Annotated in this window: 46 protein-coding genes and 1 pseudogene (2 of these 47 running past the window's edge); 20 read left to right on the plus strand and 27 right to left on the minus strand. The window is 70.6% G+C overall.

Annotated elements, in window-relative coordinates; genetic code table 11:
• Positions 1-133: the 3' portion of an ABC transporter ATP-binding protein gene (locus ACIBD9_RS13555; protein ID WP_396717358.1), read on the plus strand. It extends 905 nt beyond the left edge of the window; 133 of the gene's 1,038 nt are visible here — the last part of the coding sequence; the start codon falls outside the window, past its left edge; it ends in the stop codon at positions 131-133.
• A gap of 106 nt (positions 134-239) precedes the next feature.
• On the opposite strand, the gene purH is transcribed toward ACIBD9_RS13555, so the two are convergent.
• Together purH and purN are read right to left on the minus strand one after the other, a co-directional pair.
• Positions 240-1,811, minus strand: a complete 1,572-nt coding sequence (purH, locus tag ACIBD9_RS13560; RefSeq protein WP_396717360.1) for a bifunctional phosphoribosylaminoimidazolecarboxamide formyltransferase/IMP cyclohydrolase — start codon at positions 1,809-1,811, stop codon at positions 240-242.
• On the minus strand, positions 1,808-2,428 hold the full coding sequence (gene purN / locus ACIBD9_RS13565; protein ID WP_091406347.1) for a phosphoribosylglycinamide formyltransferase: 621 nt from the start codon (positions 2,426-2,428) through the stop codon (positions 1,808-1,810). Before purN ends, purH begins: the two co-directional genes overlap by 4 nt.
• A gap of 332 nt (positions 2,429-2,760) precedes the next feature.
• On the opposite strand from purN, the gene ACIBD9_RS13570 reads away from it, so the two are divergent.
• Positions 2,761-3,309, plus strand: coding sequence for a DUF4190 domain-containing protein (locus ACIBD9_RS13570; RefSeq protein ID WP_396717363.1), 549 nt, complete (start codon positions 2,761-2,763; stop codon positions 3,307-3,309).
• A 54-nt stretch (positions 3,310-3,363) separates the two neighbouring features.
• Here the strand turns inward: ACIBD9_RS13570 and ACIBD9_RS13575 are convergent, their stop codons facing one another.
• Positions 3,364-4,653 (minus strand): DUF6350 family protein, encoded by a 1,290-nt coding sequence (locus ACIBD9_RS13575; RefSeq protein ID WP_396717366.1) that lies wholly within the window; start codon positions 4,651-4,653, stop codon positions 3,364-3,366.
• Positions 4,654-4,853: 200 nt separating this feature from the next.
• Here ACIBD9_RS13575 and ACIBD9_RS13580 point away from each other — a divergent pair, with 200 nt between their 5' ends.
• Positions 4,854-5,120: a DUF4190 domain-containing protein gene (locus ACIBD9_RS13580; protein WP_357764197.1), complete on the plus strand. Its 267-nt coding sequence runs from the start codon at positions 4,854-4,856 to the stop codon at positions 5,118-5,120.
• 60 nt (positions 5,121-5,180) lie between these two features.
• Here the strand turns inward: ACIBD9_RS13580 and sucD are convergent, their stop codons facing one another.
• From sucD to ACIBD9_RS13595, 3 genes are all read right to left on the minus strand, one after another.
• Positions 5,181-6,068 carry a succinate--CoA ligase subunit alpha gene (gene sucD, locus ACIBD9_RS13585; RefSeq protein WP_238657516.1) on the minus strand — a complete coding sequence of 296 codons (888 nt, stop codon included), beginning with the start codon at positions 6,066-6,068 and terminating at the stop codon, positions 5,181-5,183.
• A 2-nt stretch (positions 6,069-6,070) separates the two neighbouring features.
• Complete coding sequence (gene sucC, locus ACIBD9_RS13590; protein WP_030491850.1) at positions 6,071-7,249, minus strand: ADP-forming succinate--CoA ligase subunit beta; 1,179 nt, start codon at positions 7,247-7,249, stop codon at positions 6,071-6,073.
• A gap of 433 nt (positions 7,250-7,682) precedes the next feature.
• Positions 7,683-8,087, minus strand: coding sequence for a cobalamin B12-binding domain-containing protein (locus tag ACIBD9_RS13595; protein WP_030491849.1), 405 nt, complete (start codon positions 8,085-8,087; stop codon positions 7,683-7,685).
• A gap of 472 nt (positions 8,088-8,559) precedes the next feature.
• Between ACIBD9_RS13595 and ACIBD9_RS13600 the strand changes: the two genes are divergently transcribed.
• Positions 8,560-9,267, plus strand: coding sequence for a M23 family metallopeptidase (locus tag ACIBD9_RS13600; RefSeq protein WP_366335683.1), 708 nt, complete (start codon positions 8,560-8,562; stop codon positions 9,265-9,267).
• Positions 9,268-9,541: 274 nt separating this feature from the next.
• Positions 9,542-10,312, plus strand: coding sequence for a M23 family metallopeptidase (locus ACIBD9_RS13605; protein ID WP_396717370.1), 771 nt, complete (start codon positions 9,542-9,544; stop codon positions 10,310-10,312).
• 102 nt (positions 10,313-10,414) lie between these two features.
• Here the strand turns inward: ACIBD9_RS13605 and pcrA are convergent, their stop codons facing one another.
• Entirely contained in the window at positions 10,415-12,820 is a 2,406-nt protein-coding gene (gene pcrA / locus ACIBD9_RS13610; protein ID WP_396717372.1) for a DNA helicase PcrA, read from the minus strand.
• A gap of 323 nt (positions 12,821-13,143) precedes the next feature.
• Between pcrA and ACIBD9_RS13615 the strand changes: the two genes are divergently transcribed.
• Complete coding sequence (locus tag ACIBD9_RS13615; RefSeq protein WP_396717375.1) at positions 13,144-13,527, plus strand: chorismate mutase; 384 nt, start codon at positions 13,144-13,146, stop codon at positions 13,525-13,527.
• Between the two features lie 163 nt (positions 13,528-13,690).
• Here the strand turns inward: ACIBD9_RS13615 and ACIBD9_RS13620 are convergent, their stop codons facing one another.
• From ACIBD9_RS13620 to ACIBD9_RS13650, 7 genes are all read right to left on the minus strand, one after another.
• Positions 13,691-14,704 carry a dipeptide ABC transporter ATP-binding protein gene (locus ACIBD9_RS13620; protein WP_355428256.1) on the minus strand — a complete coding sequence of 338 codons (1,014 nt, stop codon included), beginning with the start codon at positions 14,702-14,704 and terminating at the stop codon, positions 13,691-13,693.
• On the minus strand, positions 14,697-15,740 hold the full coding sequence (locus ACIBD9_RS13625; RefSeq protein ID WP_396717377.1) for an ABC transporter ATP-binding protein: 1,044 nt from the start codon (positions 15,738-15,740) through the stop codon (positions 14,697-14,699). Before ACIBD9_RS13625 ends, ACIBD9_RS13620 begins: the two co-directional genes overlap by 8 nt.
• Positions 15,741-15,750: 10 nt before the next feature.
• A complete protein-coding gene (locus ACIBD9_RS13630) occupies positions 15,751-16,719 on the minus strand; it encodes an ABC transporter permease (RefSeq protein WP_396717379.1) in 969 nt (322 codons plus the stop codon).
• Positions 16,712-17,638 (minus strand): ABC transporter permease, encoded by a 927-nt coding sequence (locus ACIBD9_RS13635; RefSeq protein ID WP_238657510.1) that lies wholly within the window; start codon positions 17,636-17,638, stop codon positions 16,712-16,714. Before ACIBD9_RS13635 ends, ACIBD9_RS13630 begins: the two co-directional genes overlap by 8 nt.
• A gap of 148 nt (positions 17,639-17,786) precedes the next feature.
• Positions 17,787-19,427 (minus strand): ABC transporter substrate-binding protein, encoded by a 1,641-nt coding sequence (locus ACIBD9_RS13640; protein WP_396717382.1) that lies wholly within the window; start codon positions 19,425-19,427, stop codon positions 17,787-17,789.
• Positions 19,428-20,007: 580 nt separating this feature from the next.
• Complete coding sequence (locus ACIBD9_RS13645; RefSeq protein ID WP_355032472.1) at positions 20,008-20,694, minus strand: response regulator transcription factor; 687 nt, start codon at positions 20,692-20,694, stop codon at positions 20,008-20,010.
• Positions 20,695-20,696: 2 nt separating this feature from the next.
• Positions 20,697-21,962 (minus strand): ATP-binding protein, encoded by a 1,266-nt coding sequence (locus ACIBD9_RS13650; protein ID WP_112622580.1) that lies wholly within the window; start codon positions 21,960-21,962, stop codon positions 20,697-20,699.
• Positions 21,963-22,117: 155 nt separating this feature from the next.
• On the opposite strand from ACIBD9_RS13650, the gene ACIBD9_RS13655 reads away from it, so the two are divergent.
• The 3 genes and pseudogenes from ACIBD9_RS13655 to ACIBD9_RS13665 all read left to right on the plus strand — a co-directional run bounded on the left by ACIBD9_RS13655 (position 22,118) and on the right by ACIBD9_RS13665 (position 26,029).
• Complete coding sequence (locus ACIBD9_RS13655) at positions 22,118-23,890, plus strand: PspC domain-containing protein (protein ID WP_396717384.1); 1,773 nt, start codon at positions 22,118-22,120, stop codon at positions 23,888-23,890.
• Positions 23,887-24,114, plus strand: a pseudogene (locus tag ACIBD9_RS13660) (hypothetical protein); the annotation flags it as partial. The gene ACIBD9_RS13655 and the pseudogene ACIBD9_RS13660, both read left to right, overlap by 4 nt.
• Before the next feature lie 661 nt (positions 24,115-24,775).
• A complete protein-coding gene (locus tag ACIBD9_RS13665; RefSeq protein ID WP_396717386.1) occupies positions 24,776-26,029 on the plus strand; it encodes a phosphatidylserine decarboxylase in 1,254 nt (417 codons plus the stop codon).
• A 57-nt stretch (positions 26,030-26,086) separates the two neighbouring features.
• Here ACIBD9_RS13665 and ACIBD9_RS13670 read toward each other — a convergent pair whose 3' ends face one another.
• The 3 genes from ACIBD9_RS13670 to ACIBD9_RS13680 form a co-directional block, all read right to left on the minus strand.
• Complete coding sequence (locus ACIBD9_RS13670) at positions 26,087-27,037, minus strand: CDP-alcohol phosphatidyltransferase family protein (protein WP_396717388.1); 951 nt, start codon at positions 27,035-27,037, stop codon at positions 26,087-26,089.
• A 345-nt stretch (positions 27,038-27,382) separates the two neighbouring features.
• Positions 27,383-28,330 (minus strand): NUDIX hydrolase, encoded by a 948-nt coding sequence (locus tag ACIBD9_RS13675; RefSeq protein WP_396717390.1) that lies wholly within the window; start codon positions 28,328-28,330, stop codon positions 27,383-27,385.
• Positions 28,331-28,891: 561 nt separating this feature from the next.
• Entirely contained in the window at positions 28,892-29,842 is a 951-nt protein-coding gene (locus ACIBD9_RS13680; protein ID WP_396717392.1) for an NUDIX hydrolase, read from the minus strand.
• A 143-nt stretch (positions 29,843-29,985) separates the two neighbouring features.
• Here ACIBD9_RS13680 and ACIBD9_RS13685 point away from each other — a divergent pair, with 143 nt between their 5' ends.
• Positions 29,986-30,354 carry a PspC domain-containing protein gene (locus ACIBD9_RS13685; protein WP_396717395.1) on the plus strand — a complete coding sequence of 123 codons (369 nt, stop codon included), beginning with the start codon at positions 29,986-29,988 and terminating at the stop codon, positions 30,352-30,354.
• A gap of 7 nt (positions 30,355-30,361) precedes the next feature.
• On the opposite strand, the gene guaA is transcribed toward ACIBD9_RS13685, so the two are convergent.
• Positions 30,362-31,918, minus strand: coding sequence for a glutamine-hydrolyzing GMP synthase (gene guaA, locus ACIBD9_RS13690; protein ID WP_387169282.1), 1,557 nt, complete (start codon positions 31,916-31,918; stop codon positions 30,362-30,364).
• Positions 31,919-32,018: 100 nt separating this feature from the next.
• Here guaA and ACIBD9_RS13695 point away from each other — a divergent pair, with 100 nt between their 5' ends.
• A complete protein-coding gene (locus ACIBD9_RS13695) occupies positions 32,019-32,324 on the plus strand; it encodes a hypothetical protein (protein WP_396717399.1) in 306 nt (101 codons plus the stop codon).
• Between the two features lie 4 nt (positions 32,325-32,328).
• Positions 32,329-36,912, plus strand: a complete 4,584-nt coding sequence (locus ACIBD9_RS13700; protein WP_396717402.1) for a caspase family protein — start codon at positions 32,329-32,331, stop codon at positions 36,910-36,912.
• On the opposite strand, the gene ACIBD9_RS13705 is transcribed toward ACIBD9_RS13700, so the two are convergent.
• A complete protein-coding gene (locus tag ACIBD9_RS13705; RefSeq protein ID WP_396717405.1) occupies positions 36,909-38,606 on the minus strand; it encodes an FAD-dependent oxidoreductase in 1,698 nt (565 codons plus the stop codon). The genes ACIBD9_RS13700 and ACIBD9_RS13705 overlap by 4 nt on opposite strands.
• A gap of 145 nt (positions 38,607-38,751) precedes the next feature.
• Between ACIBD9_RS13705 and ACIBD9_RS13710 the strand changes: the two genes are divergently transcribed.
• The gene (locus ACIBD9_RS13710; protein WP_396717407.1) at positions 38,752-39,870 is read left to right on the plus strand and encodes an LCP family protein; all 1,119 of its coding nucleotides are present in this window, start codon (positions 38,752-38,754) and stop codon (positions 39,868-39,870) included.
• Between the two features lie 7 nt (positions 39,871-39,877).
• Here ACIBD9_RS13710 and ACIBD9_RS13715 read toward each other — a convergent pair whose 3' ends face one another.
• Together ACIBD9_RS13715 and ACIBD9_RS13720 are read right to left on the minus strand one after the other, a co-directional pair.
• Positions 39,878-41,335, minus strand: coding sequence for a M1 family metallopeptidase (locus ACIBD9_RS13715; RefSeq protein WP_396717409.1), 1,458 nt, complete (start codon positions 41,333-41,335; stop codon positions 39,878-39,880).
• Between the two features lie 110 nt (positions 41,336-41,445).
• Positions 41,446-42,852, minus strand: a complete 1,407-nt coding sequence (locus ACIBD9_RS13720) for a M1 family metallopeptidase (protein ID WP_396717412.1) — start codon at positions 42,850-42,852, stop codon at positions 41,446-41,448.
• A 221-nt stretch (positions 42,853-43,073) separates the two neighbouring features.
• Here ACIBD9_RS13720 and ACIBD9_RS13725 point away from each other — a divergent pair, with 221 nt between their 5' ends.
• Positions 43,074-44,189 carry a sugar phosphate isomerase/epimerase family protein gene (locus ACIBD9_RS13725; protein ID WP_396717414.1) on the plus strand — a complete coding sequence of 372 codons (1,116 nt, stop codon included), beginning with the start codon at positions 43,074-43,076 and terminating at the stop codon, positions 44,187-44,189.
• 72 nt (positions 44,190-44,261) lie between these two features.
• On the opposite strand, the gene ACIBD9_RS13730 is transcribed toward ACIBD9_RS13725, so the two are convergent.
• Both ACIBD9_RS13730 and guaB read right to left on the minus strand, forming a co-directional pair.
• Positions 44,262-45,380, minus strand: a complete 1,119-nt coding sequence (locus tag ACIBD9_RS13730; RefSeq protein WP_124778268.1) for a GuaB3 family IMP dehydrogenase-related protein — start codon at positions 45,378-45,380, stop codon at positions 44,262-44,264.
• 30 nt (positions 45,381-45,410) lie between these two features.
• A complete protein-coding gene (guaB, locus tag ACIBD9_RS13735) occupies positions 45,411-46,973 on the minus strand; it encodes an IMP dehydrogenase (RefSeq protein WP_350857927.1) in 1,563 nt (520 codons plus the stop codon).
• A gap of 186 nt (positions 46,974-47,159) precedes the next feature.
• Here guaB and ACIBD9_RS13740 point away from each other — a divergent pair, with 186 nt between their 5' ends.
• Complete coding sequence (locus tag ACIBD9_RS13740; RefSeq protein WP_030337860.1) at positions 47,160-47,579, plus strand: DUF5319 domain-containing protein; 420 nt, start codon at positions 47,160-47,162, stop codon at positions 47,577-47,579.
• 23 nt (positions 47,580-47,602) lie between these two features.
• Here ACIBD9_RS13740 and ACIBD9_RS13745 read toward each other — a convergent pair whose 3' ends face one another.
• On the minus strand, positions 47,603-48,418 hold the full coding sequence (locus ACIBD9_RS13745; protein WP_396717416.1) for a response regulator transcription factor: 816 nt from the start codon (positions 48,416-48,418) through the stop codon (positions 47,603-47,605).
• 253 nt (positions 48,419-48,671) lie between these two features.
• Between ACIBD9_RS13745 and ACIBD9_RS13750 the strand changes: the two genes are divergently transcribed.
• Together ACIBD9_RS13750 and ACIBD9_RS13755 are read left to right on the plus strand one after the other, a co-directional pair.
• On the plus strand, positions 48,672-49,055 hold the full coding sequence (locus tag ACIBD9_RS13750) for a WhiB family transcriptional regulator (RefSeq protein ID WP_091406539.1): 384 nt from the start codon (positions 48,672-48,674) through the stop codon (positions 49,053-49,055).
• 797 nt (positions 49,056-49,852) lie between these two features.
• Positions 49,853-50,416, plus strand: coding sequence for a hypothetical protein (locus ACIBD9_RS13755; protein ID WP_396717418.1), 564 nt, complete (start codon positions 49,853-49,855; stop codon positions 50,414-50,416).
• Between the two features lie 408 nt (positions 50,417-50,824).
• Here the strand turns inward: ACIBD9_RS13755 and ACIBD9_RS13760 are convergent, their stop codons facing one another.
• From ACIBD9_RS13760 to groES, 3 genes are all read right to left on the minus strand, one after another.
• Positions 50,825-52,477 (minus strand): molybdopterin-dependent oxidoreductase, encoded by a 1,653-nt coding sequence (locus ACIBD9_RS13760; protein WP_396717420.1) that lies wholly within the window; start codon positions 52,475-52,477, stop codon positions 50,825-50,827.
• A 127-nt stretch (positions 52,478-52,604) separates the two neighbouring features.
• The gene (gene groL, locus ACIBD9_RS13765; protein WP_396717422.1) at positions 52,605-54,251 is read right to left on the minus strand and encodes a chaperonin GroEL; all 1,647 of its coding nucleotides are present in this window, start codon (positions 54,249-54,251) and stop codon (positions 52,605-52,607) included.
• Between the two features lie 70 nt (positions 54,252-54,321).
• Positions 54,322-54,636 (minus strand): co-chaperone GroES, encoded by a 315-nt coding sequence (gene groES / locus ACIBD9_RS13770; RefSeq protein ID WP_030330046.1) that lies wholly within the window; start codon positions 54,634-54,636, stop codon positions 54,322-54,324.
• 259 nt (positions 54,637-54,895) lie between these two features.
• Between groES and ACIBD9_RS13775 the strand changes: the two genes are divergently transcribed.
• From ACIBD9_RS13775 to ACIBD9_RS13785, 3 genes are all read left to right on the plus strand, one after another.
• Complete coding sequence (locus ACIBD9_RS13775; protein WP_396717424.1) at positions 54,896-56,092, plus strand: methyltransferase domain-containing protein; 1,197 nt, start codon at positions 54,896-54,898, stop codon at positions 56,090-56,092.
• 29 nt (positions 56,093-56,121) lie between these two features.
• Positions 56,122-56,601: a Cys-tRNA(Pro) deacylase gene (gene ybaK, locus ACIBD9_RS13780; RefSeq protein ID WP_396717426.1), complete on the plus strand. Its 480-nt coding sequence runs from the start codon at positions 56,122-56,124 to the stop codon at positions 56,599-56,601.
• A 179-nt stretch (positions 56,602-56,780) separates the two neighbouring features.
• Positions 56,781-57,671, plus strand: the 5' portion of a protein-coding gene (locus ACIBD9_RS13785; RefSeq protein WP_396717428.1) for a sugar ABC transporter substrate-binding protein. 204 nt of this gene lie beyond the right edge of the window; the window shows 891 of its 1,095 coding nt (coding positions 1-891); it begins with the start codon at positions 56,781-56,783; its stop codon lies off the right edge, out of view.

Raw genomic sequence — 57,671 nt, forward strand, 5'->3', positions numbered from 1 at the left:
CCACTTCCGGACCCGCTGCTGGAAGGCCCAGGAAGTCTGCGCCGTCGAAGACCCGGCAACGGTCCCGAGGGCGGCGGACCCCCACCCGTCCGCCTGCCACTTCGCCGAACTCCGCCCGACAACCACGGCCTGACCCCACCCGATCCCTGCCGTTGATCATGAAGTTATTGCCCTGACACGCCGACGTGCAGGGCAATAACTTCATGATCGACGGGGTCGAGCCCCGGGGGGTGGGGGGGTTAGTGGAAGAAGTGGCGGGTGCCTGTTAGGTACATCGTTACGTTGGCCTTCTTGGCTGCTTCGATGACCTCTTCGTCGCGGATGGAGCCGCCGGGCTGCACGATGGCGCGGACGCCGGCGTCGATGAGGATCTGCGGACCGTCGGCGAACGGGAAGAACGCGTCCGAGGCGGCGACCGAGCCGCGGGCCCGGTCGGCGCCGGCGCGGGTGACCGCGAGCTGGGCCGAGTCGACGCGGTTGACCTGACCCATGCCGACCCCGACGGTGGCGCCGCCCTTGGCGAGCAGGATCGCGTTGCTCTTCACCGCGCGGACCGCCCGCCAGGCGAACGCGAGGTCCCGCAGCAACTCCTCGTCGGCGGCCTCGCCGGTCGCCAACTGCCAATTGGCCGGGTCGTCGCCGGGAGCGTTCACCCGGTCGGCGACCTGGGCCAGCACGCCACCGGTCACCTGCCGCAACTCCACCAGCGCCGGCTTCCAGGCCGGTGCCCGCAGCAGCCGGATGTTCTTCTTGCCCTGCAACACCTCGACCGCGCCCTCGTCGAAGCCGGGCGCGACCACCACCTCGGTGAAGATCTCGGCGACCTGCCGGGCCAGCGCGACCGAGACCGACCGGTTGACCGCGATGACGCCGCCGAACGCCGACACCGGGTCGCAGGCGTGCGCCAGGCGGTGCGCCTCGGCGACGTCCGCGCCGACCGCGATGCCGCACGGGTTGGCGTGCTTGATGATCGCCACCGCCGGCTGGTCGGCGAAGTCGTTCGCGGCCCGCCAGGCGGCGTCCGCGTCGACGTAGTTGTTGTACGACATCTCCTTGCCGTGCAGCTGCTCGGCCTGGGCCAGCCCCGCCGGGGCGTCCGGGTCGGTGTAGAGCGCGGCCGGCTGGTGCGGGTTCTCGCCGTAGCGCAGCGCTGTCGACTTGCGCAGCGCCAGACCGGCGAACTGCGGCCACCAGTCGTCGGCCGGAGCCAGCTCCTGGGCGCACCACTGGGCCACCGCGACGTCGTACTCGGCGATGTCGGCGAACGCCCGGGCGGCCAGCGCACGGCGCTGGGCCAGGGTGAAGCCGCCCTCGCTGAGCGCGCCGATCAGCGCCGGGTAGCCGGCCGGGTCGGTGAGCACGGCGACCGAGGCGTGGTTCTTGGCGGCGGCCCGCACCATGGCCGGGCCACCGATGTCGATCTGCTCCACGCACTCCTCGACGTCGGCGCCGGAGGCGACGGTCGCCTGGAAGGGGTAGAGGTTGGAGACCAGCAGGTCGAACGCCGCCACGCCCAGCTCGTCGAGCTGTGCCACGTGCGTGTCCTTGCGCAGGTCCGCGAGGAGACCCGCGTGCACCTTCGGGTGCAGGGTCTTCACCCGACCGTCGAGCACCTCGGGGAAGCCGGTCACCGTCTCCACCGGCGTCACCGGCACCCCGGCGGCGGCGATGGTGCCCGCCGTGCTGCCGGTGGACACGATCTCCACGCCGGCCGCGTGCAGGGCCTGAGCCAGCTCGACCAGCCCGGTCTTGTCGTAGACGCTGACCAGCGCCCGCCTGATCGGGCGGCGCCCGTCCTGAGTGGGACTCACGGAACCGTGACCTTCCTTCCGGTGATGGTCCAGCCTTCGCGGACCAGCCGACCGACCTGCTCGACGAGCTGGCGCCGCTCGGCTTCCTTGATGCGCTCGGTGAGCGTGTCGACGTCGTCGTCGTCCAGCACCGGCACCGCGACCTGCGCGACGATCGGCCCGGTGTCCATGCCGGCGTCGACGAAGAAGAGGGTGGCTCCGGTGAGCTTCACGCCGTAGGCGAGGGCGTCACGCGGGCCGTGGATGCCGGGGAACGCCGGCAGCAGCGTGTTGTGCGTGTTCAGGTAGCGGTCGCCGAAGGCGGCGAGGAAGTGCGGCCCGACCAGCTTGAGGAAACCGGCCGAGATGACCAGGTCGGGCTGGTGCTTCGCGACGTGCGCGGTGAGCGCGCGGTCCCAGTCCTCCCGGGTGTCGTGGTCGCGGACCCGCTCGACGAAGGTCGGCACCCCCGCCGCGTCGGCCCGGTCCAGGCCCGCGATGCCGTCGCGGTCCGCGCCGACCGCGACGACCTGTGCGCCGTACGCGGGGTCGGCGGCGGCATCCAGCAGCGACTGGAGGTTGCTCCCGGAGCCGGAGATGAGGACGACGATGCGGGCGACAGGCGCGGGCTCGGTCACCGGGCCACCCTATCGGGCAGGTCAGGGACGCCCTTCGGCTGGGCCACGCGCCGATCTTCGACAGTGCCGATGTGCGTCGACCCGATACGCTGCCGCTCGCTCGGGCCGAACGACGCGCCGGCCCACACACCGCCCCTGATCCGGCACACGCCCTTTGCTCTGCACCCGCCCAGGCACCACTGACCGACAGCTGAGCGCTCGACAAGAGCAGGTTTGCCTGCTTTGGGAGACATGTCGTCCTGTTGCTGTACTGGGCTTTGGGAGGACTGACCGCGATCATGGATGGAAACAAAGAGCACCAACTGACGGAACAAGTCCAAGGAGCTTCTCGAATGCAGCCCGGTAACCCCGGTCAGGACCCGTACGGCCAGCAGCCCAACCAGGACCCGACCGCTCCCCAGCCGCCGGCCGCCCCGTACGGCCAGCAGCCCACCTCCGGCCAGCCGTACGGCCAGCAGCCGCAGGATCCGTACGCCGCGCCGCAGGCCCCGTACGGTCAGCAGCCCACCTCGGGGCAGCCGTACGGCCAGCAGCCGCACGACCCGTACGCGCAGCAGCAGCCGCCGTACGGCGCCGGCCCGACGTACCCGAACGCCGGGTACCCGCAGGCGCAGGGGCAGAACAACACCCTCGGCCTGGTGTCGATGATCCTCGGTATCGCGTCGATCCCGCTGGTCTGCTGCCTGTACCTGGGCATCCCGCTCGGCATCGCGGGCATCGTGACCGGTTATCTCGCCAAGCAGAAGGTGGCCCAGGGCCAGGCCAACAACGCCGGCCAGGCCAAGGCCGGTCTGATCTGCGGCGCGGTCGGCGTCGGGCTGGGCATCCTGCTGCTCATCCTGAGCGTCGTGGCGCAGGTCAACCTGCCCACCCAGCCCTGACGGGCTCGGAATCGACGGGGCGCTCCGGGTTCGCTCGGGGCGCCCCGCGCTCGTCTACTGCGCGGGCCCGCGAGCCAGTGCCCGGGTGGCGGCGGCGCCGAGCAGCGCGCCGACCGCGATGACACCGGCCGCCACCGCCCCGACCTGCCAACCCACCGGCCCGACCTGAGCCAGCCGACCGGCGCCGAGCGGCCCGCCGGAGACCGCGGCAGCCGCACCGAGCACCACCCCGGCCACCGGCCCGGCCAGCGCCGCCGGCGCCAGCAACCCGGCCCAGCGCTGCGCGGCCCGCTCCGGGCCGGCGAGTCGAGCCACCCGACGGGCGAGCAGCCAGCCGGCCACCATCCCGGCCAGCACCGGCACCGCGAGCAACAGGGCGCCGAAGCCGTCCACCGGGCCGCGCGGCAGGCCAGCGAGCAGCGGCACGGCCGGCAGCGCGCCTACCGACACCTCGCTGGTGCGGACTGCGGTGTCGGTCCCGACCGCGAAGCCCGGCCCGAGCAGGTAACTGGTGGACCAGACCGCCGCGTTGGGCGCGTACGCGACGCTGACCAGGGTGATGCCGGCCTGCCCGGCGACCCCGGTCCGGTACGCCCCGATCATGTCGGCGGCGTCGCCGCCGCCGGTGGCCACCGCCAGGCCGGCCGCGCCCGCGCCCGCGCCGAGCAGCAGCAACGCGGCCACCAGACCGGTGCGCACGCCGTCGCGCACCGGGCCCGGCAGCCGGGTGACGAGCAGCCGGGTCACAGCGGTGATCCGGACCGCGCCGACCAGCGCGGCGAGCGTGCCGACCACCGCGAACGTGACACCCGCCCGGATCAGTGACACGTCCGGCCCGCCGGTGCCGACCAGCACCGCCGCGAGCGCGCCGAGCAGCGCGTACGCGATGCCGACCGCACTCGCGGCGAGCAGTGCCCGGCGCGGTGAGCGGGTGTCGCGAGCGCCGATCGCGCGGCTGACGTGCACGCCGGCGCGGGTCAGCCGCCAGAGCGCGAGCACGGTCAGCGCGAGCGGGGCGAGGCCCAGCGGACCGGACTCGGTGTGCAGTGGCACGCCGTGCCCGAGCAGCCAGCCGGCCAGCGCGGTGCGCAGGGTGCCGGTCAGGGTGGTGGAGTCCGCGCCGAGCTGCACCAGGCCGAGCACGATGGCGACGGGCAGATACGAGGTGAGGGCGGCCCAGCAGGCGGCCACCCCGGCGGCGACGGGCAACGGCGCACGCCCGCGCGGCGACCCGCCCGCGCGGGGCGCGGGCACCCGCCGGGCCGGTGCGGCACGGTCGACCGGCCGGTCGTCGGCGCTCACACCGCCGGGACGGCTGGGACGGTCAGGGGTGACGGGGGACATCCGCTCTACTCTGGCACGTCGCGCGGGCGGTGGCAGTCCGTTAACCCCTCCTAAGGACGGCGAGTTCACCGAACCGGCGTCCTGCCCACCCGGGCCGGTCTAGCCTCGGCCCAGAGGGGGCGCGAGTCGCCGCCACCCGGGACGGGCTCGCCGGTCGCGGTCCGGGCCGGTACGTCGCCCATGACCGCTCGGAGGAAGCTGTGACGACGCCATACCCGCCTCCCCCGCCACCACCGGCCCGGGGACGCGACCGAACCACCCTCTGGGGTGTGCTGGGCATCGTGCTGGGGCTGATCTGCTGCGGCATCTTCGGCATCGTCTTCGGCTACCTGTCCATCCGCGACGCCCGGCGGTACGGGCAGTCGCCGTTGCTCGGTTACCTCGCCATCGCGTTCGGCGTGATCAACATCATCGGCGGGGCGATCCTGCGCGCGACCGGCAACTACCCGTTCTGGAACAACGACTGACGCGTACGCCGAAGGGGGTCGACCGGAACCGGTCGACCCCCTTCGTCTTGCCTGACCGGCTCAGCTGCCGGACATGATCTCCCGCATCAGCTTCGCGGTCTCGGTCGGCGTCTTGCCGACCTTGACGCCGACGGCTTCCAGCGCCGCCTGCTTCGCCTCGGCGGTGCCGGCCGAGCCGGAGATGATCGCCCCGGCGTGACCCATGGTCTTGCCGGGAGGAGCTGTGAAGCCGGCGATGTAGCCGACCACCGGCTTGGTGACGTTGGCCTTGATGAACTCGGCGGCCCGCTCCTCGGCGTCGCCACCGATCTCACCGATCATGACGATGGCGTCGGTCTCCGGGTCGGCCTCGAACGCCGCGAGGGCGTCGATGTGGGTGGTCCCGATGATCGGGTCACCGCCGATGCCGACGCAGGTGGAGAAGCCGATGTCGCGCAGCTCGTACATCATCTGGTAGGTCAGCGTGCCGCTCTTGCTGACCAGACCGATCCGGCCGGAGCCGGTGATGTCGGCCGGGATGATGCCGGCGTTGGACGCGCCCGGCGAGGCGATGCCCGGGCAGTTCGGCCCGATGATCCGGGTCCGCTCGCCCTGCGCCACGTTGTACGCCCAGAACGACGCGGTGTCGTGCACCGGGACGCCCTCGGTGATCACCACGGCCAGCGGAATGGCGGCGTCGATCGCCTCGACCACGGCGGCCTTGGTGAACTGCGGCGGCACGAAGATGACGGTGACGTCGGCCCCGGTCTCGGCCATCGCGTCCGCGACGGACGCGAAGACCGGCAGCTCGGTGCCGTCGAAGTCGACCTTCTGGCCCGCCTTGCGCGGGTTGACGCCGCCCACCACGTTGGTGCCGGCGGCCAGCATCCGCCGGGTGTGCTTGGAACCCTCGGAACCGGTCATCCCCTGGACGATGACCTTCGAGTCCTTGGTCAGCCAGATAGCCATGATCAGACCCCCGCAGCTGCCAGCTCGGCGGCCCGCTCGGCCGCACCGTCCATGGTGTCCACCCGCTGCACGAGCGGGTTGTTCGCGCTGTCCAGGATCGCCCGGCCAGCCTCGGCGTTGTTGCCGTCGAGACGGACGACGAGCGGCTTGGTGACCTGCTCGCCGCGCTGCTCCAGCAGGGCCAGCGCCTGGATGATGCCGTTGGCGACCTCGTCGCAGGCGGTGATGCCGCCGAAGACGTTGACGAAGACGCTCTTCACGGCCGGGTCGGAGAGCACGATCTCCAGCCCGTTCGCCATCACCGCGGCACTCGCGCCGCCGCCGATGTCGAGGAAGTTGGCCGGCTTGACGTTGCCGTGCCGCTCACCGGCGTACGCGACCACGTCGAGGGTCGACATGACCAGACCCGCGCCGTTGCCGATGATGCCGACCTCGCCGTCGAGCTTGACGTAGTTGAGGTCCTTGGCCTTGGCGGCCTGCTCCAGCGGGTCCACCGCGGCCTGGTCGACAAGCGCCTCGTGGTCCGGGTGCCGGAACGCGGCGTTCTCGTCCAGGCTGATCTTGGCGTCGAGCAGCAGCATCCGCCCGTCGCCGTTCTTGGCGAGCGGGTTGACCTCGACCAGGGTGGCGTCCTCGGCGACGAACGCCTGCCACAGGCCCACGGCGATCTCGACCACCTGGTCGGCGACCTCGGCCGGGAAGCCGGCGGCGGTCACGATCTCGCGGGCCTTGGCCTCGTCCACGCCCTTCACGGCGTCGATCGGGGCCTTCACGACCTTGTCGGGGGTGTCGGCGGCGACCTGCTCGATGTCCATGCCGCCGGCGACGCTGGCGATGCAGAGGAAGGTGCGGTTCGCCCGGTCGAGCAGGTACGAGAAGTAGTACTCCTCGGCCACGTCCGCGGTCACCGTGATCATGACCTTGTGGACGGTGTGACCCTTGATGTCCATGCCGAGGATGTCGGTGGCCCGGGCCACCGCCTCATCCGGGCCCTCGGCCAGCTTGACGCCGCCGGCCTTACCTCGGCCGCCGACCTTTACCTGCGCCTTGACGACCACACGGCCGCCGAGGCGTTCGGCGATCGCGCGGGCCTCTTCCGGGGTAGTGGCGACGCCGCCGGCCAGCACGGGCAAGCCGTGCCGCTCGAACAGGTCCCGCCCCTGGTACTCGTACAGGTCCACGATTGCGCGTCCCGTCCCGTCTCCGCGGCGCGCCGTCGCGCCGCCACCAGCGTTCAAGAAAAACAGTTTGACGCCTGTCATCAGTTGAAACAGGCCATTGGCCGCAGCCTAGCGAGGTCGGCACCACCGGCAACCGAGCGGGTGCACGGTGTGCGGTAATGCACAACCGGACATCAGGTGTGGCCGGTTTCCGGCCATGACCCGGGCTGCATCCACCGTCCGGGCGATGTTGTCCGGCTTGCGTAACCCCGTCGTGGGGGCGTCGTTGAGTCAGGTGTCGGAGCGCTGAACAGCGCAAAGACGGGATACGGCCGATGCCCTGTCGGTCGAGGGGTGGCGGCGGGGCATCGTGCATAGAGGGGCCGGACGTGTGAGGGGTGCGTCCGGCCCCTCCCCCGTGCCCAAATCCGTTCGCGCAGCAGATCGGCGCGGCTCAGGAAACCGGCTGGGCCACGTTCTGTCGGACCCACTCGACAATCGCCTGGGTGGTGGCGCCCGGCGTGAAGATCTTCGCGACGCCCAGCTTCTCCAACTCGGGAATGTCGCCGTTCGGAATGATGCCGCCACCGAACACGACGATGTCGCGGGCGTCCCGCTCACCGAGCAGTTCCAGCACCCGCCGGAAGAGCGTCATGTGCGCGCCGGAGAGAACGGACAGGCCGACCGCGTCGGCGTCCTCCTGGATGGCGGTCTCCACGATCTGCTCGGGGGTCTGGTGCAGGCCGGTGTAGACGACCTCCATCCCGGCGTCCCGCAGGGCGCGCGCGACGACCTTCGCGCCCCGGTCGTGGCCGTCCAGACCAGGCTTCGCGACGACGACCCGAATTCGAGAGCTCATCAGCGCACACCTTTCACCGGCTTGACCGCCTTCACCTTAACGAACGGTAACCCGGCGGGCCCGGCCCGGGAAATCCGGGCTCTGTCACCGGCCGTTACCCGGCGCGTCCACCCGGCAACCCGCAGGAGTCGGCCCCACACCGTTCCCGGTCCACTCTGGCCGAGCCGGCGACGCCCTCCCCACACCGTTCGGAGTCAAGCCGGACGACTCCGCCGGAACGGTCACGCTCGGCGACGAACGGGCAGCGACGGGGGCACCGTTTGGCGTCGCGATGCGTGACAATCACGGACGCAAACGGACAGATCGACACGCCAATTTTTCCGTCTAGCTTGTGACTCGCCTGGCGGTTGGCTAACGTGTCCACGGTTGTCATCAGGTCCATGGACGGGTGACGACGCGGTCAGCGGACGCTTCACTGGAGTCTCAGGGACGCCCACCGGCCGCTTCGGAACCCCGACAACGGAGGGTGTGCGTGCGCCAGCGCCTGTCGTCTGAGCCCGATCGATATCGCGGTCGCCGCCGCGTACCCACCCCACCCCGCAGCCGTTACGCCGCTGTCGTCACCACCGCGTTCGTCGGTGCCGGCATCGTGGCCCTCGGCGCGAGCGCCCTGCCGGACGCCAAGGACGTCAGCCCGACGGTCCTCGACGAGCTCAAGCAGGCGTCGGTCACCAGTCAGGACGCCGCGGCCCGTGCGGACAACGCCGACCGCGCCTCCCGGGACAGCCGCAGCACGGACAGCGCCGAGCCCGAGGTCTGGCTGTTGCCGCTTCAGGGGTACGACTTCAACTCCCCGTACGGGATGCGCTGGGGCAAGCTGCACACCGGCGTGGACCTGGTCGCCGGCGAGGGCACGCCCTACGTGGCCATCCACGACGGGCTGGTCACCAAGGCCGGCTGGTTCGGTGGGTACGGCAACGCGGTGATCGTTCAGCACGCCGACGGCAGCGAGGCCATCTACGGCCACTCCTCCGCGGTGAGCGTCAAGGAAGGCCAGCAGATCAAGGCGGGCGACCAGCTCGGTCTGGTGGGTCAGACCGGCCACGCGTACGGCACCCACCTGCACCTGGAGATCCATGTCAAGGGGCAGCCGATCGACCCGGTGCCGTTCCTCCAGGAGCGCGGAGTGGACATCAAGCTGCAAGTCGAGGCAATCTACAGCGAGGTAGCCGCCTCCTGACGGTACGTAACGACCGTTGACCGCCCGGATCTGTCGATCCGGGCGGTTTTGCGTTGAGCGGTGTCGGCTGATGTATCCCGGGTCACAGCCGCGATTGTGACGGACGGCACCCGCTTACATGATCACTTTTCCGGATGTAGCGCCGCACAGCGGGTCATATCCGGGCACCCGCCCGTGAATTCTCCGTCGGGGGCTCCGGTCCCCGCGCCCGCCTCACCTCGGCCGGACACCAGTATTTCGAGGTCAAGTGCCCCCTCGACTGTGAAGGTCCGCCGTGCAGGAAGACAGCCCCGTCCAGAACGAGAACACCAGCGACACCAGCCAGACCGCGCCGCCGCAGCGCACCGGCCGGCGGAACCGCCTCATCGTGCTCGGGGCCGCCGCCCTGGTGGCCCTGGGCCTCGGTGGTGTCGCCGTCGCCACCAGCGGCACCGACCACCCGGCACCCGCCGCCGTCTCCCTCGACGCCCAGTCCCGGGCCGAGGCCGCGAGCCGGGCCGACCGCTCGGTCCGTGAGTCGAGCGCGCCGGTCACCCCCTCGCTCAGCCCGACGCCGAGCCCGTCGGCGGTCAGCGCCAGCCCCACGAAGACGGCCGCCGCGAAGGCCAAGCCGAAGCCGAAGCCGAAGAGGACCACCAAGCCCACGCCCGCCTGGGTCGACCCGATGCCGGGCGCAGCCGTCACGTCCTGCTACGGGCAGCGCTGGGGCACCCTGCACGCCGGTATCGACCTGGCGCTGCCCTCCGGTACGCCGATCCGCGCCGCGGCTGCCGGCACCGTGACCCAGGCCGGCGACGCCTCCGACGGGTACGGCAACTCCGTCTTCATCGACCACGGCAACGGGTACCTGACCCACTACGCCCACCAGAGCCGCATCGCGGTCACCGTCGGCCAGGCGGTCAAGGCCGGCCAGGTCATCGGCTACGAGGGCGCCACCGGCGACGCCACCGGCCCGCACCTGCACTTCGAGGTGCACCAGGGCATGTGGAACCAGATCGACCCGGCCCCGTTCATGCGGGCGCACGGCGTGGACCTGGGCTGCTGATTCACGACCCCGCGCGGTTCGCAGGCACCAGCAGGGAAAGAGTGGCCTCAAAGTTGCCCGAGGCCACTCTTTCCCTGATCTAGCGCGATCTTGGGAGCCGGGTCAGAGTTTGTCGACCGGGGCGTGCCGGAGCACCAGCCACATCGTCTGGTCGCCAAAGTCGATCTGCGCGCGGGCACCCGGGCCGTGCCCCTCGACGGCGAGCACCCGCCCCAGCCCGTACCGCTGATGGTTGACCCGGTCGCCCGCGGACACCTTCGGCCCCTGCGGCAGCTCACTGGCGGTGGTCAGTCGGCTGGCGTCCACGCCGAGCCGCTGCGCCAACTGGGCCGCCTTCGGCGTACCCCCGGTGAAGTTGCCACGCACGCCGGGCGCGCGGTCCGCGCGGCCACCGACGCCGCCGCCCCCGCCAGCCCACGAGGTGTACGACCCCTCGGTGCGCTCCCAGTGCACCAACTCGGTCGGCAGCTCCTCCAGGAAGCGCGACGGCGGGTTGTAGGACGGCTGCCCCCAGGCGGAGCGGGTGACCGCCCGGGAGAGGTAGAGCCGCTGTCGGGCACGGGTGATGCCGACGTACGCCAGTCGCCGCTCCTCCTCCAACTCGCGGGTGTCGCCGAGCGAGCGCAGGTGCGGGAAGACGCCGTCCTCCAGCCCGGTGAGGAAGACCACCGGGAATTCCAGCCCCTTGGCGGTGTGCAGGGTCATCAGGGTGACCACGCCCTGGTGGTCGGGGTCGTCGGAGGGGATCTGGTCGGCGTCGGCGACCAGCGCCACCTGCTCCAGGAAACCGGCCAGGGTGGCCCGCTCCCCCTCCTCGCCCTGCGACTCGATCCGCTCGGTGTACTCCCGGGCGACGCTGACCAACTCCTGGAGGTTGTCCACCCGGCCGGCGTCCTGCGGGTCGAGGCTCTCCTCCAGCTCGGTGAGGTAGCCGGAGCGGGTCAGCAGCGCCTCCAACACCTCCTCCGGGGTGCCGGTCTCGGCCAGCTCACGGGCGCCGTCGAGCAACGCCACGAAGTCGGCGATGCCGTTGGCCGCCCGGCTGGAGATGCCCGGCGCCTCTCGGGCCCGGCGCAGCGCCGCGCCGAAGGAGATCCGGTCGCGGCTGGAGAGCGCCTCGACACACGCCTCGGCGCGGTCGCCGATCCCCCGGCGGGGGGTGTTGAGCACCCGCCGCAGGCTCACCGTGTCGTCGTCGTTGACCACCGAACGCAGGTACGCCAGGGCGTCGCGGACCTCCTTGCGCTCGTAGAAGCGCACCCCGCCGACCACCTTGTAGGGCAGGCCGACGCGGATGAACACCTCCTCGAAGACCCGGGACTGGGCGTTGGTGCGGTAGAAGACCGCGACGTCGCCGGGGCGGGTCTCGTCGCCGTCGACCAGCCGGTCGATCTCCCGGGCCACCCAGTCGGCCTCGGCGTGCTCGGTGTCGGCCACGTAGCCGACGATCTGCTCGCCGGCGCCGGCCTCGCTCCACAGCCGCTTGGGCTTGCGGGAGGTGTTGCGGTCGATCACCGCGTTGGCCGCGTTGAGGATGGTCTGGGTGGAGCGGTAGTTCTGCTCCAGCAGGATCGTCCGCGCGTCGGTGAAGTCCCGTTCGAACTCCAGGATGTTGCGGATCGTCGCGCCCCGGAACGCGTAGATCGACTGGTCGGCGTCGCCGACGACGCACAGCTCGGCGGGCTCCAGCCCGTCGGTGCCGGAGACCAGCTCCTTGATCAGGACGTACTGTGCGTGGTTGGTGTCCTGGTACTCGTCCACCAACACGTGCCGGAACCGCCGGCGGTAGCTCTCCGCGACGTGCGGGTGGGACTGGAGCAGGTGCACCGTGGTCATGATCAGGTCGTCGAAGTCCAGCGCGTGCGCCTCACGCAGCCGGCGCTGGTAGAGCGTGTACGCCTCGGCCAACGCCCGCTCGTTGGGCCCGGTGGCCCGCGCCGCGAACTGCTCCGGGTCGACCAGCTCGTTCTTGAGGTTGGAGACCTGGGCCGCCAGCCCACGCGCCGGGTAGCGCTTCGGGTCGAGATCCAGCTCGCGGGTCACCAACTGCATCAGCCTGCGGGAGTCGTCCGCGTCGTAGATCGAGAACGTCGACTTGAGGCCGGCGTGCTCGTGCTCGGCACGTAGGATCCGCACGCAGGCCGAGTGGAACGTCGACACCCACATCAGGCGGGCCCGGGGGCCCACCAGCGCGGCGACGCGCTCCTTCATCTCACCGGCGGCCTTGTTGGTGAAGGTGATCGCGATGATCTCACCGGGGTGCACGTCCCGGGCGGCGAGCAGGTAGGCGACCCGGTGCGTGAGCACCCGGGTCTTGCCGGACCCGGCGCCGGCCACGATCAGCAGCGGCGAGCCGGCGTGGCTGACGGCGTCGCGCTGCGGCCCGTTCAGCCCGGCGAGCAGCTGCTGCGGATCGAGACGCGCGGCGGCCGCCCCGGGTCGGTGCGGGCGGGCCGGCGCGGACTCCGGCGCAGGCGGGGACGCGGGGATGTCGAAGAGAGGATGCATCGCCCGACAAGTCTATGCCGCCGGCCGGACACTTCCCGACGGCGCTCACCAGCTCGTGCCCGACGGCGCACCCACCACCCGGTTCGCCCACCGGCGCGAAAGGCGCCCCTCGCGACGCGGAATGCTTGCGCACCCGGCAACGACGTGGGCATACTCGACGGCGTGATCACTGCGCGCTTCTACTTTTACTATGGCACCGGGAGTCCGGCTGCCGTAGGTCGCGCCTGATCAATTCAGACCTGCTAAAGCCCCGGGCTCCTGGAGTCCGGGGCTTTTCCGTCCCAGGTTCCGGGCACCGGGCACCACAGTGCGAGAGGTACCCGATGATGACAGACGTGATGGAGCAGAACGGCAGCCCGATCCGGCCGGGGCAGCCCGCGGCGCAGGAGCCGGTGGTGACCACACCGCCGACGGGTGGGGCCGCCGAGCCGGCCGAGCAGCAGACCGGCACCCAGGAGCCGTCCGCCTCCGCGCGGATCGTGCAGATCAGGGAACGGATCGACGAGATCGACCACGCGTTGATCACGCTCTGGCAGGAGCGGGCCGCGTTGTCCCAGGAGGTCGGGGCGACCCGGATGGCGTCCGGCGGGACCCGCCTGGTGCTCTCCCGGGAACGGGAGATCCTGGAGCGGTTCCGGGTCGCGCTCGGTGCCGACGGCACCCAGTTGGCCCTGCTGCTGCTCCGCGCGGGCCGCGGCCCGCTGTGAGCCGCAGCGACGCGGGTCACCCGGCCCACTGACGCGACGTGCGCCGCTGTGCGGCACAGGGCCGCTCCGGGTCGTCGTCGGCGATCCGCAGCGCACAGGCGGTCCCGGACAGACGAAACCGCCTGCCGTCGTCGTGGTGACGGCGGCAGGCGGCCTCGATGACTCACACCTCGTGGGTGGCGACGATCTCGCGCTTCTCCGCGAAGTGGCAGGCGCTCGGGTGGTCCGAGTCCCGCCGGATCTCCAGCAGCGGGACCTGCTCGGCGCAGACGTCCTGTGCCTTCCAGCAGCGGGTCCGGAACCGGCAGCCCGAGGGCGGGCTGATCGGCGACGGCACGTCACCCGTGAGCCGGATGATCGTCTTGTTGTTCCGCTGGGTCGGGTCCGGCACCGGCACCGCAGAGAGCAGAGCCTGGGTGTACGGGTGGGTCGGTCGCTCGTAGATCTCGTCCTCGGTGCCGATCTCGACGATCTTGCCGAGGTACATCACCGCGACCCGGTCCGACAGGTGGCGGACCACCGACAGGTCGTGCGCGATGAAGACGTACGAGAGGCCGAACTCGCCCTGCAACTGCTCCAGCAGGTTCATGACCTGGGCCTGGATGGAGACGTCCAGCGCCGACACCGGCTCGTCGCAGACGATGATCTCGGGCCGCAGCGCGAGCGCACGGGCGATGCCGATGCGCTGACGCTGACCGCCGGAGAACTGGTGCGGGTACCGGTTGATGTGCTCCGGGTTGAGCCCGACCAGGTCGAGCAGCTCCCTGACCTTGGCCCGGCGGCTGCCCCTCGGCGCCACCTCCGGGTGGATCTCGAACGGCTCACCGAGCAGGTCGCCGACGGTCATCCGCGGGTTCAGCGAGGTGTACGGGTCCTGCATGACCAGCTGGATCTGCCGCCGCAGGCGTCGCAGCGCCCCACCGGACAGCTTGGAGATGTCCTGGCCCTTGTAGAGCACGCTGCCTTCGGTCGGCTTCTCCAGGTTCATCAGCACCCGGGCGAGCGTCGACTTGCCGCAGCCGGACTCCCCGACCACGCCGAGCGTCTCGCCGGCGCGCAGACCGAACGAGACCCCGTCGACCGCCTTGACCTGACCGACGGTCTTCTTGAACACCACACCCTGGGTGACGGGGTAGTGCTTGACCAGGTCCTTGACCTCGAGGATGTTCTCAGACACGGTTCACCAGCTCCTCGGCGAAGTGGCAGGCGCTGGCCCGGGCGGGGCCGACCTGCAGCAGCGGCGGGACCTTCTCCCGGCACACCGGCTGAGCCATCGGGCACCGCGGGTTGAACGGGCAGCCCGGCGGGATGTTCATCAGGTTCGGCGGGAGGCCCTTGATCGTCCGGAGCTGCTGCCCCTTCTCGTCCAGGCGCGGGATCGAGTCGATCAGACCCAGGGTGTACGGGTGCGCCGGCTTGGCGTACAGCTCGTACACGTCCGCTTCCTCGACGATCCGGCCCGCGTACATGACCGCGATCCGGTCCGCGACGTCGGCGACCACACCGAGGTCGTGGGTGATCAGGATCATGCCCATCTGCCGCTCACGCTGAAGCTCGGCCAGCAGGTCCATGATCTGGGCCTGCACGGTCACGTCGAGGGCGGTGGTCGGCTCGTCCGCGATCAGCACCTCCGGGTCGAGCGCCAGCGACATCGCGATCATCGCGCGCTGCCGCATACCGCCGGAGAACTGGTGCGGGTAGTTGTTGAACCGACCCTTGGCGTTCGGGATCTTGACCTGGTCGAGCATGTCGATCGCGCGCTTCTTGGCCTCCGCGCGACCCATGCCCCGCCGGATTCGGAACTGCTCGGCGATCTGGAACCCGACCGTGAAGACGGGGTTCAGCGCGGAGAGCGCGTCCTGGAAGATCATCGCGATGCCCTCGCCGCGGATGCGGCGGCGCTCCTCGTCGGACATGCGGAGCATGTCCTTGCCGTGGAAGCGGACCTGCCCACCGGTGACGAAGCCGGGCGGCGTGTCGAGGATGCCCATGATGGTCTGCGCGGTGACGCTCTTACCGGAGCCGGACTCGCCGAGCACGGCGAGGGTCTCCCCCGCGTCGACGTGGTACGTGACCCCGTTGATGACCTTTGCGACGCCGTCCCGGGTGCGGAACTCCACCCGCAGGTCGTCGACCTCGAGCAGCCGGCCGGAGGGACGTCCGGACCCGCCGGGTCCCGGCGCGGACTGCTCAGACACGAGAATGTCGGACACTGGATATCCCCTAGCGGAGTTTCGGATCGAGGGCCTCGCGGACCGCCTCGCCGAGCATCACGAAGCTCAGCACTGCGGTGACGAGGAACGCGGCGGGGAAGAAGACCAGCCCCGGCGCGACCCGGAGGAAGTCCTTACCGTCGCTGATCATGATGCCCCAGGAGACCACCGGCGACTTCAGGCCAACGCCCAGGAACGACAGGGTGGCCTCGGCGCCGATGAACGAGCCGACCATGATCGTGCCGTAGACCAGCAGCGGGGCCAGGCAGTTCGGCAGCAGGTGCTTGAGGATGATCCGACCGGTGCCGGCGCCCAGCGCGCGGGCCGCGACGATGTAGTCGGCCTCCTTGGTGGCGAGCACCGAGGAACGCATGAGTCGCATCACGACCGGCCAGCTCAGCACGATCAGCGAGATGGTCACCAGGCTCATGATCTTGACTTTGCTGTTGCCCGAGCCCGAGCCGTTGAACGTGGTCAGGATGACGATCGCACCGAGCACGAACGGCAGACCGAAGAAGACGTCGGCGATCCGGCTCAGCAGCCCGTCCACCCAGCCACCGCGGTAGCCGGCGATGATGCCCATGGTGCCGCCCACCAGCAGGGTGCCGAGCACGGCGAGCACGGCAACCTGGATGGAGGCGCTGGCGCCGTAGATGACGCGAGCGTAGACGTCACGGCCCTGCAGGTCGTACCCGAACCAGGCGTTCCCGGACGGCTTGCCCAGGCTGCGGGACAACGATCCGTTGACCGCGTCGCCCGGGGCGAACAGGGCCGGGAAGAGCGCCATCAACACGAAGACCACGATCAGCGTGCTCGCGATCCAGAACAACGGCTTGCGCCGAAGGTCCCGCCAGGCGTCACCGAGCAGGCCACGGGGCTTCTCGTTGCTCTGCGGCTGGCCCGCGGTGGCGGGGGTGCCGGAGTCGGTGGGGTGCGCGCCAGGGGTACTGACGATCGATGCGGTGCTTGGGTCACTCATAACGGATCCTCGGGTCCAGGGCGGCGTAGAGCAGGTCAACCAGCAGGTTCATCACGAGATAGACCAGCACCAGGACGACCACGATGCCCACCACGGTGGCGCTTTCCTTGGTCACGATCGCGCGGTACACCGCGCGGCCGATTCCGTTGATGCCGAAGATCCCCTCGGTGACGATCGCGCCGCCCATCAGGGCACCGAGGTCGGTGCCGAGCAGGGTGACCACCGGGATGAGCGAGTTGCGCAGCAGGTGCACGCCCACCACCCGGCGCATCGGCAGACCCTTGGCGATCGCGGTGCGCACATAGTCGGCGCGGCGGTTCTCCGCGATGCTGGTTCGTGCCACCCGGGCGATGTAGGCCACTGACGCACTGCCGAGCACGAAGCCCGGCACGATCAGCTCGGACCACCGCATCTCGGAGGAGACGGTCGGCTTGACGAGCCCCCACTGCACGCCCAGCAGCCACTGAAGCACGAAGCCGACGACGAAGACCGGCAGCGCGATCAGGAAGAGCGTGGAGACCAGGACCAGGTTGTCCAGGAAGCCGTTGCGGCGCAGACCGGTCAGCACGCCGGCGCCCAGGCCGATCACGGCCTCGATGGCGAGCGCCACCAGGGCCAGCTTCAGCGTGTTCGGGTACGCCGTGGCGATGATGTCGCCGATATCGCGTTGCGAGAAGGTCTGACCGAAGTCACCCTGGAGCAGATTCTTCATGTAGTTGCCGTACTGCACGAAGACGTTCTGGTCGAGGTGGTACTTCTCGGTCATGAAGGCGATGTACTGGTCCGGGCAGCGACGCTCGCCGCACTTGCCGGCGAACGGATCGCCCGGAACGGCCCAGACGAGCCAGTAGATCAGGAACGTCGTACCGATGAAGACGGGCACGAGTTGGAGCAGCCGTCTCAACAGATAACGGCCCATGGGGTGGTCCTCCAGACAGGGGGCGCGTCGGACGGCCGACACGGTGGTGACAACGTGCGAGTGGAGTGTTGTAACACCCAATCGCGGAACGGCCCCGGGTCGGGCTCACCGGATGTGGCGAGCCCGACCCGGGGTCAGACCGTTCGGATCAGAGCTCGACCGAGGTGATGTCGAGTTCGCCGACGTTGTTCAGCTCGAGCTTCTTGATCTTCTCCGAGTGGCCGGACTGCTGGCCGTAGAAGTAGATCGGGATGCTCGGGACGTCCTGGTCGACCAGCTCGACGGCCTTGGAGAAGGCCTCGTGCGAAGCCTCCAGGCTCGGCGCGGCGCTGGCCTGCTTCGCCAGGGCGTCGACCTCCTTGCTGCTGTACAGGCCGTCGTTCGAGGAGCCACCCGTGACGTAAAGCGGGTTGACCCAGTTCTCGACGTCCGGGTAGTCCTGCTGCCAGGCAGCGCGGTACGGGCCCTTCATCTGGTGGGCGTTGATGCTCTGACGGAAGACCGCGAAGGTCGGCACGCCCTCAGCCCGAGCGTTGATGCCGAGGTTGGTCTTAACCTGCTGCGCAACGGCGTCCATCCACTCCTTGTGGCTGGAGTCGGAGTTGTAGTAGAAGACCATCTCACCGGTGAAGCCGCCGGCCTCGGTCAGCAGCTGCTTGGCCGTGGTCGGGTCGAACTTGCAGGCGGTGCAGTTGCCCGGCTTGGCGCCCGGGGTCAGCGGGTTCGCCCAGCTGTCGGCCGGCTTGCGGGTGCCGAAGAAGATCTTGTCCGAGATTTCCTGCCGGTTGATCGACAGCGACACGGCACGACGCAGCTTCGGGTTCTGGAAGCGCTTGTCGTAGGTCGGGAACGCGATCAGCGCGGTCGACGGCGTGACGGTCGAGCGGCCCCGGTCACCGAGGTCGGTCTTCCACTTGTCGCCGGCGAGCGCCGAGGTGGGGACAACCTCCATGAAGTCGAGGTTGTTGGACAGCAGGTCGGCGTAGGCGGCCGTCTCGTCCTGGTACAGCTTGACGTCGACGTCCTTGACCTTCATCTTGTCGCGAAGGTTGTAGTCGTCGAAGCGCGTCAGCTTGATGAGGACGTTGTCCTCCCACGACACGAACTTCACCGGGCCGTTGCCGATCGGCTTCTTGCCGAACTCGTCGGGCTTCTGGGTGAAGAAGGCGTCCGGCAGCGGCATGAAGGCGCTGTAGCCGAGCTTGGTCGGGAAGACCGCGGTCGGCGCTGCCAGGGTGACCTCGAAGGTCTGGTCGTCGATGACCTTCAGGCCGGACAGCTTGTCCGTCGACGGGGTGGGGGCCTTCTGCGGGCCGTCCGCACCATCCGGGTCAGTGGTGTAGGTCTTGTCGAAACCCGCGATGTCGGAGAAGAAGCTGCCGTTCTGCGCGCCGTTCGGCGAGTAGGCAGCCCAGTTCCAGGCGTCGACGAAGTTCTTCGCCTTGACCTCGGTGCCGTCGTGGAACTTGGTGCCGGCCTTGATCTTGATCGTGAAGACCTTGGAGTCCGTGGTGTTGATCGACTCCGCAAGCGCGTTACGCGGGGCCCCACCGTCGTTCGGGTACTCGACCAGGCCGGTGAACAGCCAGTCGATCACCTTGCCGCCACCGGTCTCCGTGGTGTTCGACGGGACCAGCGGGTTCTCCGGCTGGACGCCGTGGACGCTGATCGTGCCGTCCTTGCTGGCGGCGGCGTCGCCGTCACCGTCACCGCTCGAGCAACCGCTCGCGACAAGCGCGGCAGCCGCGCTGAGCGCGATCGCGCTCGTCGCCCGCTTCGAGACTCTCATTCCGAGGGGCCTCCTCTTTCTAACCAGGTTCCGTCGTGGGTTTCACGCACGTTTGGGGGTGACACCGCCCGACCACCCCGGGGCAGGGGTCGCCGGGACCACAGGGAAGTTGGGGACACCCCTGATGTTCCGATCCGCCGGGCTCCCCCGCCAACGAGGCGCGACACGACGCAATCGACACAGCCACGGGCCGCCGAGATCGGCGGAATCGTGGTCGTGGGGCGTACGGAGTGCCACACACCGATGGTGAGGTGCTGCCACTGTGACACCCACTGGCCTCTTCCGTGAAGGTGCCGTTATCAAGCCGTTAGTTGCCCGCCACGTTGCCGATACTTGAAAAATGATCATAAAACGGTCGGCGCGGGCGGCACTGACCAGGAAATACGTTGCGCCACCCGAACGACGGGCCTCGGCCGGTGCGCACGCCCGGGGTCCAGCCGGGCCCGGTGGGACGTCCGTCACCACTCATGTTTCGACCCATCCGGATGAGGGCCCGTACGGCTACCCGGACACGATCACCGGCTAGGTGTACGAGGGTGCGCCGGACGTTTCTCTGATCCTCGCCGCTGGCGACACACCGTCACACGAGGCGGCGATCCGCCGCCCAGCGGGAGAGCTCGTAACGGTTGGACATCTGAAGCTTGCGCAGCACGTTCGACACGTGCGTCTCCACCGTCTTGATGGAGATGAACAGCTCCTTGGCGATCTCCTTGTACGCGTAACCCCGGGCCAGCAGCCGCAGCACCTCCCGCTCACGGTTGGTGAGCTGGTCCAGCTCCGGGTCGGCCACCGGTGCGTCCGGCCGGGCCGCGAAGGCGTCCAGCACGAACCCGGCCAGCCGTGGGCTGAACACCGCGTCCCCATCGGCCACGCGACGGATCGCGGCAGCCAGCTCTTCCGGGGAGATGGTCTTGGTGACGTACCCCCGGGCGCCGGCACGGATCAGCCCGATCACGTCCTCCGCCGCGTCGGAGACGCTCAACGCGAGGAACTTGACCTGCGGGTGCGTACGCCGCATCGCCTCCAGCACCGCGCGGCCACCGCCGTCGGGCATGTGCACGTCGAGCAGCACCACGTCCGGGCCGACGGCGGCGATCCGGGTGACCGCCTCGGCCACCGTGCTCGCCTCGCCCACCACCTCGACGTGGGCGCCCAACTCCGCGCGCACCCCGGCTCGGAACATGGCGTGGTCGTCCACCAGGAACACCCGCAGCCGCTCGGGGCGGGCATCCGCCGGGTCGAGGTGCTCGGTCGACTGCTCGGCCATGGTCATCTGTTCCTCTCCGCTGCGGACGAGTCCCGGGAGATCGGCAGGATCAACCGGACCTCGGTCCCCTCCCCCGGGCCGGACCGGATTTCGGCCCGTCCGCCGTGCCGCTTCATGCGCCCGATGATCGAGCCGCGTACGCCGTGCCGGTGGTCCTCCACGGTATCCGGATCGAAGCCCTTCCCCCGGTCGCGGACGAAGACACTGACCTGATCCGGCTCCACCTCGGCGTAGAGCGACACGGTCTGCACGCCGGCGTGCCGGGCCGCGTTCACCAACGCCTCCCGCGCGGCCGCGACCAGCGCGCCGACCTTCTCGTCGGTCTCCCGGTCCCCCACCACCACGGTCTCCACGCTGATCGCGAAGGTGTCCTCGACCTCGGCCGCGGCCTGCTCCAGAGCGGCGGCGAAGCGCTCGCTCGGCGACGCGGTCGGCTTGTAGAGCCAGTTGCGCAGGGAACGCTCCTGGCCCCGGGCCAGCCGCTGCACCGTCTTGACGTCGCCGGCGTTGCGCTGGATCAGGGCCAACGTGTGCAGCACCTGATCGTGCACCATCGCGGCCAGCTCGGCCCGCTCCTGCTCGCGGATGCGCCCCTCGCGCTCCGAGCGGAGCTGGCTGTACGTCCGCCAGAGCACCGGCGCGGCGACCACGCCTACGCCCGCCAGCCCGACCAGCGCGAAGATCACGCCATTGATCACGGCGTCGAAGTTCTGTGCGGGCGAGTAGACGGCCGCGACGCCGATGATGCCGACCGCGACCAGCACTCCCCCGCCGATGAAGCGGAGCACGAAGGCCCGCCGGTCGCTCTCCTCCACGACCGCGCCGAGCCAGGGCACCGGCATCGCGTCGCCCCACTGTCGCCGCCGTTCGGGCGCGGACTGGTGCCAGATCACCCCGGCGCCGACCGCGATGATGGCCACCAGCCAACCGGCGGTGCCCGCCGCGCCGACCGAGTCGAAGACCATCACCTGGATCAACAGGACACCGAGCCCGATCCCGACGAACGGCAGGAGTTGGGCGACATCCCGCCGGGGCGGCACCGCGGTGTCACCGGGGCGCAGCGGCACCACCGCCCAGAAGGCCGCGTAGAGCAGCAGGCCGAGCCCGCTCAGCCCAAGCAGGACCATGAACGCGACGCGCACCCGCAGCACCGAGATGCCGAGATGGTCGGCGATACCGGCGGCGACGCCGGCGGCCATCCGGTGCTCCGGGGCGCGGTAGAGGCGCGGGGGCGAGGTCACGGTGCTGATCGGGGGCTCCCTGGTCACGGTGGCGGACAGGTCGAGGTCGGTAACTCGATCGTCACACGCTGCGGCGTCCGCGACCACGGGGACGCCCCCGACATTCCGGCCGCCGGATCTCAGGGTGGGGTCAGGGTCGGGTCCTGAGGTCGTTCGGGTGGACCGGGCAGCAGGATCGAAGCATGACCGAGGAAGCTGCCCCGCCGCCCCGACCGGGGTCGGCACAGTCGGGCGGTTCAGCACCGCCGCCGCCCGCCACCACGCCCACCGAACGGCCCGAGCCCAGCACGTTCGGTCCGCACGCTGGCACCGACGCGACCGCCGACACCACGCCCGGCGATCCGGCCGACGCCTACGCGCCGCCCACGACGGGCTACGGCCCAGGCCCGGGGTTCGCGGCGGGCACCGGCTACGGGCCGGGTGGTCCCGGTCCGTCCGCGCCGCCACCGCCGCTGGGCGGCACCGGCTTCACCTCACGGTACGGGCTGGTCCGACCACGCGAGGGGCGGTATCTGGCCGGCGTCTGCGCGGCGATCGGACGCGCCACCAACACCGATCCGGTGCTCTGGCGGGTGCTGCTCGCGGTGCTCGGCTTCTTCGGCGGCATCGGCATCCTGGTGTACGTCGCCGCCTGGCTGATCATCCCGAACGAGGGCGACACCGCGTCCCCGGTCGAGTCCATGCTCGGACGCGGTCGCTCCAGCATGTCCCCGGTGACGGTGATCGTCCTGGGCATCCTGGTCGCGGCCAGCTTCGCGTACATCGTCACCGACGCCTTCCGCGCGGTGCTGCTCGGCGCGGCCATCCTGGTCGCCGGCGCGCTCCTGCTCAACCGGGACGGCCGCAACCCACGGCCCGGCACCCCGGGCGGTCCGCCGCCCACCGCACCGCCCGGCAACCCGGCCGGTCCGGTCGTCCCACCGGTGACCTGGCCCGCGCCGTCGTACGGCGCGGCGCCGTCGACCGGCCCGGCGGTGACGCCGCCGATGTTCAGCACCGATCCGGGGTACGCCACCGCGACGACGGGGGCAGCGCCCACCGTCACCATCCCGGCGTACGACGCGACGCCGACCAGCGCGACCCAACCGGTGTCCGGGATGGGCCCGGTGTCCGGGCAACCGGCCGGCACGACGGCCGCCCAGCCCGGCTGGCCGAGCGCCGCGATGCCGAGCGCCGGCTGGCCGTCGGCACCGGTGAGCAGCACACCCGCTGCCCCGGCCGGTTATCCGACCGCCCCGCCGCCCTCCGGTTACCGCGCCCCGTTCGCGCCGCACGGCCCGTACGCGTCCCCACCCCCGGCCGCGCCCGCCCCGCCCAAGCCCCCGAAGCCGCCGAAGCGCCCCAAGGAGCGGTCGCCGCTCGGCGCGGTGACCTTCTCGCTGATCTTCCTGGTGCTCGGTCTGGTCGCCCTGCTCGACCTGCTGGACGTCTTCGCCATCAGCGCCTCGGCGTACTTCGCGGCCGCGCTGACCACGATCGCGCTGGGGCTGCTGGTCGGCACATGGTTCGGGCGGGCCCGCTGGCTCATCGCGCTCGGTCTGGTGACCGCGGCGGCGCTGGGCACGGCGACCGTCGCCGAGTCCTACGACCGGATTCGGGGTGTCGACGGCGCGGTGACCTGGGCGCCCACCAACTACCGCGACCTGGCCGACCGGTACGAGAACAGCTTCGGTGACGCCGTGCTGGACCTGCGCGGGATCGACTTCGCGAAGCGGGACAGCCAGGTGACCGTGGCCGTCAACTTCGGCCAGGCGACGGTGGTCGTGCCGCCGAACGTGGACGTCACCACCGTGGCCGACGTCAACGCCGGTGACGCCACCATCTTCGGCAACCGCTCCGGCGGGTTGGACGGTCGCCTACGGGAATCCACCGACGTCGGCGCGGACGGGCCCGGCGGCGGGACCCTGCGCCTCTACATCCACGTCAATGCCGGCAACCTGGAGGTGACCCGGTGAAGGCTCACCGCACGGATCTGGTGTCGTTCGCGTTCGGGCTCGTGTTCCTGGCGCTGTCCGCCTGGTGGCTGCTCGCCCAACTGCTCGGGCTCGCGCTGCCGCCGGTCGGCTGGTTCCTGGCCGGCGCACTCATCCTGATCGGGGTCTTCGGGCTGGTCGGCGCACTGCGCTCAAGTCGGCCCAGCCAACCGGAGCCGACCGTCGAGGCCGGTACCGCCGGTGCCGTCGCGCCGGTCTCCGGCACGTCCGTCTCCGGCGCACCCGTCTCCGGTGCGCCCGTGCCGGTCTCCGGTGCCGCCACGTCGACCTCCGGCGCGGCCCTGCCGGTCTGGGAAGCCGAACGGTCCACCTGGGACGCTCCCGCCTCGGACCCGACGCTCTCCTCGAGCCCGGCGTTCTCCTTCGACCCGACGCTCACCGCGGACCGGACGGTCTCCTCGGACCGGACCCTGGAGACGCCGACCACCGAGCTGCGGGGGGAGGATGCGCCGGCCACCGACGTGATCCACCCGGCCTGGCTGGCACATCCGCCGTCGGAGCCGCCGAACGAGCCCGTCCCCGGCCAACCCGGCAACGCAGACGAGGAGCCCACCATCGGGACCCTCGCCCGCCCGACGCCGTTCGAGGAGGACGAGCCGACCCGGTCCAACCAACCGGTCGAGGCCACCGGCGACCAGCCGGGCGACGAGCGCGAGGGTCCGCGCAGGGATACCTGACCTCGGGCACCTGGCCGCGTCGGTCCACCGCATCCCCACGGCGGTGCGGCCGGCGCGGACGGACGCATATGCTGGCCGGTGGAGATCTCGCCTCCGCCGGCCGGCCCGTCCCGCCCATGGCGGTCCCGCCGCGATTCCCGTCTCTACCCCCGTCAGGAGCCCGCCCGACATGACCCAGTCCCCCGCCGTGCGTACCACCGGCCGGTCCGGTCCGGTCCGCATCGGCGAGCGAGCCGCCCGTACCCTCGTCGCCGAGCTGGCCCGGATCAACGACGCCAAGGCCGCCCTGCTGGTCGGGGTGAACCCGGACTCCGCGGTGCTGGCCGCGGCGGTCGAGGCGCTGCTCCCCGGTGACCGGCTCACCGTGGTGCCCGCCGAGCCGTTCGGTGCCGCGGCGCTCCGCGAGCACGTCACCGCCCAGGGCCGCTGGGTCGCCGACCGGGTGAACGTCGTCGACACGCTGGCCGAAGCCGAGGCCGCCGGGGTCGTCATCGCCGGCGAGGTGTTCACCGGCACCGCCGAGGCGACCCGCAGCGGCATCGAGGGGTTGGCCAAGTACCTGACCGACGGGGCGGTGCTGAGCGCGGCGACCGTCGCCACGCCCGGCCGGACCGAGGGCGCCGCCGCCGAGTTGGCCCGACAGGACGCCCTCTACGGCGTCGGTGCCGACCTGGTGCTGCGTAACTCGCCACCGGTGCGGGTCTACCGACTGCGGTTCACCCCGGCCAGCCCGGCCACGGCCGACAGCCTGGCCCCCGCGTACCGGCCGTCGAGTGTGCCGGTGACCCGAGGCATGCACATCGACTCCAACGGCGTGGCGGCGGCGGGCATCGCACTGGGCCTCGCGGCGCTGGCCCGGGTGGCGCGCCCGTCGTCCAAGCTGTGGCTGCTGCCGGCCCTCGCCGCCGGGCCGGTCGCCGCGTTCTTCCGGGATCCCGAGCGGGACGTGCCGGAGGACCCGAGCGCCGTGGTCGCCAGCGCGGACGGCAAGGTCCTGTCGGTGCAGCGGCTGCACGACGAGCGCTTCGGCGACGGCGAGTGGCTACGGATCGCCGTGTTCCTGTCGGTGCTGGACGTGCACGTCAACCGCTCCCCGGTCGCCGGCAAGGTGGTGGATTACTTCGTCGCCGACGGCGGCTTCGTCAACGCGATGAAGCCGGACGCCGAGCACAACGTCGCCGCGTACACCGTGCTGGACACCGCTCGCGGCACGGTGGTGGTCGCGCAGCGGACCGGGCTGATCGCCCGCCGGATCGTGCAGCGCGCGCCGATCGGCGCTCTGCTGGCCAAGGGCGAGCGCTTCGGGCTGATCCGGTTCGGCTCCCGGACCGACGTCTACCTGCCCGCCGAGGCCGCGGACCCGCTGGTCGGGCCGGGCGACAAGGTGGTCGGTGGGTCCACGGTCATCGCCCGCTGGCGCTGACCCGCGAACGCAGAACGGGGCGCCGCTGTCCGCGGCGCCCCGTTCGTATTGCTCAGATCAGGCGGTACGACGCTGCCGCAGCCAGAGAACCGGCCCGCTGACCAGGTAGCCCACCACGATCAGGGCGAACGTGAGCCGGATGTCGACAAGCGCGCCGATCACCGGAGCCAACCAGAGCCACGGCGGCAGCTTCACCAGACGGGCGAGCTTGGCGTACGGGAAGCTCGAAACCATCGCGAAGGCCAGCAACGCCACCCCGGCGACCAGCACGGCGCCGGGCACCGGCAGGCCGATCGCCACGGTCACGGCGAGCACGGCGGCTGCCATGGTGGTGGGCACGCCGCAGAAGAACCGGCCGTCCTTCGGCGAGACGTTGAAGCGGGCCAGCCGGATCGCGGCACATGCCGCGACCAGGGCGCACGCCACCGCTGCCGCGGCCGTGGAGACGGAGCCGGCGAGCGAGGCGTAGACCACGACCGGCGCGGCGAGGCCGAACGAGCACATGTCGGCCAGTGAGTCCATCTGCGCGCCGAACGGGCTGGCCACACCGAGCCGCCGGGCCAGCGCGCCGTCCAGACCGTCGAAGCCGACGCAGGCGATCAGGCAGAGCGCCGCGATGCGCACCTCGCCCTGCATGGCCAGGAAGATGGCCAGCATGCCGAGCATCAGGCTGGCCAGCGTGCAGGCATTCACCAGGCCGAACTTCATCCGGCGCGCCATGGTGCGCTCGCCGGGGAGCAGCGGGATCGGCCCGACCTCATCGGCCTGCATCATCGGCGGCATGGCCGGGCTGACCGGCATGACCGCTTCGACGCCTGCCCGGTCCAGGCCCAGTGTCGGGTCCACACCCAGTGTCGGCCGGCTCAGCCGGTCGAGGCCGTAGCGACGACGCTGCCGGTCGGCGTACCGGTGCTCGGTCGGGGCCAGGTCACCCGGGTGCAGGTCGCCGTCGCGGCGACCCACCCGGACCAACAGCACCTGGCGGGCGAACGTGCTGCTGCGGCGCAACCGGCCCGCCCAGCGACGCCCTGCGGGGCGCGGACTGTCAGTAGTACGACGCCGGCGCCATGGGGCTCTCGGCACGTTTCCTCCATCACCGGATCTGCTGGCCGCCAAGTGGCGGGTGTCCGGCTGTCTCGTGCCGGACCTTGCATGGCCCGGCAGCCGTTTTGCGGAGTACACCATCGCATAGGGGAACATGGCTTGGCGATAGCTGCCGGCGGTACTTACATCTGGCTTAAACCGCTCGAACCGCTCGCTTGTTCCCATCCCGGGCTTCATCGCCCGTTTCCTCCATCATTCCCGCCTTTGACTGTACCGGAGGGTCACCATCTCGGCTCACCGAGCGGCGTGCTATCGGCCACTCTGTCCGATTGCCACGGCAGCGATGTCGCTCAACGGCAGGTCAGCCGCCTCGGCCCGGGTGAACCAACCCGCCCGCGCCGTCGACCCTCCGGCCGACTCGGTGACCACCGCGTCAGTAGGTACGTCCACCAGTACCCGATAGATCACCCGTACGCCATGCCAGTCCAGAGGCCGGCCCTCCGGGCCCAGTGCGGCCGGATTGTGCAGGTTGTTGACCCCGAGAAGCTCCACGACCCGACCCACCTGCCCCCCCTCCTCGACCAACTCCCGCAGCAACCCGGTGGCCGGCTGCTCACCGTGATCGGTCCCACCACCGGGCAGATGCCACAGACCGGCCCCCGGATAGCCCTCCGCGATCTGAGTGAGCAGGATCCGCCCAGCAGGATCGGTGACCAGCCCGTACGCCCCGAAACGCAACCGACGATCAGGGTGCGGCGGCGGGAACGGGTCCCGGGACCGGCGCGCCCCGGGCGGCAGTGGGGTGACCGGCAGGCCGAGCGCCTCGGCGCTGAACGGGGTCAGCGGCAACTGCGCCACCTCCGCCAGCGAAAGCCAGCAAGCCTGATCAACGAGACCAGCCCCGCCGCCCCGCAACCCGCCCTCGGGCCGAGCGGCGTGGGGCACGCCCTCGGCCCGCGCGCCGGGGGGCGTGCCGAGTTCGAACAACAGCCGGTCGGTGTGCAGGGCGATCTTGTCCTCCGGAAAGGTGGCGACATCGGCAACCACAGCGAGTAGCCGAGTCACCGTCACCGTCAGCCCGGCCTGGTCAGCAACCTCGCGGACCACGGCGCGCTCCGCGTCCTCGGCATGCTCGACGGCACCGCCCGGCAACCGCCAGACTCCCGGGAACTCACCCTCCGCCCCGTCCCGAACCACCAGAACCCGGCCCGAATCCCACAAGAGCCCATAGGCCCCAACTCGCCGCGTAAATTGCACCCTCGCTCCCCCCGCTTCGCGCCCCAGACCCCGTTGATCATGAACTTATCGCCATCCATCTCGCGCCCTGACAATAACTTCATGATCAACGCGAGATGACGCACGCTCGCGCGTGGTCTGTGGCGTGCTGGGGGCAGGTCTGTGGCCGTACGTGCGCCGTGATCGACTCGGCTTGCTTGAAGACGCAGTGTCCGAGCGAGGTGGAAAGCGCGACTTCCGCGAACCCGTTTGGATCACAGGTGCCCCTGGGCGGTGCCGAGGATCGCCTGCCGAAACGCACGCGGAAGCCCCTCCGCGAGGAGTCCCGACGTCAAGATCGTGCAATATCCAGGATGTAGGGGCATCGTCGCGCAGCGAGGCCACTGCATCCTGGTTCGAGCACGATCTTGACGCGGACCGGGGGCGCAGGGCGACCGGGGCGCAGGGCGACCGGGGCGCAGGGCGACCGGGGCGCAGGGCGACCGGGGCGCAGGGCGGCCGGCGGTTGATTCATGCCCCGGACGTGGGCGCGGACGGCGGCGCGGCGTGCCGCCGCCGGCCCATCGCGGAGACCGGGCGGGGTCAGGTGAGTTGGGCTGCTTGGACTGCTTCGGCGGTCACTTCGGTAAGGCGGTCGGTGGGGAGGGCGCCCAGCTCCTCGCGGCCGAACCAGCGGGCCTCGCAGGTGGAGCCGCCCACGTCGGCCACGGTCAGTGGGTTGGGCTGGTCGACGACGACTCGGTAGAAGGCGCGTACACCGTGCCAGTCGATCGGGTAGCCCTCGGGGCCGAGCGAGGCGGCGTCGCGGTGGCTGGCGACTCCGAGTAGTTCGACGAGGCGGCCGGCCTGGCCGGTCTCCTCGATCAGCTCTCGGATGAGTGCCGCGCCGGGCTGCTCGCCGTAGTCGGTGCCGCCGCCGGGCAGGTGCCAACAGCCGGCGCCGGGGTAGCCGTCGGAGATGCGGGTGAGCAGCACTCGGCCGTCGGGGTCGGTGCAGACCGCGTACGCGGCGAAGCGCTGGGCCCGGTGCAGCCCGTCGGGGCCGGGCACGGCGTAGAAGGAGGGGAACTCGGGTGCCTCGTCGGGCACCACGTCGGCCGAGGAGGCGGGCAGCCCGAGGGCGCGTGCGGTGAACGAGCGCAGCGGCAGCTCGCGTGCCTCGTCGAGGGTGTACCACCGGGCCAGGTCGGTGGGGCGTTCGCCGACCCGGTCGGCGAGGGTGCCGCCGCGTACGGCCACCCGGTAGATCAGCCGGTCGGTGTGGATGGTGATGCCGCGGTCCGGGAGTGCCCGCATGTCGGCGAGCACGTCGACGAGGCCGGAGACGGCGACCGAGAGGCCGGTTTCGGCGGCGGTCTCGCGAACGACCGTGTGGTTCGGGTCCTCGCCGTGGTCGACGGCCCCGCCGGGCAGCGACCACGCCCCGGGGGTGCCGGAGTGCTCCGATGCGCGGACCAGCAAGACTCGGCCGCTTGAATCAGCACAAACTGCGTATGCCGCGATCCTGCGGAGCGGCTTGAGCAAGGTGGTCACGGGAGCAAATTCTCCCCGGGCCGGGTTACCGGAACGGAAAAGAGTCGGATTCCTGACTGTCTGATCCCGATCAGGGATTGGTCAGGGTAAGGATCCGGGCGGTCACCGAGGGCAGGCCGGGCGCCAGCGCGGACGGTAGGGGTATGACATCGACCACCGCTCCCCGCGCCCCGTACAAGCAGCTTCGGCGACCCACCACCGACCGCATGGTCGCGGGGGTCGCCAGCGGCGTCGGCCGCTACTTCGCCGTCGATCCCACCCTGGTCCGGGTGATCTTCGCGGTCACCGGCCTGCTCACCGGCGGGCTCGCGTTGTTCGCGTACCCGATCATGTGGTTCCTGATGCCGGAGGAGCCCACCGGCGCGCCGGCCTGGCCGCACACCGCGGGCGTCGCGCCGCAGCACGGCCCGCCGCCCACCGCCGGGCCCGCGCCCGGCGGGCCACCGCAGGGGTACGCCCCGACGCCGCCCTACCCGCCGACGACCCCTTCCAGCACGCCGCCGGCCGCCTGAGCGGCGCTCACTCCCACTCGATGGTGCCCGGCGGCTTGCTGGTGACGTCCAGGACCACCCGGTTGACCTCGGCGACCTCGTTGGTGATCCGGGTGGAGATCCGGGCCACCAACTCGTAGGGCAGCCGGGACCAGTCGGCGGTCATCGCGTCCTCGCTGGAGACCGGGCGCAGCACCACGGGGTGCCCGTAGCTGCGCCCGTCTCCCTGCACGCCGACGCTGCGCACGTCGGCGAGCAGCACCACCGGGAACTGCCAGACACCCCGGTCGAGGCCGGCGGCGGTCAGCTCCTCGCGGGCGATCAGGTCGGCCTGGCGGAGCAGGTCGAGGCGCTCCTGGTCGACCGCGCCGATGATCCGGATGGCCAGGCCGGGGCCGGGGAACGGGTGCCGCCAGACCATCGCCTCGGGCAGGCCCAGCTGGAGGCCGAGCGCCCGGACCTCGTCCTTGAACAGGGTGCGCAGCGGCTCGACCAGTGCGAACTTCAGGTCCTCCGGGAGGCCGCCGACGTTGTGGTGGCTCTTGATGTTGGCGGTACCGGTGCCGCCGCCGGACTCCACCACGTCGGGGTAGAGGGTGCCCTGGACGAGGAACTCGACGTCGCCGTGGGCGGCGATCTCGCGGGCCGCCGCCTCGAAGACCCGGATGAACTCCCGACCAATGATCTTGCGCTTCTGCTCCGGGTCGATCACCCCGGCGAGCGCGCCGAGGAACCGGTCGGTGGCGTCGACCACCTTCAGCTTGATGCCGGTGGCGGCGACGTAGTCCTTCTCCACCTGCTCGGCCTCGCCGGCACGCAGCAGGCCGTGATCGACGAAGACGCAGGTGAGCTGGTCACCGACCGCCTTGTGCACCAGCGCAGCGGCGACGGCGGAGTCCACCCCGCCGGAGAGGCCGCAGATGACCTCCTTGTCGCCGACCTGGGCGCGGATCCGGGCAACCTGCTCGTCGATGATGTTCTCGGGCGTCCAGGTCGGCTCGATGCCGGCGATGTCGTAGAGGAAGCGGGTCAGCATCTCCTGGCCGTGCGCGGTGTGCCCGACCTCCGGGTGGAACTGCACGCCGGCCCGGCGCCCGGCCAGGTCCTCGAATGCGGCGACCGGCGCGCCCGCCGACTCGGCGGTCACCGTGAAGCCCTCGGGCGCCTCGGTGACGCAGTCGCCGTGGCTCATCCAGACCGGCAGGTCCGCCGGCAGGTCACGCAGCAGCACACCGGGGTCGAGGAGGCGGGGGCGCAGCGGGGTGCCGCCGTACTCCCGGTTGCCGGTCCTGGTGACCGTGCCGCCGAGCGCCTGAGCCATCGCCTGGAAGCCGTAGCAGATGCCGAAGACCGGCACGTCGGCGTTGAACACGCCCGCGTCGATCTGCGGCGCATCGGGGGCGTAGACGCTGGCCGGGCCACCGGAGAGGATGATCGCGGCGGGGTTCTTCGCCAGCATCTCGGCGATCGGCATCGAGTGCGGCACGATCTCGGAGTAGACCTTCGCCTCACGGACCCGGCGGGCGATGAGCTGGGCGTACTGGGCTCCGAAGTCCACCACGAGGACGGGGCGAGGCAGGCTCATGTGCACGAAGCCTACCGACAGTCACGGCCGCCCCGCAGTCGGGTGGGAGCGGCGGCAAAGGGTACGCATCGGTCAACGGCCACGACGAGACCATCGGGGGTTGAAAGCGACCACTACCCTCGCCAGCGTGGATGCCTGGGTAATAGACGAACACAGCAAGGGCCTTGTCGACCGGCAGTTGAGGACGATCACGGTCAACGCCGAACGGGTACGGGCGGCACTCGAGGAGTTGCAGGTGCTCCTGCCGGACGACCCCGACCCCACCGACGGCAGTCGACGTCGCTGGCGGATGGACGAGGTCGAACTGACCGTCGAGTTGACCGGCGAAGGCGGTGTCAAGCTGCTCGGCAGCGCCACCGTTGGCATCACCGGGGGCATCCGGGTGCTCTACAAGCGAGCCGAGTGACGGAATGCGTCGGGCGCTTCTCGTCGGCATTGCGCACTACACGGGTGGTTACAGCGCTGCCATCAGGTCAGCCGTCAAGGCGGACGTGCAGAGGCTCAGGCGCGGTCTCGGCGACACCGGGGTAACTGTGTCGAAGGTGATTTTGGCCGAGGACGCCGAGGTCGGCTCGGACACCATCCGCACGGCAGTCGCCGAGTTTCTCATCGACTGCGATGTCGATGATGACCTGATCGTCTATTTCAGCGGGCACGGCCGCTACTTCGACGGGATCAGCTATCTGGTGCCCTCGTCTGCCAACCCGCGCTTACCTGATCAGCGCAGCTATCTGGTGCCGGTCTGGTTCGACGAGGAAGTCAAGATCAGCCCGGCCCGCTCGGTCACCTTCCTGATCGACGCCTGCCGGGACGGCGAGCCAGACGACGGCCCACACCGGCCGCCGATGCCGTCGAGTACCGCGACCACCTTCGTCTTCGCGACCCAGGCTCCGGCTGTCGCGCATAGCGTCGCGGGGGCCGACGCGTGCAGCGTGTTCACTCGGGCGCTCGTGGAGCTGCTACCCAGCCTCCCACCGGAGGTACGCCTCGCCCGGGCCACCGCGCTGGTGCAGGAACGGATGACGCTGATCTGCGGCCAGGAGGGCCTACCCAACCAACACCTGGATGTGGTCAGCAATGTCAATCCGGACACTGCCGCGTTCCCCCTGTTCGCGTTCAGCCCCGCCATGCTCGCCGAGGACCGGTGGAGCCGGCTGCTCCGCAACGAGCTTCCCGACATCCTGGGCGAGACGTCGTCAGGCCGGCCAGAGCCGTCACCCCCACAGATCGAGCGGCTACTGAAAATCGCGGACGGGTTGGAGGCAGAGGCGTCGGCCAATTCCGTCCTGGCCGGTCGGGCGACGAGCCCTTGGCTGCAACCCGGCCTCGTCGATCGACTCGCCCGCACCCTGCGGGAACTCGCTCCCGCGATCCTCGCCACCCCGTTCGAACGGCTGGTGCTGGTCGGGATGACTGCGGTCGTCGACGCGGCCGTTCGCAACGCCGAGCTGAGCCTGCTGGCCCGGTCGGACCCGTGTTGGTCGGTGGAGTGTGTACTCGCCGCCGAGCCTGGGTTGCGTAGGGCCGTCGATCAGGGCGACGACCCCGCGTCGCCACTCCGGCAGTGGGCCGCTCACCTCGCCGCAGTTCGGGAGTGCGCCCTCGATACCAACGGCAGGCTCCGGACAGGCACCACGGACATCATCCGGGGAATCAAGCCCGACCTGCCAGCGGCCGGTGTTGGTCGAACGGCGAACTACCTCGTCGACGCGGTGCGCTACGCCCTCGACCCGTCCCGCAGCCTGACGGATCTGGACCCTACCGAGCTGGAGATCGACCTGGAACCTGTCCGGTCCAGCGTCAACGGCCGGCGGCTGGCCGCCGCGCTGCAACTGCTCTGGCGCCTGAGCATTGACACCCGGTTCTTCGAACCGGCCAGCGGCATCCATCTGACGCACGACGGTCTACCCATCGCCGATGCCCTGGCAGGTCTTCAAGAGGCGCGCTGGCACCGGGTGCAAAACCTTCTGGATCTGAGCCTCTGGACCCGCAGCGCACCGATCGACCAGGCGATCCGGCAGCTCGTGGTGGAGACGAACGAGATCCTGCTGACGCACCGCCAGCCGGGTGGCCCGCTGCACCAGACCAAGACGCCGCACTTGATCGCCACGAGTCGGCTGCAACCCGAGCGAGCCTCGTTCCGCCTACCGCACGTGACCTTCCGAGTCTCTACGTCGGAGACGCGGCACCTCCTGATGGGCACAAACCTCTACCAGGATCCGGCGCTCGCCGTCCGCGAGCTGTACCAGAACGCCGTCGACGCCTGCCGCTACCGGGAACGCCGACTCCAGCACCTCCAGGGCGACGAGTACGACTGGAGTCCGGCAATCAAATTCCGGATGGGTGTTGACTGTGGACGCCGGTATCTCGAATGCCGTGACAACGGCATCGGTATGTCGCACCACGAGATCCGGGAGGCGTTCGCAAAGGCGGGGCGTCGGTTCCGGGACCTTCCGGAGTTCATCCAGGAGTCCGCCGAGTGGGCCACCGACGGCGGCGCCGAGTTCCAACCGATCTCGCAGTTCGGCATCGGAGTGCTCAGCTATTTCATGATCGCCGACGAGTTGGAGGTTCGGACGACACGGGTCGATCGCCGGTTAGGTCTTCAAGCGCCGATCCTGGTGCGAATCCGTGGTGGGTCGGACCTGTTCCAGATCAGCGACGGCGGCCAGGTCGAGCCCACCGGCGGTGGAACTGTCGTTCGGCTGTTCCTCAATCCCGAGTCCCAAGAGTTCGACCTGGCCGAGGCGCTGAACTGGACCGTCCGGGCGCCCACCATCCCGGTGCTCTTCGAGGGTAAGACGTGGCACGCTGACAGGCTGTACGACCGCAATGGCAACGAGGTGACGCCCTGTTTCCGGGCACCGGACCTCGCCGTCTTCTTTCACGAGGGGCCGGGCGAGATCCTGGTCAACGGCATCCCGACAAGCGTCTCCCAACGCCATCGATCCAACGGCTGCACCGTTTCGCTTGGCGGATGGGCTCAGCCGAACCTCAGCGTGGACCGTCGAACGCTGCTGGGGTACGACCGCCGGGCGGTGAGTGAACGCATCCAGCAGGCCGCCTCCAGGGTGGGCGAATGGGCCGACGCGTCCGGGAACTGGCTTTTGGGTCTCTTCAGCACGGACACGCCGGCAGCACGCCTGGCCTGGCAGAGGCTGCGCGACCGGCCGTTGATCGTCGGCCCGCCGGTCGACCACGTCGATATTCCCGACTCGGCGGCATACCGGACCAAACCGCGGTCACTGGTGCCTGCTCGGGACGGGCTGTATCTGCGGGACCCGGATCTGCTCCACCGCCGAGGAGACCGACGCAACGTCCTCGATGCCGCCCGCATCGCCGTCATCGTGGATGGCGAACGATCCAGCCCGCCCCCGGGGATACCGCCTTTCGACGACCGGTTGGCCGCTGTCCTCAACGGATACCGTCATCTTCCCGCCGACTTCGGCCCCGCGGCACGTCAGAGAAGCGCCGGCGATGATGTCGCCAGCGCGACGTTCGGGCGGGAGCGAGTTCTTGGCGAACTGCAGACACTCGCAGAACATCTGCAGGTCACCCTAGGTGCGGTAGCCGTCTACGGTTGGGCGTTGGCGCTGCTCGAACAGCCGGCGTCGCTCAGCCTGACCCCTGCGGCAGCCGGGTTGTCGGCGAGGCGGAATGCGGAGACTTGGCGGTCACTTGCCGATTCTCCACTTCGTAACCTACCGATCCTCCTCCGCGATTTGACCTTCGCTGTGATCAGCACGCAAGCGGTGGAGGAGAACGTGCCCGAGTGGACGGCCACTCGCATCATGCCTGCAGCGGCATGGCTTCCCGTTCCGACACTCGACCGGGAGACCGCGATGAAGCGGTTCGCCAAACTGCGTTCCGCAGGCCTCGGAGATCTCAGGGTGGAGGCCCGGCGGGTTCTGTTCGCCGATTCCGTGACGATGACCCGGGCCAGGTACACGAACGTGACGCCGCACTTGAGTCGTTACGCGGTGCTGGCGGCGTCCCGGGACTGCGATCGCGTGGCTCCTTTTTATCGCGCTACCATCCCCGCCCTCAATGTCGCCTTCGCCGCCTACGAGGCATCCTGGGAGAACGGACCAGACCACGACCAGATCCTGGCCGAGCTTTCCGCGGCGGGCTTCCGGATCGAGCCGCACGTCGAGGATTGGTTGCCGGTTATAGCGGCCGTCGAAGCGTGCCCCGCCTTGGCTCAGGGCAACGGACGCTTGCTCGACGACACGGTCGACGATCTGGAGGCGCTGTCCGAGATCCTGTACGAGGTTGAATGGGATGAATTGTCCAGCGCCATCGACCTCCTGATACGAGCGGGAGTCGGCAGCGAGCGACTGACCGAGGTAGTTCGCCTCAGACCAGAGTCGAGAGGTCAGCTGAGACGACATGCCGAGGTGCTCGGCGGGCAGCTTTCCCATGCCCTCGTCGCCGTCGATACGTTGGTGGCACTCGCCACCCTGGAGGGTGTGATGCTCGGGCAGGCGCTCACCGACCTGGAGCGGTACCGGGGCCTGGCCCGCCGCTTCGATCTGCCCGCACGCCTTCCCGCCAACCTTGCCGACCAGGCCCCGAGCAAGCTCGTCCAGCAATTCTTCGCTGAGTCTCCCTGGGACCATTTCGCCCGCAGTGGCTCGAACTGGGCGCTGCGGGCAGTCCGTATGTCGGCGCTGACCGGCACGTCACTGCAGGACATCGCAGCCGAGGTCCGACCCCTGCTCGTTGCCGGTGGCGAGGACACCGCGCCGCTCGACCAACTGACGTCGGTCGTTGACCGGCCAATCGCCTTCGACGACCTGCTCGTGCTCGGCACGCAGCAGCTTGAACCACCACCAACCGAGCCGGCCGAGGTCGCCGCCCTGTGCCGTCCGTTCGCCGTCGACCCGGACACTCTTGCCGACCGCACATCGCAGTGGCTCGCCGCACCCCGCCTCAAGATCGATGAGCGCGGCTGGCCGGACGTGCGATGGCTCCTCAGTGCCGACGTCGATTAGGGGCGAAGGGCGCCGGGGGCGTCCGTCGGCACCGCCGGCTGGCGCGGGGGTACGGCAGGCAGGCGGCGGTACGGGGAGCCGACCGCCGGGCGGGGGTCCTCATCGCCCTTGTTGGGCCAGAAGGACATCGCCCGTTCCGCCTGCGCGGTGATCGTCAGGGAGGGGTTCACGCCCAGGTTCGCCGAGACGGCGGCGCCGTCGACCACGTGCAGCCCCGCGTGCCCGTACACCCGGTGCCAGGGGTCGATCACCCCGTTGGCCGGGGTGGCCCCGATGACCGCCCCGCCGAGGATGTGCGCGGTCATCGGGATGTCGAAGGGTTCGGTGAGTGACCCGCCGGGGGTGCCGCCGATCTCGTCGGCGAGCATCCGGGCCGCGGTGTTGCCGGCCGGGATCCAGGTCGGGCTGGGCGTGCCGTGGCCCGGGCCGGTGACCAATCTGCGGCCGAGCGGGCCACGCCGCCACCGGGTGGTCAGCGAGTTGTCCACCGACTGCATGACCAGGGCGATCACCGTCCGTTCCGACCAGCCGCGTACCGACAGCATCCGCGCGGCCAGCCGGGGCTGGCGCACGATGCTGCCCAGCCAGCGGCGTACCCGGTGTGGGCCGCCGTCGACCAGCAGCGACTGGAGCAGCCCCATCGCGTTGGAGCCCCGCCCGTAGCGCACCGGCTCGATGTGCGTCTGCGGGTCGGGGTGGAACGAGCTGGTGATGGCCACCCCCTCGGTGTAGTCCAACCGCTCGGACCGGGCCCGTTGGCGGGGCACCGAGGCACCGAGGATGGCCTCGGAGTTGGTCCGGGTCAGCTCGCCGAGGCGGGGCGAGAGCCCGGGTAGCGCGCCGTCGGCCCGCATCGCGTGCAGCAGCCGCTGGGTGCCGAGCGCCCCGGCGGCGAAGACCACCTGGTCGGCGTGGATGACCTGCCGGCCCTTGCGCAGCCAGGCGCCGGTGCGTTCGGTGTGCACCTCGTACCCACCGCCATCGGTGGGCCGGACCGCGGTCACCGTGGTCAACTGACGGACCGTGACCCCGAGCCGTTCCGCGAGCCAGAGGTAGTTCTTGACCAGCGTGTTCTTCGCCCCGTGCCGGCAGCCGGTCATGCACGAGCCGCAGTGCAGGCAGCCGGTGCGTTCCGGGCCGGCACCGCCGAAGTACGGGTCGGCGACCCGCTGGCCGGGCCGGCCGATGTGCACGCCCACCGGGGTGGCGTGGAAGGTGTGCCCCACCCCCATTCGCTCGGCCACCGCGCGCATGGCCCGGTCCGCGCCGGTGTGCACCGGGTACGTGGTGACGCCGAGCATCCGTTTCGCCTGGTCGTAGTGGTGGGCCAACTCGTCGCGCCAGTCGGTGATGTCCCGCCACTGTGGGTCGTCGTAGAAGGCCGGCAGCGGTTCGTAGAGGGTGTTCGCGTAGACCAGTGAACCGCCGCCCACCCCGGCGCCGGAGAGCACCAGCACCCCGCCGCCGGACCGTCGGTCGGCCGGGCGGAGCAGGGTGAGTCGTTGGATGCCGTAGCAGCCCAGCTTCGGTGCCCAGAGGAACCGGCGGACCCGCCAGGACGTCTGCGGGAACTCGTCGTCGGCGAAGCGGCGGCCGGCTTCCAGCACCGCGACCGAGTAACCCTTCTCGGCCACTCGGAGCGCGGTGACGCTGCCACCGAAGCCGGACCCGATGACGACCACGTCGTACCGCATGAACGCATCATTACTCGCGAGTAGCGCTCGCGCCAGCGGCACTTTTCGCGCGATCATGCTCCGGCCGACCGACCCGGCGCCTCCCGGCCGCAACCGGGAGCACCCGTCGGAGCGTTGTTCACCAGACGGGTGGAAGGAATCCAAGATGGTTCTCGGGTCGATGGCGCCGCGCCGACGGTGGCTGCTGCTGGGGCTGGCGGCCCTCGCCGTCGTCGCGCTGATCGCGGCCGGCACGGTGGTGATCACCCGGCTGACCGGGGACAACAAGCCGGGCGGCGCGCCGGTGGCCGGCTCACCCACCCCGTCGCCGGTCGCCACGCCGACCCCAAGCCCCAGCGGTCCGCCGCCGGGCGCGGACATCACCGGCCCGCTCAACCTGCTGCTGGTCGGAGTGGACACCCGGGTCAGCGTGCCCGGCTGGGAGCCGCACGGTGACGCCGTGCTGGTGCTGCACGTACCCAAGGGGTTGGGTCGCGCGTACCTCTTCTCGCTCCCCCGCGACCTCCTGGTGGACATCCCGGCGTTCCCGAAGGCCGACTACAAGGGCGGCAAGACCAAGCTCACGCACGCGATGAGCTTCGGCAGCCGGGTGCCGGGCAAACCCAAACAACCCAGCACGGCCCAGGGGTACGAGCTGCTGCGCAGCACGGTCAGCGGTTACACCGGGCTACGCATCGACGCGGGCGCGGTGCTCACCTTCAACGGGTTCGACCGACTGGTGAACGCCCTGGGAGGGGTGGACATCTACGTCGACCAGCGGGTCGAGTCGCTGCACCGCCGACCGGACGGCAAGTACCGGGAGAGCGCGCCGGGCGGGTACAAGGGGCCGCAGCAGGTCTACGAGAAGGGCGACCGGCACCTCAACGGCTGGCAGGCGCTGGACTACGCGCGGCAGCGCTACATCACCGGCGGTGACTACGCGCGACAGCGTCACCAGCAGCAGCTGATCCGGGCGATGACCCGCAAGATCCTGGACGAGGGCCTGGCCCGGCAACCGGAACGCGTCGACCAGGTGGTCTCCGCGCTGGGCGACACGCTGGTCTACGTGGGCGGGCGCCGCATCGTCGACATCGCGTACGCCCTCAGCGGCTTGCCGGAGAGCCGTTTCACGCTGGTCGGGCTGCCCGGTTCCGGTGTCGGCAAGGGCAGCGCCTACCGGGGCGAACAGCTGACCACCGAGGGCCGCAAATTCCTCACCGAACTGCGCGCCGGCCGCGCCGACGCGTACCTGGCCGCCCACCCCAAACTGGTCGTGAAGAACTGACCGCCGCTCAAAGCCGCTTGGGCAGGTCGGGCTTCTCCGTGCCGTAGAGCCAGGCGTCGAAGATCGCGTCGAGCTGCTTGCCGGAGATCCGCTCGGCCAGGGCCACGAACTCGGCAGTGGTGGCGGTGCCGTCGCGCTTCTCCGCCGCCCAGGTCTTGACGATCTCGAAGAACGCCTTGTCGCCGACGCCCACCCGCAGGGCGTGCAGGGTCATCCCGCCGCGCTGGTAGACCGACTCGCTGAACAGCTTCTCCGCACCCGGCTTGCCCGGCGGCGTCCTCCACACCTGCGCGGACATCTCGGCGTACCGGCTGTCGAACGCCTCCTTGGCGGTGTACGCCTCGGTGTGCTCGGCCCAGAGCCACTCCGCGTACGTCGCGAAGCCCTCGTTGAGCCAGATGTCCTCCCACTTGGCCAACGCGACGCTGTCGCCGAACCACTGGTGGGCCAACTCGTGGGCGACGACCTCGGTGTTCTCGCCCTGCCGGAAGAAGCTCGCCGCGTAGACCGGTCGGCTCTGCGTCTCCAGGGCGTAGGAGATCCGGCTGTCGGAGATCACCACCCCGCCGTACGCGTCGAACGGGTACGGCCCGAACACACTCTCCAGGTAGTCGGCCACCTCGACGGTCCGGGCGATGGACGCGTCCGCGTTTCCCTTGGCCACGGTGGTGGTGACCGCGTTGTAGACCGGGCGGCCCTTGTGCTCGCCGGTGGTGATCCGGAACTTGCCGATCACCAGAGTGCTCAGATAGCTGGCCATCGGCGACTTCTCCGACCACTTCCAGGTGGTCCAACCGCCCGTGCTGGTCTTTCCGCCGGGAACGCCATTGCTGATCGCGGTCAGGCCGTCCGGAACGGTGACCTCGAAGTCGTAGGCCGCCTTGTCCGACGGGTGGTCGTTGACCGGGAACCAGGTGCTGGCCGACTCGGGCTGGCCCAGCGCGATGGCACCGTCGGCGGTGTGCAGGAAGCCGCCGTCACCGAGCGTCTCGTTCTTCAGCGGCTTCGGCTTGCCGGCGTAGGTGATCTCGGCGACGAACCCGTTGCCGTTGATCAGACCGGAAGCCGGCTTGATCACCAGCTCGTTCCGCTTGCGGCTGTGGGTCGCCGGTGCGCCGTCCACGGTGACCGCGCTGACGGTCAGGCCGGCCAGGTCGAGGTTGAACGTCGACAGGTTGGCGGTCGCGGTGGCCCGCACGGTGGTCGTACCCGTCAACTGGTCCTTGGCCGGGTCGTAGCGCACCTTGACCGTGTACCGCGCGACGTCGTAGCCGCCGTTGCCGTAGGTCGGGAAGTAGGCGTCGCCGACCCCGTCGGCGCCCGCGGTGAACGTCCGCGCCGGCGTGGGGGACGCGCTTGGTGGTAGCGCCGTCTCCGGGGCTGTCGAGTCGCATCCGGACAGTGCGAGCGCACCGGTCACCAGCAGGCCGGCACCCATTCGCAGTCTGTGCCGCGTCCCCCGCATCCCACACCCTTTCCGCACGGTGGCCGGTCACGGCCTCCGCCGCTCCGCGCGAACGGGCACCTACCCGCCGTTCGCAGGCGGCAGCATATCGACCGGGCAGCGGGGCCGGGTCACGGCAGTGTGGGGGCCGACCCACCCACCAACCAGGCGTCGAAGAGCGGACGCAGTTGCCGCTGCGCGACCCGTTCGGCCAGCGCGACGAGGTCCGCGGTGGTCGCGTTGCCGGCCGCCCGCTCGCTGGTCCAGGTGCGCAGGATGCGGAAGAAGAGGTCGTCACCGACGGTCCGGCGCAACGCGTGCACGGCGAGCGCCCCGCGCTTGTAGACGGCCGTGCCGAACATCTGCTCCCGGCCCGGCTCGACCGACGGCTGCGCCCAGTCGGTCGCCGCGTACTGGATCTCGAAGTTGCGCTGGACGGTCCGGCCGCCGTCGTGCTCCTCCCACAGCCACTCGGCGTAGCTGGCGAAGCCCTCGTTGAGCCAGATGTCGCCCCACCTGGTGAGTGACACGCTGTCGCCGAACCACTGGTGCGCCAGCTCGTGCGCGACGACGCTCGGGTTCGGCTGGTCGTCGGAGAAGAAGGCCGGCCCGTAGACCGGCCGGGACTGGGTCTCCAGCGCGTACCCGATCCGGTCGTCGGCGATCACGATCCCCCCGTACGAGTCGAACGGGTACGGGCCGAAGCGGCTGGCCAGGAAGTCGACGATCGCGCCGGTGCGGGCCAGCGAGGTGGCCGCGCCGCCGGTCGCCGGCAGGCTCGCGGCCACCGCCGTGACCATCGGACGGCCGGCGTGCGCGCCGGTCACCACCCGGTAGTCACCGATCACGAGCGTGCTCAGGTAGCTGGCCATCGGGGCGCGCTCCGACCAGCGCCAGGTGGTCCAACCGTCGGCGCTGCTCTTCGGCCCGGGTACGCCGTTGCTCAGCGCGGCCAGGCCGTCCGGAACGGTCACCGCCAGGTCGTAGGTGGCCTTGTCGGACGGGTGGTCGTTGACCGGGAACCAGGTGGCGGCCGAGTCGGGTTGGCCGAGCGCCACCGCGCCGTCGGCGGTGTGCAGGAAACCACCGCTGCCCAGCGCCCCGTTGTCGACGGCCGTGGGGACGCCCGCGTACTCGACAGTCACTGTGAACTGCCGGCCGCGCGGCAGGCCGTCGCGGGGCGTCACCACCAACTCGCCGTCGCGGCGCCGGTGCTCGGCCGCCGCGTCACCCACGTCGACAGCCCGGACCTCCAGGCCGACCAGGTCCAGGTTGAACCGGGACAGGTCCTGGGTGGCGGTGGCGGTGATGACGGCTCGACCGGTCAGCCGGTCGGTCGACGGGTCGTAGCGGACGTCGAGGCCGTAGTGCCCGACGTCGTAGCCGCCGTTGCCGTGCCCCGGCACGTACGGGTCGCCGACGTCGGCCGCACCGGGCCGGAAGCCGTCGCGGTCGTCGCCCGTACAACCGGTGGCCACCATTGCGATCACGCAGGTCAGCGCAGCGGCGGCGCGCAGTCTCCGTCCGGTCAGGACCATGCCCACCCCTCCTGCGGCGTTCCGACCTTGCGCGGCGCTGCGGCCCTCTGCGGCGACCCGGTCAGGACGAGCGTAGTCAGCATCGCCGGCCGCGCGGCCGGTATCGACGATCATCAGTGACTTTCGTCGAATCGAACAAAAGCTGCCGTCGATCGAATCTTTCTTTCGACTTAGACCGACGTTAGTGTCGATCTCCGACCACCGTCGCGAAAGGTGGAACCATGCCAGACCACACCGCCCCCGGCGCCACCCCCACCGGCCGGCTCAGCCGCCGCTCCCTGCTCGCCGCCTCCGCCGGGGCTGCCGCCGCGATCGGCGCGGCCGGCCTACCCGTCCTCGCCACCGGCACCCCGGCGCTCGCCAACCCCGGCAACGCGAGCAAGCTGCGGGTCGAGCCGCTGATCCCGGCCAAGAACCGCGGCATCATCCTCTACAGCGTCCGCGACCGGATCACCGCCGCGCCCGACGACAGCGGGGTGCCGTACGGCTTCGAGCGCGTCCTCGCTCGACTCGCCGAGATCGGCTACAAGGAGATCGAGTTCGCCGGCTACACCCAGAGCACCGAGATCCTCGGTCGGCAGATCACTCCCGCCGAGATCCGCAAGATCCTCGACGACAACGGTCTGGTGGCCAACGGCACCCACGCCTCGATCCAGCCGGCCACCTTCCAGCAACAACTGGACATCGCCGAGGAACTCGGCATGAAGAACATCGGCACCGGCAGCGACCCGACCAGCAGCGCGTACAAGGCCGAGTGGGACGCCGCCGCGGACATCTGGAACGAGCTGGGCCGGCAGGCCCGGGCCCGGGGCATGCGGCTCTACACGCACAACCACGACGCCGCGTACAGCTTCCTCATCGACCGGGGCCCGCGCGACGCCCAGGGCCGGCAGACCCGGTCCTCCGGCATCCGCCGGCTGGAGTACTTCTTCGAGATCACCGACCCGCGGTACGTCTTCTTCGAGCTGGACATCTACTGGGCCTACGTGGCCCGCTACAAGCACCAGAAGTACGTCAACCCGGCCGGCCAGGAGGTGACCGACCTGTTCGACCCGATCCTCACCGTGGCCGACCGGACCACCCGGTTCCCGCTCTTCCACGCCAAGGACGGCGACCGGGACACCAGCGTCCCCAACGGTTACCAGATGACCCCGCTGGGCGACGGCGACCTCAACTTCCAGCAGTTCTTCCAGACCATCGGCGAGCGCAACTTCCACCACGCCAACTGGGAGATGGACACCGCCCCCGGCGGCACGGACAACAAGGGCCAGTCGCTGGACTTCGCGGCGACCAGCTACCGCAACATGTCCGACCTGACCATCTACCTGGAGAAGTGACTCCCCGCTGAACGCGACGAAGGCCGGCCCCGCGGTGTCGCGGGGCCGGCCTTCCGGCGTCTGACGGATCAGTCAGCGGTCGAGGACCAGACCGACCTTCTGGAACTCCTTCAGGTCGCGGTAACCGCACTTGGCCATCGCCCGACGCAGCCCACCGAACAGGTTGAGCTGGCCGTCGGCCTCGTCCGCCGGCCCGAAGAGCAGCTGCTCCATCGACCCGAGCGGCTCACCGGAGACCTCGAAGGCACCCCGGGGCAGCGACGGGTGGCTCGCCGCCGAGTGCCACCAGGCACCACCGGCGGGCGCCTCGTCGCACAGCGACAACGGCTCACCGAGCATCACGGCGTCCGCGCCGCAGCCGAGCGCCTTGGCGATGTCACCCGAGGTCTGGATGTCACCGTCGGCGATCAGGTGCACGTACCGGCCGCCGGTCTCGTCCAGGTAGTCACGGCGGGCCGCCGCGGCGTCGGCGATCGCGGTGGCCATCGGCACCCGGATGCCCAGCACGGACTCGGTGGTCGACCACTCGTCGCCACCGATGCCCACGATCACGCCGGCCGCGCCGGTACGCATCAGGTGCAGCGCCGTCTTGTAGTCCGTGCAGCCACCGACGATCACCGGCAGGTCGAGGTCGGCGATGAACTCCTTGAGGTTCAGCGGCTCGTCGGTGGTCGACACGTGCTCGGCCGAGACGATGGTGCCCTGGATGACCAGGATGTCCACGCCGGCGTCCAGGATCACCGGCGCCAACGCGAGGGTGTGCTGCGGGGAGACCCGCACCGCCACCGTGCCGCCACCGGCACGCAGCTCGCGGACCCGCTCGGCGATCAGGTCCGGGCGGATCGGCTCGGCGTACACCTCCTGGAGCCGCTTGGTGGCGCGGGCCTCCTCGTCCAGGCCGGCCAGCTCGTCCAGCACCTTCGTCGGGTTCTCGTAGCGGGTCCAGAGGCCCTCGACGTTGAGCACGCCGAGGCCGCCGAGCTGACCGAGGCGCACCGCCGAGGACGGGCTCATGGTGGCGTCGGAGGGGTGCCCGACGCACGGAATGCCGAACGGGTACGCGTCGAGCTGCCAGGACGTCGACACGTCGTCGACGTCCCGGGTACGGCGGCTCGGCACGATGGCGATGTCGTCCAGGTGGTAGCCGCGCTGCGCGGTCTTGCCCAGCCCGATCTCGACCACGTCACGCATGGGGGACTCCAGGTGGTTGGGGGTGATGGGTCAGCGGGTGTGGTAGTTGGGCGCCTCGACGGTCATCTGGATGTCGTGCGGGTGGCTCTCCTTCAGGCCAGCCGCGGTGATCCGGATGAGCTGGCCCCGGCGGTGCAGATCGGGGATGTTCTCCGCACCGGCGTACCCCATGGCCAGCCGCAGACCGCCGACCAACTGGTGGGCCACCCGGGAGAGCGGCCCCCGGTAGGGCACCTGACCCTCCACGCCCTCGGGGACCAGCTTGTCGTCGCTGAGCACGTCCTGCTGGAAGTAACGGTCCTTGCTGTACGACTTGGCCTGCCCCCGGGACTGCATCGCGCCGAGCGACCCCATCCCGCGGTACGTCTTGAACTGCTTACCGTTGACGAAGATCAGCTCACCGGGGCTCTCCTCGCAGCCGGCCAGCAGACTGCCGAGCATCACCGTGTCGGCGCCGGCCACCAGGGCCTTGGCGATGTCGCCGGAATACTGGATGCCGCCGTCGCCGATCACCGGCACACCGGCCGGGCGGGCGGCCCGGGCCGCCTCCATGATCGCGGTCACCTGCGGCACGCCGACGCCGGCGACGATCCGGGTGGTGCAGATCGCGCCCGGCCCCACGCCCACCTTGACGCCGTCGGCACCGGCGTCGACAAGCGCCTTCGCGCCGGCGTACGTGGCCACGTTGCCGCCCATGACGTCGACCGCCACGTCGGCCTTGAGCCGGCGGACCATGTCCAGCACGGCCCGCTGGTGCCCGTGCGCGGTGTCCACGATCAGCACGTCGACGCCCGCGTCGACCAGCGCACGGGCCCGCTTGTACGCGTCCTCGCCCACACCGATCGCGGCGGCGACCCGCAGGCGGCCGGCGTCGTCCTTGCTGGCGTCCGGGTACTGCTCGCTCTTGGTGAAGTCCTTCACGGTGATCAGGCCGCGCAGCCGACCCGAGTCGTCGACGATCGGCAGCTTCTCGACCTTGTGCTGACGCAGCAGCGCCAGAGCGTCGTCCTTGCTCACCCCGACCCGCGCGGTGACCAGCGGAGTGTGGGTCATGATCTCGCGGACCGGCGTGTTCGGCTCGGAGACGAACCGCATGTCCCGGTTGGTGACGATGCCCACCAACTGGCCGTCGCCGTCCACCACCGGAACGCCCGAGATGCGGTAACGCCCGCACAGCTCGTCGACCTCGCGCAGCGTGTCGTCCGGGCTGGCGGTCACCGGGTTGGTGATCATGCCGGACTCGGAGCGCTTGACCAGGTCGACCTGGAGGGCCTGGTCCTCCAGGGAGAGGTTGCGGTGCAACACGCCGATGCCGCCCTGGCGGGCCATGGCGATCGCCATCCGGGCCTCGGTCACCGTGTCCATCGCGCTGGACAGCAGCGGAATGGACAACTCGATGTTGCGGGTGAGCTTCGTCCGGGTGTTGACCCGGCTGGGCACCACGTCCGACTCGCCCGGCTGGAGCAGCACGTCGTCGAAGGTGAGGCCGAGCGGAACCACCCGGGCGGAGCCGGCCGGCAGCTCGGGCAGGTGGCCGCCCAGGTCGGCGTGCTCGACGCCGGCCGGAAGATCGGTGCTGGGCGAATTTTCCACGATTGCTCCCCTGAGCTGCTCGGATGGGCTTCAGCGAGGTGGCGCGGGCGGGCACCGGAGCGCGCCACGGTGCCGGCACGTCGCCTCATCGTACCCAGTGAGCTGGGCGACCCGTCCGTGGCAGGCCGGGCCGGCGCGGAGGCCGGGGGGCGGACGTTCGCGCCGGGTTGGGTCTACGGTGAGGGGGTGCACGACGAGCCCATCGACCCGTTCAATGGCGACCCGGCCGATCCGACCGCGGGTCTGGATGACCCGGGCGATGACGCGACGCCGGATCCGCTGACCGACGTCGAGCGGCAGGATGTGCTGGAAGACCTCGCCGATCTGGAGATCTACCAGGCTCTGCTGGCCCCCATCGGGGTCCGTGGGCTGGTGATCGAATGCGAGGACTGCCGCGAGCCGCACTACTTCGACTGGGACCTGCTCCGCGGCAACCTGCGGCACCTGCTCAACTCCGGTCGGCCCCGGGTGCACGAGCCCGCGTACGACCCCGACCCCGACCACTACGTGACCTGGGACTACGCCCGGGGGTACGCGGACGGGGTGCACGACACCCTGTCCGAGGGCACCGAGGACGAGCCGGGCGCCCCGACCGCCACCAAGTGACGTCGGCGGGCGCGGCGCTTACGTCAGGCGACCAGGCCGGCGCGGAACCCCGCCGCCACCGCGTGTGCCCGGTCCCGGGCGCCAAGCTTGCGGAACAACCGGCGGGCGTGCGTCTTGACGGTGTCCTCGGAGACGAACAGCTCCCGGCCGATCTCCGCGTTGCTCTTGCCCTCGGCCATGCCGAGCAGCACCTGAAGCTCACGCTCGGTAAGGCCGATCGACGCCCGACTGGGCCGGGCGTTCGGGGTGGGACGGCCCTGGTCGGTCTGGGCCGCCGACTCGCCGGCACCCGCCTCCGCCTCGTCGTCGCCCCGCTGGACCGGCACCGACGCCAGACCGGCCGGCCCGTCAGCGGCCGTGGCCGCCCAGCCGGGCTCACCCGAGCCACGCGGCGACGGCCCGGAGCGACCGGAACCACCCACCGCCGCAGCATCGCGGGCCGGATCGGTGATCCGCTGCCGAGAGGCTCGGCCGGGCGCGGTGAGCAGCAGTAGCGCCTTCGCCACCGCGCTGGTCAGGTCATGGTCGACATTCTGGATGAGCCCCCGGGCCCCGGCGCTGATGGTGGCCGCCGCGGCCTCGGACTCCTCGGTGCCGAGCAGCAGCACCGCCGCCTGCGGCGCACGCGCCAGGACCCGGCGGACGAAGCCGGCGCTGTCCGGGCGGGTGAGGGCCGTGTCGGCCAGGACCACGTCGGCCGGTCGCTCGGCCAGCCGCAGCATCACCTCGGGATCAGAGACGGCGGTACGAACGATCGCGGACAACCCCAGCCGCGCGGCAGCAGAAGTAAGGTGCTGGGCCGCGAGTGGTGTCCGAACGCACACAAGAACGGTACGCACTGTGGTCTCCTCTCCGCCAACGAGCAGACCATGACGCGGTCGGCTGGGGAGGGGGTTCCCGGCAATCCTTCGAACTTTTCCGACAGATGGGGCAAAAGCCGCAATTTCCCGGACGTTTTCGATCACAGACGTGTGAGTTGGCGAAAGCCCGGGTACCGGGAGATCCAGGCCGGGAACGGTGCGCCTGCGCGGCCCGCCGCCCGGATGCCGGCCATAAGGATTCTCGCGGAGCCGCGCGGGAGGAGGGGTGCTGATGTCGAACGTACGTAGACTGCCCGGACCCATCGTCGATCTCTGGGACTGGCAGCGACTCGGTGCCTGCCGAGGGCGCGACAGCGCCCAGTTCTTCCACCCCGACGGTGAGCGTGGCTCTTCCCGGCTGCGCCGCGAGTCCGCCGCGAAGTCGGTCTGCCGCGCCTGCCCGGTCCGCGCCGAGTGCGCCGCCCATGCACTGTCGGTACGCGAGCCGTACGGCGTCTGGGGCGGCTTCAGCGAGTCGGAGCGCCTGCGACTGCTCGCCGTCGGCTGGGAGGACCTGGCGGACCGCCGGCACGCCCGGGTCGACGTCGCACGGCTGGAGGCCCGCCTGGGCCGGCCGCACAAGTCGACCGTCCCGGCCCAACGCAACGTGGCCTGACCCGAGGCACCCCCAACATCCGCGAAGCCGCGCCCCCGCCCCGGGGGCGCGGTTTCGTGCCGTTCATGCGGTTCCTTGCGCCCCGCCGCCGACACGACCATGGTCAACACGGGTTCCTTGATGTCGGGGCTTCCCGTCCGCCCGGACACCCCGATCTCAATGACCCCGAGTGGATCAAGCCGGGTTGTGCGGTCGCTTGGGTAAGCAAAGACGATGCGCTGAGAGGTTTGTCCGGTCTGGGAATTCAGACTGTGCGCAGGGCTTAGGCTGCTGCGAGGTACGCGGCCTTTGTCCAGTGCTCGGATGCACACGTGGGCCGGAATCATGGCCGGGCCGGGGTCGTTACATACCCTGACGATCGCAGCACCACCGACCCGCCGCCCGACCCCTGGGCTGGTCGCGCAGGTTGGAATGCCAGCCTCCGCCCGGTCGTTACAGTCCCCACGAACGACCGCAGGCACCGCCCCGACGAGGGTGCCGGCAGGTGGGCCAGCCTCGGAATGACCCCGGCCCCCGGGCCGTTGTAGTCCCCACGAACGACCGCAGCCGCAGCCTCGACGAGAGTGCCCGGCAGGTGGGCCAACCCCGGAATGACCCCCGGCCCCCGGTCGTTACACAGGGACCCGGCGCCACGAGCCCCGCCCGTAGGCCGCCGTCAGACGCCGAGTCACCGTAGGCGTCACCCCCCCAGACTTTCCCCCTTGTTTGTGCAGCGCCGGACGAGGTGCTCACACCCTCGCCGCCGTTCCCCCCCTTTTGGCGGTCGGGGTGTCCTACCCCCGAAGGAGCTACCCCTCATGAACACGATCTTCCGTAAGAGCATGCTGTCTGTTGCTGGTCTCGCGTTCGCCGGTGGTGTCTTCGCCGGCCCGATCGCCGCCCACGCCAACCCGGCCGTGGACGCCAAGCCGGTCGCGGTGGCGGTGCAGACCAACGCGCCGAAGCCGCAGGGCGACCAGTCCCACATCACCCTCAACGACGAGCAGACCGCCAACGCCAAGGCGATCATCGCCGCCACGAAGAAGGCCGGCCTCCCGGAGCGGGCCGCGGTCATCTCGATCGCGACCAGCCTGCAGGAGTCGAAGCTGGAGAACCTGGGTCACCTCGGCGACATGAACGACCACGACTCGCTGGGCCTGTTCCAGCAGCGCCCGAGCTCGGGTTGGGGCACGCCGGAGCAGATCACCGACCCCGAGTACTCCACCACCGCGTTCCTCAAGGGTCTGAAGCAGGTCGACGGGTGGCAGGACATGCCGCTGACCGACGCCGCGCAGACCGTGCAGGTATCGGCCTACCCGGACGCCTACGCCCAGTGGGAACAGCAAGCCACCGACCTCGTCGCCCAGCACTGGAACAGCTGACCCACACCACCACCGCACCGCGAAGTCTGACAACGACCGCTGGCCGGCACCCGCAACCCCGGGGTGCCGGCCAGCGGCATTTCTGTGCTCGGAGCCCGCAGATCTTGGACACTTTCCGTTCCGCGCGAACGGAAAGTGTCCAAGATCTGCATGCACGTTCTGGGGTATCACCGGTCAACCAGCCGGCCCGACCGACCCGAAGGAGAGTCGCGGGAACCCGTAAGGCAGGTCGCGAACCAGCCCGCCGACCAAAGAGCAGGTCGCGGACACAGCCGCCGACCCACAGAACAGGTCGCGGACACAGCCCGCCGACCCGCAGAGCCGTCACACACACCGCCCACCGGAGGGCAGAGGACGCCGCGGAACACAGGTCACGGACGCAGCCCGAGGGCGACGCAGTGCCGTGGGTCAGCGGACGGTGACGGTGACCGTGTGCCAGCCGGTGGCGCCATCCGGGACGACGTCCTGCGTACGCTCGGTTTGGGTTTCACCTGTCGCGTCCGTCGCCCGGACCTGAAGTCGGTGTTCGCCCGGCGTGGCGTCCCAGCGCCAGGACCATTGCACCCAGGTGTCCACCGACACGGTCGGGGCCAGCGCGGCTTCCTGCCACTGGCCGTCGTCGACGCGTATCTCGACTCGGCGGATGCCCCGGTGCTGCGCCCAGGCCACTCCGGCGACGGTCACCGGTCCGGCGGTCAGCCGGTTGCGCCCCCGGGGCGTGTCGATCCGCGACTGGGTCTTGATCGGCCCCTGGGGGGACCAGCCGCGCGGCACCCAGTACGCGTCGAAGTCCGCGAACCGGGTCAGCTCCAGTTCGGTCACCCACTTGCAGGCCGACACGTAGCCGTAGAGGCCCGGCACCACCACCCGGACCGGGAAGCCGTGCTCGACCGGCAGCGGCTCACCGTTCATTCCGACGGCCAGCAGCGCGTCCCGCCCGTCGCGCAGCGCGGCGGTGGGGGTACCGCAGGTCCAACCGTCGACCGACCGACCAACGACCTGGTCGGCGTCGTCGTCGGGCTCGACCTCGTCCAGCAGTTCCCGCAGGGGTACGCCGAGCCAGCGGGCATTGCCGATCAGGTCCCCGCCCACCTCGTTGGAGACGCAGGCCAGCGTGACGTACCGCTCGACCAGCGGTCGGGCCAGCAGATCCGCGTAGCTGTAGGTGCGCTCCTTGCCGACCCTCCCGTGTATCCGCAACCGCCAGGTGTCCGGGTCGACCTGGGGTACCACCAGCGCGGTGTCGATCCGGTAGAACCCGAAGTTCGAGGTGACGTACGGCGCGAGCTGGGTCAGTGAGAGGTCCGCGCCTGCCGGCACGGCCGGTGCGGGGGCGACCGGCACGGGCAGGCGGATCGCGTCGCGGGCTGCGGACACGCCGCGCCGACCCGCCAGCCACCGCCCACCGAGACCGGCCACCACGGCCGTGCCGAGCAGCACCCCGCTCCCGGTGAGGAACCGCCGCCGCGACTCCGGGTCGACTTCGGCGGGCCCGACCGCCGCCGTCGGCCCAGCGGGAGTCACTGGCACCGGGCCAGCCGGCGACACCGGACCGCCGGACGACACCGGGCCAGCGGACGGAAGAGGACCAGCGGTCGGCGTGGGTGGTGACCAGGGCCAGGGGTTCAGCTCGAACGGTCCGGCGATGAACAGCCAGAGCACCAGGGCGCCGAGACCGGCGCCGACCAGCGACGGCAGCGCGTCGGCGAGGTCCGCCCCGGAGCGGGTCAGCGCGGCGGCCACCCCGATGGCGCCGAACGCGGCGATGCCGGCCAGGCCGAGTGCCAGCCGGCGGATCGCCAGTACGCCGAACAGCGCCGCGAAGCCGCCCAGCAACACGGCCGTGCCGACCAGCAGCGCGATCTTGTCGGCGGTGCCGAAGAGGTCGATGGCGAGTTGCTTCAGCGACTCGGGGACGGCGTCGACGATGACCCCGCCGACCGCGACCAGGGGCGCCGACCGGGGGCCGGTCAACACCGCGACCGGTTCGGCGATCCCGATCGCGACGGCGGCGGCGGTGATTCCGGCCAACGCGGCGTACCGCCGTGACGTGGTGCTCATCGGCCCAGTGTGCGCGATCATCTCGCCCGGTCGCCAACAACGTCAGCGTTCGGTAATGACCTGCCAGCCCACCCAACGAAGCGGGGCACACCGCCGTACGGCGGTGTGCCCCGGTGTCGCTACCGGATCAGAAGCCCGGGCCGTGCTGGTGGCCGTGACCGTGACCGTGGCCGTGCCCGCCGGCGGCGGCCGGCTCGGCCTGCTCCGGCTTCTCGACCACGAGGCTCTCCGTGGTGAGCAGCAGACCGGCGATCGAGGCGGCGTTGGTGACCGCGTTGCGGGTCACCTTCACCGGGTCGATGATGCCGGCCTTGACCAGGTCGACGTACTCGCCCTTGGCGGCGTCGAGGCCGTTGCCCCACTTGAGGTCGGCGACCTTCTGCGTCACGACGTAGCCGTCGTGACCGGCGTTCTGGGCGATCCAGCGCAGCGGCTCGACGAGCGCCTTGCGCACGACCGAGACGCCGACCTTCTCGTCACCGGTGAAGCCCAGGTCGTCGTCGAGTACCGAGAGGATCTGCACCAGGGCGGCGCCGCCGCCGGGCACGGTGCCCTCCTCGACCGCAGCCTTGGTCGCCGCGATGGCGTCCTCGATGCGGTGCTTGCGCTCCTTCATCTCGACCTCGGTCGCCGCGCCAGCCTTGATGACGGCGATGCCACCGGAGAGCTTCGCCAGCCGCTCGGCCAGCTTCTCCCGGTCCCAGTCGGAGTCGGAGGCCTCGATCTCCTTGCGGATCTGGGACACCCGGTCGGCGACGTCGGCCTTCTGGCCACCGCCGTCGACGATCGTGGTGTTCTCCTTGTCGACCACGACGCGCCGGGCGGTGCCGAGCACCTCCAGGCCGACCTGGTCGAGCTTGTAGCCCAGCTCCGGGGCGACCAGCTCGGCGCCCGTGGAGATCGCGATGTCCTGGAGCATCGCCTTGCGCCGGTCACCGAAGCCCGGGGCCTTGACCGCGCAGACCTTGAGGGTCTTGCGCAGCGAGTTGACCACCAGGGTGGAGAGCGCCTGGCCGTCCACGTCCTCGGCGATGATCAGCAGGGGCTTGCTGTTCTGCAGGACCTTCTCCAGCAGCGGCAGCAGCTCCTCGATCGCCGAGATCTTCTGGGTGGTGACCAGGATGTACGCGTCCTCAAGGACGGACTCCTGACCCTCCAGGTCGGTGACGAAGTTCGGCGAGATGAAGCCCTTGTCGAACTGGAGACCCTCGGTCACGTCCAGTTCGGTGGTGAGCATCGAGCCTTCCTCGACGGTGATGACACCGTCGCGGCCGACGCGCTCCATCGCCTCGGCGATCAGATCGCCGATCGTGGAGTCCTGCGCGGAGATCGTCGCCACGTTCGCGATCGACTCCTTGCTGGTGACCTCGGCGGCACGGCCGAGCAGCGCCTCGGAGACCTTGGTGGCCGCCGCGTCGATGCCCCGCTTGAGGCCGGCCGGGTTGGTCCCGGCGGTCACGTTGCGCAGACCCTCGCGAACCATCGCCTGGGCCAGCACGGTCGCGGTGGTGGTCCCGTCGCCGGCGACGTCGTTGGTCTTGGTCGCCACCTCCTTGACCAGCTGCGCGCCAAGGTTCTCGTACGGGTTGGTGAGCTCGATCTCCTTGGCGATGGTCACACCATCGTTGGTGATCGTCGGCGCACCGAATTTCTTGTCCAGGACGACGTTGCGCCCGCGCGGGCCGAGGGTGACCTTGACCGCGTCCGCGAGGGCGTTGACACCGTGCTCCAGCAGGTGTCGGGCGTCGTCCGAGAAGCTCAGGATCTTCGCCATTAATGTCCCTTCGAAGCGCCATTGCCCCGGCCCGGCGAGCCGGACCGGGGCAGTGGCACTGATCGGTTGCTTACTTCTCGATGACCGCGAGGACGTCGCGGGCGGAGAGCACCAGGTACTCCTCGCCGGCGTACTTGACCTCGGTGCCGCCGTACTTCGAGTAGAGGACGGTGTCGCCGACCTGCACGTCAACCGGAACCCGGTTGCCGTTGTCGTCGACGCGCCCCGGGCCCACAGCGAGGACGGTGCCCTCCTGCGGCTTCTCCTTGGCGGTGTCGGGGATCACGATGCCCGACGCCGTGGTGGTCTCAGCCTCGTTCGCCTGGACCACGATGCGGTCCTCGAGCGGCTTGATCGCAACCTTGGTCGCGGTAGTCACGGGCATACCCTCCTGGGGTACTGGTTTCGTTGCTGGCCAGCGGGGCTGACCAGCGTCAATCTGCCTCATGCCACCGGGCGGTGCCGTCGTCGCGGGTGCCGGTCCGCCTGGCGTGCGCACCCGGGTCGCGAGACCCGGAAGCTGGCACCCTCAGGGTGAGAGTGCTAATCGCAGGTTATTCCGTGGCTAGCACTCCGTCAAGGAGAGTGCCAGCGCGTCGCGCCCCGCCAGTCAGGATTTCCTGGGTGGCCGGGACAATGGCCGGGTGGATCTCGATCAGCTGGCGGCGCTGCGTACCCCCGAGGGGTCGGCCGCGCTCACGGCGGCGGCCGGGCTGGCCGGCGGTGATCCACTGGTCGCGGCGTCGGCGCTGCGCTCGGCCGGGGTGCCGCCGACGTTGGCCGCCGCGGCCCTCACCCAGGCCGAGCTGCGCCACCGGGCGACAGCCAAGTTCGGCCCGTCCGCCGCTGGGATGTTCCTCACCCGGCCCGGCCTGGAGCAGGCCACCCGCCGGGTGGTCGCCGACCGGCGGGCCGCCCGGTTGTACGCGGCCGGCGTGCGCACCCTGGCCGACCTCGGGTGCGGGCTCGGTGCCGACGCGCTGGCCGCCGCCCGTGCCGGCATCCGGGTGTACGGGGTGGAGGCCGACCCGGTGACCGCGGCGATGGCCGCCGCCAACGCCGAGGCGGCCGGGCTGGCCGAGCTGTTCACTGTCGAGTGCGGCGACGCGACCGGGTTCGACGTGTCAGGGGTCGACGGGGTCTTCTGCGATCCGGCCCGCCGCACGACCGGCACCGGGCGGCGGATCTTCGACCCGCGCGCCTACTCGCCGCCGTGGGACTTCGTCACCGGCCTGGCCGAGCGGGTGCCGCGCACCGTGGTGAAGGTGGCGCCGGGCCTGGACCACGCGCTCATCCCGCCCGGCGCGGAGGCCGAGTGGGTCGGCGTGGACGGCGATCTGGTCGAGGCCGCGCTCTGGTGCGGCGACCTGGCGGAGGTGCCCCGCCGCGCCACCCTCTACCGTCAGCGGGGCACCGAGGCCCGCCGCCACCAGCTCACCGGCTCGGGTGCCGCCGAGGCGCCGGTCGGGCCGCCGCGCCGCTACCTGTACGACCCGGACCCGGCGGTGGTGCGCGCGCACCTCGTGGCCGAACTGTCCACCGACCTGGACGCCACCCTGGGCGATCCGAGCATCGCCTACCTCTACGCCGACCAGCCGATCCGCACCCCGTACGCGCGCTGCCTGGAGATCACCGACGTGCTGCCGTTCTCGCTCAAGCGCCTGCGGACGCTGTTGCGCGACCGTCGGGTGGGCCGCGTGGAGATCCTCAAGCGGGGTTCGGCGCTCACCCCGGAGCAGCTCCGGCGGGACCTACGGCTGGCCGGGGACGAGTCGGCGAGTCTGGTGCTCACCCGGGTCGGCGGCGCACCGACGGTGCTGATCGGCCGGCCGGTCGAATAGGGCCTGACACAGGTACTAGCCTCGTCGCTGTGGCGGGACAGGGCACGCCGGCAACGGCACTGTTGGTCAAGCGCGGCATCGCGCATCGCACCCATCCGTACCGGGTGTCGCCGGACGCCCCGAACTACGGAGCGTTGGTGGCGGTGGCGCTCGGCGTGGCACCGGAGCGCGTGTTCAAGTCGCTGGTGACCGAGGTCGACGGCGCGCTCACCGTGGCGGTCGTTCCAGTCACCGGCGAGCTGGATCTCAAGGCGCTCGCGGCGGCGGTCGGCGGCAAGCGGGCGGCGCTGGCCGACCGGGCGGTCGCCGAGCGGGCAACCGGCTACGTACGCGGTGGGATCAGCCCGCTCGGGCAGCGTCGACGGTTGCCCACCGTGCTGGACGAATCCGCGCTGGATCTCCCGACGATCTATGTCTCGGCTGGTCGGCGCGGTCTGCAACTCGAACTGGCCGCGGCGGATCTGGTGGCGCTGACCGACGCCCGCACCGCGTCGTTGCAGACCCACTGACGACCGTCGTTACGTCGACTCCCCCGTGGGATACCCGGGGAGTAACAGTCGCGTTGCTGAATTGTTATCGCTCCCAACAAACTATGCACCTGCGCGGTCTTGTGGAGCCGGTGTGACGCGAAATACGTTGCCGGACACAACAAAACAACACCTCCCCCACCTCCGAAAGGACCCTGCACATGCGTAAGGGGATCCTCACCATCGCCGCCGTGGGCCTGCTCACGACCGGCGGCTTGACCGCCTGCAGCGACGACTCCGGCACCGGCTCGGCCGACTCCAAAAAGACTCCCAAGATCGGCGTGATCCTTCCGGACAGCAAGTCCTCCCCCCGCTGGGAGACGGCGGACCGTCGCTTCCTGGAGGAGGCGTTCAAGGCCGCCAACGTCAAGTACGACATCCAGAACGCCCAGAACGACAAGGCCGCATTCCAGACCATCGCCGACCAGATGATCACTAGCGGCGTCACCGCCCTCATGATCGTCAACCTGGACTCCGGCACCGGTAAGGCCGTACTCGACAAGGCCAAGTCGCAGGGCGTCGCCACCATCGACTACGACCGGCTCACCCTCGGCGGCTCCGCCCAGTACTACGTCAGCTTCGACAACGAGACCGTCGGGAAGCTCCAGGGCGAGGGTCTGGCGAAGTGCCTGACCGACAAGGGCGCCAAGAACCCCGTCGTGGCGTACCTGAACGGCTCCCCCACCGACAACAACGCCACCCTGTTCAAGGCCGGCTACGACTCGGTACTCAAGCCGAAGTTCGACTCCAAGGAGTACACCAAGGGCCCGGACGACGCCGTGCCGGGCTGGGACGGCCCCACCGCCGCGACCATCTTCGAGCAGCAGCTCACCGCGACCAAGGGCAAGATCGACGGCGTGCTGGCCGCCAACGACACTCTCGGCAACGCCGCCATCTCGATCCTGAAGAAGAACAAGCTCAACGGCAAGGTGCCGGTGACCGGCCAGGACGCCAGCGTGGAGGGCCTGCAGAACATCATCGCCGGTGACCAGTGCATGACCGTCTACAAGGCCGTCCGGGAAGAGGCCAAGGCCGCGTCCGACCTGGCCATC

Origin of the sequence: Micromonospora sp. NPDC050784, assembly GCF_044456765.1 — a bacterium.
Lineage (GTDB): Bacteria > Actinomycetota > Actinomycetes > Mycobacteriales > Micromonosporaceae > Micromonospora > Micromonospora foliorum.

Bases quoted from the DNA above. Each gene is read 5' to 3' on its own strand.
- ACIBD9_RS13760 (WP_396717420.1), bottom strand. From the start codon at position 52,477: ATGAGCACCACGTCACGGCGGTACGCCGCGTTGGCCGGAATCACCGCC.
- ACIBD9_RS13685 (WP_396717395.1), top strand. From the start codon at position 29,986: ATGACATCGACCACCGCTCCCCGCGCCCCGTACAAGCAGCTTCGGCGA.
- ACIBD9_RS13750 (WP_091406539.1), top strand. From the start codon at position 48,672: ATGTCGAACGTACGTAGACTGCCCGGACCCATCGTCGATCTCTGGGAC.
- ACIBD9_RS13715 (WP_396717409.1), bottom strand. From the start codon at position 41,335: ATGCGGGGGACGCGGCACAGACTGCGAATGGGTGCCGGCCTGCTGGTG.
- pcrA (WP_396717372.1), bottom strand. From the start codon at position 12,820: ATGCATCCTCTCTTCGACATCCCCGCGTCCCCGCCTGCGCCGGAGTCC.
- ACIBD9_RS13710 (WP_396717407.1), top strand. From the start codon at position 38,752: ATGGTTCTCGGGTCGATGGCGCCGCGCCGACGGTGGCTGCTGCTGGGG.
- ACIBD9_RS13595 (WP_030491849.1), bottom strand. From the start codon at position 8,087: ATGAGCTCTCGAATTCGGGTCGTCGTCGCGAAGCCTGGTCTGGACGGC.
- ACIBD9_RS13720 (WP_396717412.1), bottom strand. From the start codon at position 42,852: ATGGTCCTGACCGGACGGAGACTGCGCGCCGCCGCTGCGCTGACCTGC.
- ACIBD9_RS13615 (WP_396717375.1), top strand. From the start codon at position 13,144: ATGATGACAGACGTGATGGAGCAGAACGGCAGCCCGATCCGGCCGGGG.
- ACIBD9_RS13730 (WP_124778268.1), bottom strand. From the start codon at position 45,380: ATGCGTGACGTGGTCGAGATCGGGCTGGGCAAGACCGCGCAGCGCGGC.
- ACIBD9_RS13630 (WP_396717379.1), bottom strand. From the start codon at position 16,719: ATGAGTGACCCAAGCACCGCATCGATCGTCAGTACCCCTGGCGCGCAC.
- ACIBD9_RS13640 (WP_396717382.1), bottom strand. From the start codon at position 19,427: ATGAGAGTCTCGAAGCGGGCGACGAGCGCGATCGCGCTCAGCGCGGCT.
- groES (WP_030330046.1), bottom strand. From the start codon at position 54,636: ATGCCCGTGACTACCGCGACCAAGGTTGCGATCAAGCCGCTCGAGGAC.
- ACIBD9_RS13705 (WP_396717405.1), bottom strand. From the start codon at position 38,606: ATGCGGTACGACGTGGTCGTCATCGGGTCCGGCTTCGGTGGCAGCGTC.
- ACIBD9_RS13665 (WP_396717386.1), top strand. From the start codon at position 24,776: ATGACCCAGTCCCCCGCCGTGCGTACCACCGGCCGGTCCGGTCCGGTC.
- groL (WP_396717422.1), bottom strand. From the start codon at position 54,251: ATGGCGAAGATCCTGAGCTTCTCGGACGACGCCCGACACCTGCTGGAG.
- ACIBD9_RS13575 (WP_396717366.1), bottom strand. From the start codon at position 4,653: ATGTCCCCCGTCACCCCTGACCGTCCCAGCCGTCCCGGCGGTGTGAGC.
- guaA (WP_387169282.1), bottom strand. From the start codon at position 31,918: ATGAGCCTGCCTCGCCCCGTCCTCGTGGTGGACTTCGGAGCCCAGTAC.
- ACIBD9_RS13700 (WP_396717402.1), top strand. From the start codon at position 32,329: ATGCGTCGGGCGCTTCTCGTCGGCATTGCGCACTACACGGGTGGTTAC.
- ACIBD9_RS13725 (WP_396717414.1), top strand. From the start codon at position 43,074: ATGCCAGACCACACCGCCCCCGGCGCCACCCCCACCGGCCGGCTCAGC.
- ACIBD9_RS13655 (WP_396717384.1), top strand. From the start codon at position 22,118: ATGACCGAGGAAGCTGCCCCGCCGCCCCGACCGGGGTCGGCACAGTCG.
- sucD (WP_238657516.1), bottom strand. From the start codon at position 6,068: ATGGCTATCTGGCTGACCAAGGACTCGAAGGTCATCGTCCAGGGGATG.
- ACIBD9_RS13635 (WP_238657510.1), bottom strand. From the start codon at position 17,638: ATGGGCCGTTATCTGTTGAGACGGCTGCTCCAACTCGTGCCCGTCTTC.
- ACIBD9_RS13570 (WP_396717363.1), top strand. From the start codon at position 2,761: ATGCAGCCCGGTAACCCCGGTCAGGACCCGTACGGCCAGCAGCCCAAC.
- ACIBD9_RS13645 (WP_355032472.1), bottom strand. From the start codon at position 20,694: ATGGCCGAGCAGTCGACCGAGCACCTCGACCCGGCGGATGCCCGCCCC.
- ACIBD9_RS13755 (WP_396717418.1), top strand. From the start codon at position 49,853: ATGAACACGATCTTCCGTAAGAGCATGCTGTCTGTTGCTGGTCTCGCG.